This window comes from Priestia filamentosa (assembly GCF_900177535.1).
Taxonomy (GTDB): Bacteria; Bacillota; Bacilli; order Bacillales; family Bacillaceae_H; genus Bacillus_I; species Bacillus_I filamentosa.
The window spans coordinates 459,702-517,372 of record NZ_FXAJ01000001.1; the positions used below are offsets into that span (position 1 = coordinate 459,702).

The following is a 57,671-nucleotide window of genomic DNA, read 5'->3' on the forward strand; positions in this document are numbered from 1 at the left end:
GCTCTTTATATGGCTAAAACCGTATTTAAAATTCAGTTTGCTAAACGTGGAGAAGAAGCGCCCCTTAGTGAAAAAAATGTAAAATTTACGAAAAGCGGAATTGATCATGTGGAGTTTTACATCTCAACAAACCCTGGTGAACCGTTGAAGCCTTTATCAAAAGTAGCGTCAGGAGGAGAGCTTTCTAGAATTATGCTCGCGCTTAAAAGTATTTTCTCACATCATCAAGGTGTAACATCTATTATATTTGATGAAGTAGACACAGGAGTAAGTGGGCGAGTTGCTCAAGCTATTGGAGAGAAGATTTACCAAATCTCAACAGGTTCACAAGTTTTCTGTATTTCCCATCTGCCACAGGTTGCAGCAATGGCTGATACGCACTTATTTATTGCTAAAAAATCTGTGAACGATAGAACTCAAACAAGCGTTACAACGCTTAGTTCTAATGAAAAAATTATTGAAATTGGTCGTATGATTGCAGGAGTTGAAGTGACAGATTTAACAAAAGAACATGCAAAAGAGCTGCTTGAGCTTGCGCATCAGCTGAAAAAGTAGGGAGACAAATTCTCCCTACTTTTTCTCGTTTTTCGTAGTTATAATTGTGCGCAAAGAAGGTAACATTAAAGACATAAGCAAAAGCTTCATTTTACAATCTCAGGTGCTTATTTATTCAACGAAGAAGTGTGTGTGGCAGGAAGCGAGGAGAGTGAAATGTTCAATGGATAGATATAGAAAATGGATAGGAACAATTCTCCTTGTTTCGCTCATCGTAATAGGTTTTATACCAAGTGTGCAGCAATATGTAAAAATCCCAACAAACATCACCCTTTTTGAAAATCAAACGTTGCCCATTCAGTCCGCTCAGCAAGTGTCATCAAATCAGCCAAATGTTTCAGTAGAACCTGAAAAGGAAAGTTCAACATGGCAAGTTAGTGGTAATAATGCTGGAGAAAGCAAACTCGTTGTCCAAGCAGGCGCTTTTCCAGCAAAAGAAGTTGATGTGAAAGTTCTTCCAGATTTTAAAGTATATCCAGGAGGACAATCGATTGGAGTAAAACTTAACTCTAAAGGTGTTCTTGTTGTTGGATATCATCAGGTTGATACAAAAGAAGGAAAAAAATCTCCAGGTGAAATTGCAGGAATCCAAGTTGGAGATATGATTACTGAAATCAACGGGAAAAACATTGAGAAAATGAGTGATGTAACTCCGTTTATCAAACAAGCAGGAAAAAGTGGGGATCCACTTAACATCACAGTTACTCGTGATGATCAAAGTATTAAAACAAAACTTTATCCATTGAAGGATAAAGGAGATTATGCTTATCGAATTGGACTATATATTCGTGATTCAGCAGCTGGTATTGGTACGATGACTTTTTTTGAGCCAAATTCGAAAAAATATGGAGCTCTTGGACATGTGATTTCGGATATGGATACGAAAAAGCCGATTGTTGTGAAAGATGGACAAATTATGAAGTCAACGGTTACATCGATTGAAAAAGGAAGTGACGGAGCTCCTGGAGAGAAGCTTGCTCGTTTTTCTTCGGAACGTTCTGTAATTGGTGACATTACGCGCAACAGCCCGTTTGGTATTTACGGGAAGTTAACGGAACAAGTAGAAAACAACATTGTGAACAAACCCCTTCCTATTGCGCTTTCACATCAAGTGAAAAAGGGGCCAGCCAAAATCTTAACCGTAATTGAAGAGAATAAAGTAGAAGAGTTTAGTGTCGAAATTGTAAGTACAGTTGATCAGAAGTTTCCAGCAACAAAAGGAATGGTAATTAAAGTAACAGATCCAAAACTTCTCGAGAAAACGGGAGGAATTGTGCAAGGCATGAGTGGAAGCCCTATTATTCAAGACGGTCGCTTAGTTGGTGCTGTAACTCACGTTTTTGTTAACGATTCAACATCAGGATACGGGGTCCATATTGAATGGATGCTAAACGAAGCAGGAATAGACATTTATGAACATCCACGACAAAAGGCGAGCTAATTATAGTTCGTCTTTTTTGTCATTTCTTCTTTTCTAAACAGAAACTTTTTGACCTTTGTCATATTGTTTAAAGTGCTGACATTTCTTATCAATATAACAGTATTTTTGTTAAAATGGTGGAAGGAATCACCTTTTATCCAAAAAATAAAAGGAAATGGTCTTGCATTGTCGAATTGTTCATTTAGAATAAGTTTAGAGACCTATCGACACAGTAGCTTATTATATGGGATCGAGGAGGAGTTATATTGAAAAAGATTAAGGTTTGCTTAGTTGATGATAACCGTGAACTCGTGAGCTTATTAGAAGATTACCTCTCAACACAAGAAGATATTGAAGTTGTAGGGGCTGCTTATAATGGCCAAGAGTGCCTTTCGTTAGTCAAAGAGCAAAAACCTGATGTGTTGCTATTAGATATTATTATGCCCCATTTAGATGGGATAGCGGTATTAACAAAATTGAGAGAGATGGATCTTGAAAAAGCACCTAATGTCATCATGTTAACTGCGTTCGGACAAGAAGATGTAACAAAGAAAGCCGTTGACTTAGGTGCTGCATACTTCATCCTTAAACCGTTCGATATGGAAAATCTCGTCAACAATATCCGCCAAGTGAGCGGAAAAGCGCCAACTTTTACAACTCGCCCACAAAATTCAGCAATTAAAGTGCAACGAGAAAATAAGAGCAATAACTTAGATGCAAATATTACGAGCATTATCCATGAAATTGGCGTACCTGCTCATATTAAAGGATATATGTATCTGCGAGAAGCTATTGCAATGGTATATAGAGATATTGAGCTGCTTGGTTCTATTACAAAAGTTTTATATCCCGACATTGCTAAAAAATATAACACAACAGCAAGTCGCGTTGAGCGCGCTATTCGTCATGCAATTGAAGTTGCATGGAGTAGAGGAAATATTGAATCGATCTCTTCGCTTTTCGGCTATACAGTAAGCATGAGTAAAGCAAAACCAACAAATAGCGAATTTATTGCAATGGTAGCAGATAAATTACGCCTTGAGCATAAAGCAAGTTGAAAGGGTTAGACCTTTTTGGCGCAAAAAAGACCAATGATTAGTCATTGGTCTTTTTTTGTAATTTAGTTTTGCGCTTCTAACCAGTTCTGTGACCACTTCTCAATTTCGTTCATAAGCGGTTCTAGTGCTGCTCCTTTTTCTGTTAAGGAATATTCAATTCTCACGGGTGTCTCAGGAAACACTTCGCGTTTTACAATTCCTTCATGTTCAAGATCTTTTAAGCGTTCAGACAGCACGCGACCACTAATTCCAATGGATGATTCAATATGACAAAAGCGCTGTGGACCTGTTAGAAGTTGATAAATAACTAATCCAGTCCATCTTTGACTTAATATGCTCATAGCTTTTTCAAAACGTGGGCAAATTAATGATCTATCCAAATGTATCACTCCCTACCTTCTATTATAATCATTAAAATAAATAATTAAATGATTTTGACTCAAAAAGTTACTTGACATAAACTAATAACAAAAATATAATAACTTACATAAAGTAAGTTACTAACAAATAGAGAAAAGGAGAAAGTATAATGACAGGATATAGAGTAGGTTCAGCGCTTTTACGTGTATTTTTAGGAATTACATTTTTTATTCATGGTCTTCAAAAATTTCAGGGAGGAATTGAAAATACGGTTGCTTTCTTTGAAAGTGTCGGTTTTCCAGGATTCTCTGCTTACGTTGTAGCAACAATTGAATTAGTTGGTGGAATTCTTATGGTTTTAGGTGTTGGAACCCGTATTATTGCAGCTTTGTTCTTCTTCGTTTTAGCAGGAGCTATTCTAAAAGTTAAGCTATCAGCAGGCTTTGTTGGTGGATATGAAGTTGACCTAGCATTACTTGTTATGGCCGTTCATCTAGCAATTGTTAAAAATACAGCATATTCGCTTGAAAATTTGTGGGCAAAGAAGGAAAAATAAAGATGAAATTTCAAAGCTATCCAATTCAACATGTGGAACTTAAAGTTGAAAATTTAGAACGATCCATTTCCTTCTATAAAAAAGTGATTGGCTTTTCTGTATTAGAAAAAACAGAAAAAGAAGCTTTTCTTACAGCTGATGGTGAAACAAGTTTGCTTTCTTTAAAAGAGCTTGAACACTATAGTCCGAAGCAAGGAAAAACAACAGGACTTTATCACTTTGCTATTTTATTACCAGAACGCATGTATTTAGCTTTAATTCTAAAGCACTTTTTAAAACAAGGCATTGAACTTGGCGCATCTGACCACCTTGTAAGTGAAGCACTTTATTTATCAGATCCAGATGGAAACGGAATTGAAGTATATGCTGATCGTGATTCATCAACATGGAAGTGGCAAAATAATGAAGTTATTATGGATACAAAACCACTTGATGGACACAATCTTTTAAATGAGCTTCCAAAGGATGAAGAGTGGAAAGGTCTCCCGCATAAAACTCTTATTGGACATATCCACCTGCATGTTCGTAATCTTGAAGAAGCAGAGAAATTTTATAAAGAAGGTTTAGGACTTGATATTGTAACAAATTACGGAGGGCATGCGCTTTTTCTTTCTTTTCATCGCTATCATCATCATATTGGAGTTAACGTTTGGGCAGGTAAGGATGCTAAAAATCCAAAACCTGAACATGTAGGTTTAAAATCATTTACTCTTTTTTACGATACGAAAGAGCAAAGAGACAAAGCGATTGAAAGATTAATTTCTCTTGGGTTCCATGTAAAAGAACAAGGTGATGTATTTACAGTCGAAGACGAGAGTGGAAATAGAATCAAATTAGTTTTCTGATATAAGGAGGAGAAATGATGGGGTTTTTACAAAAAGTGTTTGGAAGTGAACAAGAAGAAACAAAAGGAACTAACTTTTATGAGGCTGTCGAAAGTCGACGTTCAATTTATGGGATTAGCAATGAGAAAGTTATCTCAGATGAAAGATTGAAAGAAGTTATTGAACATGCTGTAAAACATACACCATCTTCTTTTAATTCGCAAAGTGCATCTGTTGTCGTATTAACAGGGGAAAGCCATAAAAAACTTTGGGACATTACAACAGAAACGCTTCGTAAAATTGTGCCAGAAGATGCTTTTAGCGAAACAGAAAATAAAATGAATGGTTTTAAAAGCGGTTATGGGACTGTGCTGTTTTTTGAAAATATGGATGTTGTCCAATCACTTCAGGAACAGTTCCCATCATATGCAGAAAACTTTCCACTCTGGTCTTTACAATCAAGTGGAATGTTGCAACACGTTATTTGGACAGCACTGGAAGTAGAGGGATACGGAGCATCTCTTCAACATTACAATCCATTGATTGATGAAGAAGTGAAGAATGAGTGGAATGTACAAGGAAATTGTAAATTGATTGCCCAAATGCCGTTTGGGAAGCCAACTAGTGCACCAGGTGAGAAAACGTTCAAACCATTAGCAGAACGAGTTTCTTTCTATAACTAATGAAAAAAGCTAACCGCTTACTTGTGGTTAGCTTTTTTGTGTGAGCGAAAAAAGAAAGGAATGCTTCTAGCAGTAGAACATTTACTGAAAATCATGTAAAGTAAAAGCGTACAGAATATGCAAAAACTTAAGGGAGTGAGAAGTATGGAAATTATCGGCCACCGTGGTGCAGCAGGAACATGTCCTGAGAATACAATGGTTTCATTTCAACGAGCAATTGAAGAAGGTGCAAGTGGAATTGAACTTGATGTTCATCTTTCAAAAGACGGAGAAATTATTGTTATTCATGATGAGACAGTAGACAGAACAACAGATGGCAAAGGATACATAGGGGAACTCACTTACAAAGATCTTCGCAAGTTAAATGCAAAATATAAGTTTAAAGAGCATAATAAATGTATGGTTCCATCATTGCCCGAAGTGTTTGAATGGGCAAAGGAAAAAACGTTTTTTATAAATATTGAATTGAAAAATAATGTTATCGAATATCCGCTTTTGGAGTGGAAAGTGATTGATTTAGTTCACCAATATGGATTGAAAGATCGAATTGTTTTTTCTTCTTTTAATCATAATAGTTTGGCACGCGTACTTAGCTATGACTCTCGTTTTGAAACAGCTGTTTTGTATTCCCATAAACTTTTTGAACCGTGGCAATATGCAAAACATCTAGGAAGTGAGGGACTTCATCCAAACAGTAGGAACGTTACAGAAGTTGTTGTTAAAGCAGCTCATAAAGAAGGTCTTAAAGTCCGTCCTTATACAGTGAATAAAAAAGAGGAAATGCTAGAAATGAAAAAAGCTGGCTGTGATGCAATTGTGACAGATTATCCTAAAAGGGCTATTGAGTTATTGAAATAACGACTAAAAGGCGGCTGTTTCCCGCCTTTTTTGTTCATCTACTTCCAAGGCCGTTGGAAGCGTCGCTGAACTTTTTTTCGTTTCCGATCGCGATAAAGAACAAACCCTGCTACAAAGCTTAGGCCGCTTGCAAATAGAATAAAGCCTATGAAAAATTGCAGTGGAAGGGAAGTAAAAGGTTCGACAGTTTGACCAAAAAGCATATCTCGCATCAATTTAATCCCAAAGGCAGCAATAACTCCTGGGATAACCATAACAAGCAAAGCAATAATACGAATCATATAAAGTATGCTCCTTTCCTTAAAGGCGTCGATATAAATATATTCGAGTTTTTGATTTGCTTATCCTTTTTTAGAAAAAAGTAAAACGACTTTTATAAACGATAAGGTGATGTTAATGCAAAATGTATTAATTGTTGGAGGTGGAAAAGGAGGGACTTCTCTTCTTAAATTGCTTCTCCAATCCGATTCATTTAAAGTAATCGGAATGATTGACTATAATGAATGGGCAGAGGGGGTGTTACTCGCACAAAAGGAACGAATCTCAACAGGAAGGGAATGGAGTTCCTTTTTAACAGAGGCTGTTGATATTGTTATTGATACAACAGGAGATGAGAGCGTATTTCAAAAAATACGAGCAAAAAAACACGACCATACGGTTCTTATTCCAGGTACGGTTGCTTTCATTATTGCCTCTCTGCTTGAGGATAAGGAAGAACTTATTGAAACTCTGCAGCAGGAATCATATAAACAAGAGCTCATTTTTAATGCAACACATGACGGAATGATCGCGATTGATGAAAAAGGGATTGTAACTCTTTTGAATGAAAGTGCAGAGCATATGACCAATTTAAAAGCAAAAGACGTTGTTGGTAAGCATATTCATGAAACAATGCCATCAAGTGAGCTTATTGAAACTCTTCATACAAGGCGAGTTGATAAAGATCAAAAATTCACTCTTGATAATGGGAGAAATATCATTACATCACGCGTTCCTCTTGTGGATGAGAAAGGACATCTTTACGGAGCTTTTTCAATTTTTAAAGATGTGACAGATGTTGCTCATTTAGCAGAAGAGCTTACAAATGTAAAAGAGCTTCAAACAATGCTTCAAGCAATTATCCAATCTTCTGAAGAAGCAATCTCTGTTGTGGATGAAAAAGGACACGGTATTTTAATTAATAAAGCATATACAAAGATGACCGGATTAAAAGAAGAAGATGTAATCGGTCTTCCAGCAACGGCAGATATTTCAGAAGGTGAAAGCATGCATATGAAAGTGCTTAAAACACGTCGTCCTGTCCGCCGCGTTCGCATGAAAGTTGGTCCCCATAAGCGTGATGTTTTCGTGAACGTGGCGCCAATTATTGTAGATGGAATTTTAAAAGGAAGCATTGGTGTTATCCATGATGTATCTGAAATTACAGAGTTAACAAATGCTTTGAAAAGAGCGCGCCAAATCATTCGTACGCTTGAAGCGAAATATGCATTTGAAGATATCATCGGTTCATCAGAAGCATTCATGCTCTCGATTCAGCAGGCAAAGTTAGCGGCAAAGACACCTGCTACAGTGCTCTTAAGAGGAGAATCTGGAACAGGAAAAGAACTTTTTGCGCATGCTATTCATAATGAAAGTGACCGAAAATATAACAAATTTGTTAGAGTGAACTGTGCGGCTATCCCTGAATCTTTACTTGAAAGTGAACTTTTTGGATATGAAGAAGGAGCGTTTTCAGGAGCAAAGAGAGGGGGAAAGAGAGGGCTTTTTGAAGAAGCTCATAATGGAAGTATCTTTCTAGACGAAATTGGAGAACTTTCGGCAAATACGCAAGCAAAGCTTTTACGTGTTCTACAAGATAGTGAAATCATCCGTGTTGGCAGTACTGTACCAAAACCAATTGACGTAAGGGTTATTGCAGCTACAAATGTCAATCTTGAACGAGGTATTACAGAAGGTAAAATACGAGAAGATTTATATTATCGTTTAAGCCAAATTCCGATTCAAATTCCTCCTTTACGCGATCGTAAAAAAGATATTAAAGAACTTTGTAATCACTTAATTCGAAAAATTAATGCTGATTATGGACGCAATGTAGAAGGAATTACAGATAGAACGCTAGCTTATTTGCAATCGTATGATTGGCCAGGCAATGTTCGTGAGCTTGAAAATGTGTTAGGAAGAGCAATTATTTACATGGAAATGAATGAACAATTGATAGATGTTGAACATATTCCGACTCTTGAAAGAAAGAAAAAGGTAGCTTCGAACGATGAAAAGAAAGTAGCAACAGATAAGTCGTTAGCTCTTCTTTTAGAAGAGCATGAAAAGAAAATTTTAGCCCAAGCTTTAGCAAAAAATAAAGGAAGCAGAACAAAAACAGCAAAGCAACTTGGCATCTCCATTCGCTCTTTTTACTATAAACTAGAAAAATATCAGCTCTAAATTCTACACAAAAATAAAATTCATGTTATAATTTGCATGCAGTAAATTGCTCACCCTGCAATTTGTTGCATGTTTTTTCTTTTTCAACGAGTGATATTTCATACATATAGTGCTGGCATGCTTTTTGCATAAGTATAGAGAGGAGAGCAAATTTGCTCGTATCTCGTAAAAAACAAAGTAAGTTTGCAACTTTCTGGTTGAGAAATCTTCACTTTGTTAAAACTTTAAACGAAAGGTAAAGGTTATTTTATGAGTACTCTCACAAGGCTGATTGCCCAAGCAAAAGAAAATAGAGTAACAGTAGCAGTAGCTGCTGCGGAAGATATGGAAGTTATCAAAGCTATTCGTGAAGCAAACAAAAATGAAGTAGCTCATTTTCAACTCTATGGCGATGAAAAAAAACTTCTTTCTTTGATAGAGCGTGTAGATTCTGATCTTTTGAACAACAAAGCGATTAATATTATTTCAGCAACATCTGCTGAAGAAGCAGCTTATAAAGCTGTTAAAGCTGTTCACAACAAGACAGCAGACGTTTTGATGAAGGGAAATATCCCTACTAAAACCATTTTGAAAGCAGCTTTAGACAAACAGTTTGGCTTGCGAACAAGTCGAGTATTGTCTCATGTTGCTTTGTTTGAAGTGCCGATATATGAACGACCAATCATTATTACAGATGCGGCAATGAATATTGCCCCAACTGTTTCGGAAAAAAGTCAAATCATAAAAAACGCAGTTTCTGTAGCCCATGCGATCGGTTTGGATTATCCAAAGGTAGCTGTTTTAGCAAGTGTTGAAGTTGTGAACCAAAACATGCCCGCAACCCTTCACGCAAAAGAGCTTGTAGAAATGTTTCACCAGGAAACAAATTGTTTTGTTGAAGGTCCCTTTGCACTTGATAATGCTATTTCACCTTATGCTGCAGAGCATAAAGGAATTGGTGGAAAGGTAGCTGGTCGTGCCGATATTTTACTGGCTCCAAACATTGAATCAGGGAATATTTTATACAAATCGCTTATCTATTTCGCTAAAGCAAGAGTGGGCGCGATTATCGCTGGAGCAAAAGCTCCTATTGTTTTAACATCTAGAGCAGATTCAGCCGAGAGCAAACTTCATTCCCTAGCCTTAGCCATTTGTATTTCACAACATGAAAGCAGGGAGGAAACATGATGGGAATCTTCAGCTATATGGAGAAGTATGATTATGAACAGCTTGTTATCTGTCAAGATAAGCAGTCTGGCTTAAAAGCTGTTATTGCAATTCACGATACAACCCTTGGTCCAGCATTAGGGGGGACAAGAATGTGGACGTACGCTTCTGAAGAAGATGCGATAGAAGATGCACTCCGATTAGCAAGAGGAATGACATATAAAAATGCAGCAGCAGGCTTGAATTTAGGCGGAGGCAAGACTGTTATTATTGGGGACCCAAAAAAGGATAAAAATGAGGAAATGTTTCGAGCATTTGGTCGCTACATTCAAGGACTTAACGGTCGCTATATTACAGCAGAAGATGTTGGGACAACAGTGGAAGATATGGATATTATCTATCAAGAAACAAACTATGTTACAGGCGTTTCTCCTGCGTTCGGCTCCTCTGGTAACCCTTCTCCTGTTACGGCATATGGAGTTTACAAAGGAATGAAGGCAGCGGTGAAAGCAGCATTTGGAAGCGATAGTTTGGCAGGAAAAACGGTTGCTGTCCAAGGGGTAGGCAATGTAGCTTATCATCTATGCAAACACCTGCATCATGAAGGTGCAAAGCTTATCGTAACAGATTTAAATAAAGAGGCTGTAAAACGTGCTGTGGAAGAGTTTCGGGCAAAAGCTGTTGAGATAGATGACATTTATAGTGTAGAATGCGATATTTATGCTCCTTGTGCGTTAGGTGCGACGCTTAATGATCAAACAATTCCAAAACTGAAAGCAAAAGTTATTGCAGGCGCTGCTAACAATCAGCTCAAAGAGTCTCGACATGGAGATGCGCTTCATACAATGGGGATCATTTATGCTCCTGACTATGTTATTAATGCAGGAGGAGTTATCAATGTTGCAGATGAACTAGAAGGCTATAACAGAGAGCGTGCTTTAAAAAAAGTAGAAGGCGTCTATGACAACATTGAAAGAATATTATCAATCTCAGAGCGAGATAACATCCCTTCATACAAAGCAGCAGATCGCTTAGCAGAGGAACGAATTGCTCGGATGAGAAATTCACGAAGCCAATTTCTACAAAATGAACATCATATATTAACACGTCGCTCCAGAATGTAACAAATTAGGGGAGGGATGGTGACGCCCTTATCCCCTCTTTCTCATTGGGAGAGGAGAATATTACATAGCTTATTTGAGCGTCACTTCACACTAAGGGGGATCTGCTTTGGCACAATCTATGTATCGTATACTCGTTATCAACCCTGGTTCCACATCAACAAAAATTGGGGTGTTTCACGATGAAGTACCGCTTTTTGAAGAAACAATTCGACATAATCATGAAGAATTAGCTCCTTTTGAGACAATCAATGATCAGTATGATTTCAGAAAGCAAAAAATTGTTGAGCTTCTTCATAGAGAAGGAATTAACTTATCAAAAATCGATGCGGTTTGTGCACGTGGTGGCTTACTGCGTCCTATTGAAGGCGGTACGTATACCGTTAATGAAGCAATGCTAGAAGATTTGAAAGTAGGATATGCAGGACAGCATGCTTCAAACTTAGGAGGCATTATTGCTCACTACATTGCTCAGTCACTAAATATTAAGGCTTATATTGTAGATCCTGTTGTTGTTGATGAACTAAGTGATCTAGCTCGTGTTTCAGGACTTCCTGGCATTGAACGAACGAGTATTTTTCATGCTTTGAACCAAAAAGCAGTAGCAAGAAGGTATGCTAAAACGGTTCATAAAAAGTATGAGGAGCTTAACTTAATCATTGCTCATATGGGTGGAGGAATTACCGTTGGGGCACATAACCACGGAAAAGTCGTTGACGTAAATAATGGTCTCCACGGGGATGGTCCATTTAGTCCAGAGCGTGCAGGAACGGTTCCTGCTGGAGATTTAGTTCGCATTTGTTTTTCAGGAGAGTACTACCGTGAAGAAGTGATGAAAATGCTTGTTGGGCAAGGTGGACTTTATGGCCATCTTGGAACAAATGATGCAGTAAAAGTGATAGAGATGATTCGACAGGGAAATGAAAAAGCTCGCTTAATTTTTGAAGCTATGGGCTATGGAGTAGCAAAAGAAATCGGATCTGCAAGTACTGTACTTAAAGGAAAAGTAGATGCCATTTTATTAACAGGCGGACTTGCATATGGAAAAGAGCTTGTAGCTAATATTACAGAACGAACAAGCTGGATAGCAGATGTTAGTGTTTATCCTGGTGAAAATGAACTTCAAGCCTTAACAGAAGGAGCGCTTCGGGTGCTTCGAGGAGAAGAACGGGCAAAAAAATATCCAAAAGAAATAGAAGTGAATACAAATTTTTCAAAAAGAAGGTGAACTACGTTGTCAAAAGAGTACGATGTGGTCATTGTCGGAGGCGGAACAGGTGGATATGTAGCAGCCATTCGCGCGTCACAGCTTGGCTTATCAACGGCAATTGTAGAAAAAAATAAACTTGGAGGAACATGCCTTCATGCAGGGTGTATTCCAAGCAAAGCGCTTTTAAAAAGTGCAGAAGTCTTTCAAACAGCTAAACATAGCGAAGATTATGGAATCCTTTCAACACAAGTGGAGCTTGACTTTTCAAAAGTTCAACAGCGAAAAGAACAAATTGTAGAAAAGCTTTATAGCGGTGTTCAATATTTGATGAATAAAGGAAAAATCGACGTATATGAAGGAACAGGACGCATGCTTGGACCGTCCATCTTCTCACCAATGGCAGGTTCTATTTCAGTAGAATTTACAAACGGAGATGAAAACGAAGTACTCATTCCTAAAAACGTCATCTTAGCAACGGGTTCAAGACCTAATACACTACCAAACCTTGAGGTGGACGGAGAAAAAGTGATTACGTCAGATGAGGCGCTGAAAATGGAGAACCTGCCAACATCCATCATTATTGTTGGAGGAGGCGTAATTGGAGTTGAATGGGCCTCAATGTTATGTGACTTCGGAGTTTCGGTCACAATTGTAGAATATAGCGAACGTATTCTCCCAACAGAAGATGAGGATGTATCAAAAGAGATGCACCGTGCTTTAGTAAGCAGAGGGGTTGAAATTGTAACAGGAGCAGAAGTGCTACCAGAAACGCTTCAAAAAGAAGCTGAAGTTGTAATTGAAGCTCAAACAAGTAATGGGAAGCAAACGTTTAAAGGTGAAAAACTTCTTTTATCTGTTGGAAGAAAAGCAAATACAGAAGGAATAGGAATCGAAAATACAAGCATTGAACTTGATCGAGGTTTTATTATGACAAATGAATACTATCAAACGAAAGAATCACATATTTACGCGATTGGTGATGTTATCGGTGGTCTTCAGCTTGCACATGTTGCCTCACATGAAGGAATAAAAGCAGTTGAACATATCGCTGGACGAACGCCTATACTGATGCGTTCGACAGATATCCCGAGATGTATATACAGTTCACCACAGGCTGCAAGCGTTGGTTTAACAGAAGAAGAAGCCATTGATAATGGGTTTCAGGTTAAAGTTGGCAAGTTTCCATTTCAAGCAGTCGGTAAAGCGCTGATCTCAGGAGAAGAATCAGGGTTTGCAAAGATCATTGCTGACAAGGAAACAGATGACTTATTAGGTGTCCATCTTATTGGTCCAAATGTGACAGAGCTTATTTCAGAAGCAGGTTTAGCTAAAGTTCTTGATGCAACACCATGGGAAATGGCTCATGCGGTGCACCCGCATCCAAGTTTATCAGAAGTACTTGGTGAAGCAGCGCTTAGCGTTGATGGTAAAGCAATACACTTTTAATTTAAAGGAGGCGGTTATATGGCAGAGAATCGCCATAAATCACTTGGCTTAACAGATGAAAATGTTTTAGAAATGTACAGAACAATGCTCTTATCAAGAAAAATCGATGAGCGCATGTGGCTATTAAATAGAGCGGGAAAAATTCCGTTTGTTATTTCATGTCAAGGACAGGAAGCAACGCAAATCGGAGCGGCGTATGCGCTCAATCGGGAAGAAGATTACATCTTGCCGTATTATCGTGATTTAGGTGTTGTGCTTGCATTTGGAATGACAACTCGTGATTTAATGCTTGCAAGCTTTGCGAAAGGGGAAGATCCAAACTCAGGGGGACGCCAGATGCCTGGTCACTTTGGCAGTAAAAAGCACCGTATTGTTACAGGTTCTTCTCCTGTAACAACTCAGGTTCCGCATGCAGTAGGAATTGCGCTTGGAGCGAAGATGCAGGGGAAAAACTTCGTATCGTTTGTAACATTTGGAGAAGGTTCTTCAAATCAAGGAGACTTTCATGAAGGAGCGAACTTTGCAGGCGTTCATAAGTTACCTGTTATTTTAATGTGTGAAAATAATAAATACGCGATTTCTGTTCCAACAGATAAGCAATTAGGATGTGAAAAAGTATCTGATCGTGCGGCTGGATACGGAATGCCTGGTTATACAGTAGACGGGACAGATATTTTTGATGTTTATGAAGCAACGAAAAGAGCGGCTGATCGGGCACGAAGTGGGGAAGGACCAACACTAATTGAAGCTGTTTCACATCGTCTAACAGCTCACTCAAGTGATGATGATGATAAAAGCTATCGTGCAAAAGAAGAGCTTGAATCAGCAAAACAAGATGACCCAGTTGTTAAATTCGCAGCATATTTACGCGAAGAAGGATTGCTAACAGACGAAAAAGAAGAAAATCTGCTAAAAGAAATCATGGATATTATAAATGATGCAACAGACTATGCTGAAAAAGCAGCATATGCTGACGGAGAGCATGCTTTGAAATACGTATACGGTGAGTAGAGGAGGAAGAAAAATGCCGGTAATTTCTTATATTGAAGCTATTACAGCCGCAATGAGAGAAGAGATGGAAAGAGATGAAAAAGTATTTTTATTAGGAGAAGATGTAGGTGTAAAAGGAGGCGTATTTAAAGCTTCACAAGGTCTTTATGAAAAATTTGGAGAAGCTCGCGTACTGGATACACCACTTGCCGAATCTGCTATTGCGGGTGTCGGAATAGGGGCTGCAATGTATGGAATGCGTCCAATTGCTGAAATGCAGTTTGCAGATTTTATTATGCCTGCTGTAAACCAAATTATCTCAGAAGCAGCGAAAATTCGTTATCGCTCCAACAATGATTGGAATTGTCCGATTACAATTCGTGCTCCTTATGGGGGCGGTGTTCACGGTGCCCTTTACCACTCTCAATCTGTTGAAGCAGTTTTCGCTAATCAGCCTGGTCTTAAGATTGTCATGCCTTCAACACCGTATGATGTGAAAGGGATGCTAAAAGCTGCTATTAGAGATGACGATCCTGTTCTGTTTTTAGAGCATAAGCGTGCATATCGCTTAATTAAAGGAGAAGTTCCAGAAGAAGAGTACGTTGTGCCACTTGATAAAGCAGACGTTAAGCGTGAAGGAGAAGATATCACAGTCATTACATATGGCCTTTGTGTTCATTTCGCCCTTCAAGCAGCAGAAAAGCTGGCAGCAGACGGTATTTCTGTTCATGTTTTGGATTTAAGAACGGTTTATCCATTAGATAAAGAAGCAATTATTGAAGCCGCTTCTAAAACAGGAAAAGTGTTGCTTGTAACAGAGGATAATCTAGAAGGAAGCATTATTGGAGAAGTATCGGCTATCATTGCAGAAAATTGTTTGTTTGATCTTGATGCACCAATTAAACGTTTAGCAGGACCAGATGTTCCGGCAATGCCGTATGCTCCAACGATGGAAAAATTCTTTATGATGAATCCAGATAAAATTGAAAAAGCAATGCGTGAGCTTGCAGAGTTTTAAAAGGAGGGAAAAGAATGGCGATCGAAAAAATGACGATGCCACAGCTCGGTGAAAGCGTCACAGAAGGAACTATTTCATCGTGGCTTATTTCTGTCGGTGACACAGTTCAAAAATACGATCCTATTGCAGAAGTAACAACAGATAAAGTAACAGCAGAAGTTCCCTCAAGCTTTGAAGGGAAAATTACAGAAATTGTTGCAAAAGAAGGGGAAACAATTCCTGTTGGCGAAACTATTTGTTATATCGAAGTAGAAGGATCCTCAGCTGAGAATAAAGAAGAGACAACTGAGAAACCAAGGGAAAAAGAAAGCGAAAAACCAAAAGACGATAGTGCAAAAACGCGCTACTCACCAGCAGTTCTTCGCCTTTCACAAGAACATAATATTGATTTAACAAAGGTTGTAGGGACAGGCGCTGGTGGCCGTATTACACGTAAAGATATAACAAAAATCATTAATAGCGGCGGTGTCAAATCGGAGACTTCCGTACCTGATACAAAGCCAAAACAAGAATCAAACGTCGAGAAAACACCTGATTCACCTAAAATAACAGAAAGCACACCTGTTTCTGTTAGCAATGGAGACAAGGAAATTCCGCTTACTTCTGTTCGTAAAGCTATCGCTTCTAATATGGTTCGCAGCAAACACGAAGCACCTCATGCTTGGACAATGGTTGAAGTTGATGCAACAAACCTTGTTAATTATCGTGAGAGCGTAAAAGCTTCCTTCCGTGAAAAAGAAGGTATCAATTTAACGTTCTTTGCTTTCTTCGTAAAAGCCGTTGCGCAAGCTCTTAAAGAATTCCCAGAAGTGAATTCAATGTGGGCAGGAGATAAGATTGTCCAAAAAAGAGATGTTAACATTTCAATTGCTGTAGCAACAGATGATGCCTTATATGTCCCAGTCATTAAACATGCTGATGAAAAAACAATTAAAGGCATTGCACGGGAAATTAGTGAGTTAGCAGCTAAGACGCGTAGCGGAAAGCTCACTTCAGACGATATGGCAGGTGGGACATTTACAGTGAACAATACAGGTTCATTTGGTTCTGTTCAGTCTATGGGAATTATTAATTACCCACAAGCAGCTATTTTACAAGTTGAAACAATTGTTAAGCGTCCAGTTGTAATCAATAATATGATTGCAATTCGCGATATGGTAAACATTTGCTTATCGTTAGATCATCGTGTCTTAGACGGTCTTGTTTGCGGAAGATTTCTAGCGCGGATTAAAGAAATTATTGAAAACATTTCATCCGAGACAGCTCTTTACTAAAAGTTCTCAAAACAAGAAAGATAGCTTATATAAGCTATCTTTCTTTATCATAGAGAATAAAGAAGGAGGAAAATGTGATGAAGCAGAATGAAAGCGTTTTAGAGAGTGATTGGCTTTCACTAGCTAAAAAAACATTGAAAGACAGGGAATGGGAGTCTATTTGTTCACAGACCCTTGATTCAATCAAAATTGAACCCCTTTACTGGAAGGGAGCGGCTCCATCCCTTTTTACAAGAACACATCGTTCTAGTCCGTATAGTGAACAGCCATGGAGGATTGCACTCATACCAGAAGACTTTTCGTCTTATCAACGTGACGAAGAGGAAGCTCGTTTTCTTTACTTACATGAAAACATTGACGCATCGCCATATCTAGAAAATATAATAAAAAAAGATTCTTATTTTTTTATTAAGCAACCTTCTTTAAATTTAGTTCCTTTTCTTCAAAAATACGCTTCCCTACAAATGAAAGGCGTCATTGGGAGCGACCCGCTTGGTGAATATTATGCTTCATCTTCTTTTTTATTAGAGAAAGCTTATGACGAGCTTTTGCCTCTTTTTTATATTGATAAAGAAGAAAGCAGGAAACTGCTTATTGTAGATGCCTCTACATATGAACAAGATGGAGCGACCGCTACTCAGCAGCTTGCAAGTGCTATTGCTGTTGCAAGTGATTATATAGATGCTTTTGCAAAACGCGGAATATCGCCTGAAAAAACCGCACAAAAAATAGCATTCACTTTTTCTATAAGTAACGAATTTTTTCAAGAAATAGCAAAAATCAGGGCATTTCGAGCGCTTTGGATTCATCTTCTAGAATGTTTTCACATTCCTAATCCAACTTCTATCTTTCCACATATTCATGCTAAAACATCTTCTCGTAATAAAACAGCCTACATGACTTATGCAAACTTACTTCGTACAACAACAGAATCTCTTTCAGCTCTATTAGGAGGAGTTGATAGTTTATATATTGAGCCTTATGAGCAAAATTCATCTCTTGGGGTTCGGATGGCTCTTAACCTTCATCACATTCTTTATTATGAAACAGGAATTTCCTATGTATTAGACGGAGGTGGGGGGTCCTATTATCTTGAAAGTTTAACAACAGAGTTTGCCGAAAAAGCTTGGATTCATTTTCAAACGATCGAAAAAGATGGAGGAATGGCTAATACGTTAAAAAAAGGAATATGGCAGCGAGAAATAGCGATTATACATGAAAAAGAACAAAGGGAAATTCAAAAGGGAAATATTTCAATTGTTGGAACAACAGATTATATAAATGGAACGGAAAATCCACCTCTCTTTATTTCAAACGAAAACAGAAGAGCATTTCCTTATGAAAAACTAAGAAGCAGCATATTAGCTACCTTACCACCTTCTAAACGAAACATTACATTATTACTTCTTCATAAAGAACAGGAAGAAATCGCATTTTTTTCTAGAATATTTACATCTGTTGGATTTATGGTGCAGGAAAGTGCCATGTTATCGACAGTAGAAGATTTAAAAAGCTTTTTAAAAGAAGATTTTTCACCTTTCTATATTTTATGCGGCAAAAATGAACTGTATCAACAGTTCGATCTTCCTTCTCTATTTCGGTTTGATAAACGAATTGTTTTTGCGTTGGATGAATCGCCTCGAAAATCCAGTATCTTTTTATGTAAAGAAGAGGATATTTTATCAAAGCTTGCTTTGTTTATAGAAACGTTGAAAGGAGACGAAGCATGTACAAAAGACCTTCCTTCAAAAAACCGTTCTTAATACATGAAGAGAAGATTTTACCCGCACCTCTTAAAACAAGAAAAACAGTAGAAAACATTGATATTTACAACATGTATACCGAAGAGAACTTTGAACATCTTCATACAGCGCCAGGAGTTTCTCCATATGTGAGAGGTCCATATCCTACAATGTATACAACAAAGCCTTGGACAATAAGACAGTATGCAGGTTATTCCACAGCTGAGGAAAGCAACGCCTTCTACAAGCGAAACCTTGCAGGGGGACAAAAGGGGCTTAGCATTGCTTTTGATCTTGCAACACATCGAGGATATGATTCTGATCATCCACGTGTTGAAAGTGATGTTGGCAAAGCAGGGGTTGCGGTTGATTCCATTTTGGATATGAAAATCTTATTTGACGGTATTCCTCTTGATAAGATGTCTGTGTCGATGACAATGAACGGTGCAGTGCTTCCTGTTATGGCTTTTTATATTGTGGCTGCTGAGGAAGCAGGAGTTGAGCGTGCGAAGCTTTCAGGCACAATTCAAAACGATATTTTAAAAGAGTATATGGTTCGCAATACCTATATTTATCCTCCAACGATGTCAATGAAAATTATTGCAGATATTTTCTCCTACACATCTAAACATATGCCAAAGTTTAATAGCATTAGCATCTCAGGATATCATATGCAAGAAGCAGGAGCACCAGCAGACGTGGAGCTCGCTTACACGCTAGCAAATGGTTTAGAGTACGTTAAAACAGGAATAGAAGCTGGTATTGATATTGACTCTTTCGCTCCAAGATTGTCTTTTTTCTGGGGAATTGGCATGAATTATTTTATGGAGATAGCTAAGATGAGAGCCGCGCGTTTTCTATGGACGGAGCTGATTGGGCCGTTTTCGCCGAAAAATCCAAAATCACTTATGCTTCGGACACATTCACAAACATCTGGCTGGAGTTTAACAGCACAAGATCCGTTTAACAATGTAGCAAGAACGTGTCTTGAAGCTCTTTCTGCGGTTTTGGGTGGCACACAATCTCTTCACACAAATGCGCTTGATGAAGCAATCGCGCTTCCAACGGATTTTTCAGCCGAGATTGCTCGAACAACTCAGCTTTATCTCCGAGAAGAGACAGGAATTACAAATGTGATTGATCCATGGGGCGGTTCTTACTATGTTGAAAAATTAACAAATGAGCTTATTATGCGCGCGAGAGAGCATCTAAAAGAAATGAATGAACTTGGCGGAATGTTAAAAGCTATTGAAGCAGGATGGCCTAAGCTGAAAATTGAAGAAGGAGCTGCAAGACGTCAAGCTCAAATTGATTCAGGCGAAGAAGTAATTGTCGGTGTTAATAAGTATAAAAATGAAAACGAAGATCCACTTGAAATTTTAAAAATTGACAACACAAAAGTAAGAGAAAAGCAGATGGCTAGGCTACAAACATTAAGAAGAGAACGGAATGAAGAACGAGTAAACGAAACGCTCTCTCTTTTAACAAATGCAGCTGAAACAGGAAAGGGAAATTTACTAGAGCTTGCTGTTGAGGCTGCTAGAGCTCGGGCAACGCTCGGTGAAATTTCGTACGCTATTGAAAAAATGAGTGGCCGTTTTCAAGCTGTAACAAAGTCAGTCAGCGGTGTTTATAGCCACTCATTTTCAGAGAAAGAGAAGATTGCAAATGTTCGTAAGCAAACTTCTCTATTTTATGAAGAAGAAGGAAGAAGACCGCGCATTTTAATCGCGAAAATGGGGCAAGACGGGCATGACAGAGGAGCAAAAGTCATTGGCAGTGCTTTTGCAGATTTAGGATTTGATGTTGACATTGGTCCTCTTTTTCAAACTCCTGAAGAGACAGCTTGTCAAGCAATTGAAAATGACGTTCATGTTATCGGAATGAGCTCGCTTGCAGCAGGACATACAACATTACTTCCAAAATTAATGAGCGAGTTAAAAGCACAAGGACGGGAAGATATTGTTGTTATTGTAGGTGGAGTGATTCCAAAGGAAGATTACGCTTTTTTATATAAAGAAGGAGCAGCGGCTATTTTTGGGCCTGGAACCGTTATTCCAGAAGCTGCTGAGAACGTATTAAAAGAGATTATAAAAAGAATTGAGGGGGAGTAGGTGAGGAAGAAAACGGTTAGTGAATATATAGAAGGAATTAAAAATGGCAATCGCGCTCTCTTAGCTCAAACCATTACGCTTATAGAAAGTAATGCAGCAAAACATAGAAAAAAGGCCGAAGCTATTCTAAAAGCTATTCACCACCTTTCTGGAAACTCAATTAGAATTGGGGTAAGCGGCGTTCCTGGGGCAGGAAAAAGTACGTTTATTGAAACGCTTGGAACATATCTTTGTAACAATGGATATCATGTTGCGGTATTGGCAGTTGACCCGAGCAGCACTGTTTCAGGAGGAAGTATTTTAGGAGATAAAACAAGAATGAGTGAATTAGCAAGAAACAAGAGAGCGTTTATTAGACCTTCTCCATCTGGTGGAAAGCTTGGTGGCGTTCACTATAAAACGAGAGAAAGCATCCTTTTATGTGAAGCAGCAGGATATGACGTTATTTTTGTTGAAACAGTAGGAGTTGGGCAAGGCGAGACAGAGGTTCGAGAGCTTGTTGACTTTTTTATTCTGCTTGTTTTAACAGGAGGCGGAGACGAGCTTCAACAGATGAAACGAGGAATTTTAGAGCTTGCAGATCTTCTATGTGTTCATAAAGCGGATGGGAACAATAAACAACAAGCGCTCCTCACTCAAAAAGAGTATGAGCTTTCTCTTCATTTATTGCATAGCAATCAAGACGGATGGGAGCCTAAAGCTGTTTCGTGCTCTTCATTAGATAATGAAGGAATAGAAGAAATATGGGATATCATTTGTGAGTTTAAAACATACATGAAAGAAAGACACCTTTTTTATGAAAATAGAATGAAGCAGTCAAATGCTTGGTTAGAAAGTCTTGTGAGAGAGTATTTATGGAATTCTTTTTATGAAAATGAAGAAGTGAAAAAATATTTTTATGATATTAAAACAAGAACAGAGCATGGAAGCTTAACCGCACTAGAGGGAGCATATGAGCTTATTCACCTTTATGAAAAAAGGGCCGCTAAAAATGAACGCTGTGACTAATCCATTCTCATTGTGTTCTTTTATAAAAGTTGCTAAGATAAAGAGAAAAGACTCGTTTAAAGTGTTAGAGAAAAACGGTCAATAAGGAGGAACAGCACACAATGGATTTGAATTTCAATTTATTTATGAATGATGTTGTCAGACAAGCACGTCAAGAGGCAGTAGCCGCAGGATATGCTGAGCTTACAACGCCAGAAGACGTCGAAGATACATTTGCTCAATCAGGAACAACTCTTGTTCTTGTGAATTCTGTTTGTGGGTGTGCAGGCGGCATTGCTCGTCCAGCAGCAGCTCACTCTGTTCACTATGACAAACGGCCAACACGTCTTGTTACGGTTTTTGCTGGTCAAGATAAGGAAGCAACAGCACGTGCTCGTGAGTATTTTACAGACTATCCGCCATCATCTCCATCATTTGCTCTTTTAAAAGACGGAAAACTTGTTTCAATGGTTGAAAGACACGAAATTGAAGGTCATGAACCAATGCAAGTTGTGATGAAGCTGCAAGAAGCATTTGAAAAACACTGTGAAGAAGTATAAATAGTTTTGTAGAAGAACGATGATTATCGTTCTTCTTTTTTTTTGCATAAAATTACTACTTTTATAAGTGTGCTTCTTAAATATCTAATATACAAGGGTGTTAATTGGTTGTTATATGAGGGAAACTATGAAAAAACAAATTTATATTTAAAAAATATATTGCATAATTATAAACTTCCGTTATAATACAAAATATATAGTAGAATAATAAAAGTTATCAAATCATATGATTAATTATTTATATTTTAGGGGGATTTATCGTGATGAAGAAATGGTCTTTATTATTTGTATTCGTATTAATCGTTGGCCTTCTTTCAGCGTGCGGAAGCAAGGAAAATAGCGAAGATAAAAAAGTATTAGTTATGGGAACGTCAGCAGACTACCCTCCATTTGAATATGTAGATACAGGTAAAAGTGAAGAAGTTGTCGGTTTTGACATTGATCTTGCTAAAATGGTAGCAAAAGAGCTTGGATATAAAGTAGAAGTAAAAGATATGGAATTTAACGGACTTATTACAGCTTTAAAATCAGATCAAGTTGATTTTGTATTATCAGGTATGACACCAACTGAGAAGCGTAAAAAGAACGTTGATTTCTCAGAAATTTATTACACAAACAAAAACATGATTGTAACAACAGATAAAAGCATTAAATCAATTGAAGATTTAAAAGGGAAAACAGTTGGAGTTCAAACTTCTTCTATTCAAGAAGATGCAGCAAAAGAAGCGAAGAAAAATGTTAATCTAACAATTGAATCACGCGATCGTATTCCACAGCTTGTATCAGAGATGAAAGCGGGACGTTTTGACGCAGCCATTATTGAAGATAATGTGGCAAAAGGGTATTTAGAAAAAGATAAAGAACTAAACGGTACTGTGATGGAAGGCGGAGACGATGCAGGAATGGCAATGGCTTTCCCGAAAGACAGTGAATTAACAAAAGAATTTAACCGCGTTCTAAAAGAAAAACAAGAGAACGGTGAAGTTGATAAACTAATTCAAAAATGGTTTAACAAATAATGAAAGACGAAGAAAAGAGTAGAGAGGAAGGGATACAATGAATCTAGATTTCCAACAGCTCGGACCTTCCATCTCTTACATTTTACAAGGGATACAGGTTACGCTACAGATTGTTGTTTTAGCCGCTTTAATCGGCTTTGTATTTGGAATTATTCTAGCACTATGTAAGATTAGTAGATTTAAAGTTCTTGTTTGGCTTGCAAATATTTATACATCTGTTTTTCGAGGAACGCCACTTGTATTACAGCTTATTATTATTTATACAGGTCTTCCTGAATTAACAGGCATCAAAATTGAAGCATACCCAGCAGCGGTGGCCGCTTTTGCTTTAAACTCTGCTGCTTATATTTCAGAAATTATCCGTGCAGGCATCCAAGCGGTTGACAAAGGTCAAACAGAAGCTGCAATGGCTTTAGGAGTTCCACCTCAAAAAACATTACGACACATTATTTTGCCCCAAGCACTGAAAAATATTTTACCAGCGCTTATGAACGAATTTATTTCATTAACAAAAGAATCGGCAATTGTAACCGTAATTGGTGTCACAGATATTATGCGTAGGGCATATATCGTTGGAGGAGATTTGTACTCTTACCTAGAGCCGCTTCTAGTAGCTGGTCTTATCTACTATGTGATGGTTATGATTTTAACGCTTCTCGGAAGAAAGCTCGAGGGGAGACTGAAGAAAAGTGATTAAGGTTGAAAATTTACACAAATCGTTCGGTAAAACACATGTATTAAAAGGAATTACAACAGAAATTAAAAATGGGGAAGTTTTGGCAATCATTGGACCTTCTGGCTCAGGAAAATCAACGTTCCTTCGCTGCCTTAACTTACTTGAAAAACCATCTGATGGACTTGTGGAAATTAATGGGGAACAGATAACGGAAAAAAATGCGATGAAAATTCGTCAAAATATCGGCATGGTATTTCAGCATTTTCATCTTTTCCCACACAAAACAGTGTTAGAGAATGTAACGTATGCACCTATTAATGTTAAAGGTGTTGAAAAAGAATCGGCAATCAAGTTAGGAAAAGAACTTCTTGAAAAAGTAGGTTTGGCAAATAAAGCAGATGCTTATCCAAACAGACTTTCAGGAGGACAGAAACAGCGTGTTGCAATTGCGAGAGCGCTCGCGATGGAGCCTGAGGCCATTCTTTTTGATGAACCAACATCAGCTCTTGATCCTGAGATGGTAAAAGAGGTGCTCGAAGTTATGAAATCTCTTGCCCAAACAGGCATGACGATGGCGATTGTTACACATGAAATGGGTTTTGCTCGTGAAGTAGCTGACAGAGTCTTCTTTTTAGATAACGGTCTTCTTGTTGAAGAAGGAGAACCTGAAGCGTTTTTCACAGCACCAAAAACAGAAAGAGCGCAGGAATTTTTAGAAAAAGTTTTATAAAAGTAGGGGAGTTACTTTACGAAGTAACTCCCTTTTTATTTTAGAATATGAAAGAGAACCTATTGCGCGTTTTTTGATTCCGTGATACAAATTGAAAGAAGTTATTTTAAACTTATAGGAGTATGCAAAACATGAAATTTCGAATTGGCTATCGTACGCTGAAAACAGCAGTTGGAACAGGGCTTGCAATTTTTATTGCCCAGCTTTTGTCCCTTGATAATTTTGTTTCAGCAGGGATTTTGACGATCCTTTGTGTGAAAAGTTCAACAAGGCAATCTGTTCAAAGTGCATGGTCACGTCTTGTGGCATGTATGATTGCAATGGGTTTTTCTTTTATCTTCTTTGAGCTAATCGGGTATAACCCAGCCTCAATTGGTCTTCTTCTTCTTTTCTTTATTCCAACAACAGTTCTCTTAAAAGTTAGTGAAGGAATCGTAACAAGTTCTGTTATTATCTTGCATATTTACTCATTCGGTGAAGTGACATGGCGTATTATCCTAAACGAGATAGGAATTATTTTAACAGGAATTGGCGTAGCACTCATAGCTAACCTTTACATGCCAAGCTTAGATCGACAGCTCAAAACATATCAACGCCAAATCGAAGATAATTTCAAGAAAATATTAGGAGAGATGGCATCTTACTTACAAAAGAATGAAAGTCAGTGGATGGGACAGGAGATTACCGAAACAGCTAATATTTTAGCAAAAGCAAAAAGTTTGTCTTTTAGGGATGTTGAAAATCATTTTCGCCGCACCGAAAATTACTATTATCACTATTTCAAGACACGTGAAAAACAGTTCGAAATTATTGAACGCATTCTACCTGTTGTTACATCAATTGAACCAATGGTCGAACAGCGTCAGATGATTGGAGCATTTATGGAAGAACTTAGTCTTTCCATTCACCCAGGAAACACAGCAAAGCTGTTTTTGCTGAAGCTTGAAAGTCTTGCAAAAGAATTTCGAAAGATGCCGCTTCCCCAAACGCGTGAAGAATTTGAAGCACGAGCACAGCTTTACAGATTTATGAAAGAGATGGAGCAATATTTAATAGCAAAAGAATCATTAAAAGTAGACATATAGAAGCAAGCCGAAAAGGCTTGCTTTTTTTGTATGAGAATAACGAGAAAAGTGAAGAATAACCGCAAAAAGGAGGAGTCTTTTTGAAACTTCTACGGTTTTTATGTTTAGCACTTTGCTCTTTTGTACTCTTTCCGTCACATGCTTATCAGCAAGAACTAGAACCGCTTGTTATTGTAAATAAAGCTATCAATCAAGCTGCGTTTATTAAAGGAGATAATATTATAAAAGTTGTGGATGCTGCTTCTGGGAAAACAGAAGAGCTAACGCCAGAAGGTCTTTTTACCGTTATAGTGAAAGCTGAAAATCCATATTATCGGAAAAATGATATTGAAGGAGGGAGCCCTGAAAATCCTCTTGGCACAAGGTGGATTGGATTTGACGCTCGTGAAACAGATGGTAGAATTTACGGTATTCACGGAACAAATCAAAATAGCTCAATTGGTCAATATGTAACAAACGGATGCATTAGACTCTCAAATGAAAATGTAGAATGGTTATACGAAAACGTCCCTAAAGGAACGAGCGTTTATATTGTAAAAGAAGACGTGCCTTTTCAAGTTTTAATAGAGGAAGTCAAAACATTAAGGCATAAAAATTAATTTGTAAAAATTTCAAAAAAAAAGTTGCTTCTTCTCTCTTGTAGGATATAAACTATAAGCACAAAATCTAAATAGGGAAAGGGCTATCGTATGGAGAAGAAGCCGGTTCAGCGTAGTATGAGAAGAGACAGGGGGATTTTTGGGCGTTTATTTTTACTGTTTTTTCTCTTTTTTATTTTAGCTATTGTTCTTATTTTTGCTTTTAACTTTCAAAAGGAAGAGCCTACGGACACCAAAACAAGCGAGCAGAAAGAGGAGAAAAAACGTGAACCTGCTTTTCCTACTCTTTCGGAAACAATTGATCAAAAAGTTCAAGGAGTATCAGTTATTTCGAATCCTAATTCTTTGTTGCTTGTTGTCAATAAAAAACGAAGTCTCCCAGAAGGATTTGTCCCACAGAATCTTGTCGTTCCTAACGTTGAATTTTCCTTTAGCGGAGAGGCGGAGAAAAAGTATTTACGACAAGAAGCTGCAGAAGCACTTGAGAAGTTATTTGCTGAAGGAGAAAAAGAAGGGATTAAGCTTTATGCTGTTTCAGGTTATCGTTCTTATGACCGTCAAATTACTGTATTTAATCAGCATGTACAGGAGTATGGAGAAGCGGAAACAAAAAAAGTCAGCGCAGTTCCTGGAACAAGTGAACATCAAACAGGCTTAGCAATGGATGTTTCTTCTCAGTCAGCAAACTTTCTTTTAACAGAGCAATTTGGGGAAACAGAAGAAGGAAAGTGGCTTAAAGAGAATGCCTACAAGCAAGGCTATATTATTCGTTATCCAAAAGGAAAAGAAGAGGAAACAGGGTATTCTTATGAACCATGGCATATTCGGTATGTAGGGAAGGAACCTGCTGCTTATCTATATAAACAAGAATTAACATTAGAAGAAGCTAGTAGATAAAAAGAGATGGCGGAGGGGAATTATGCACATTATAAAAGCCTGTGTAACAGATTATAAAAAGGTAGCCCTTCTTTTTAATGAATATCGTGTTTTTTATAAACAAAAAAGTGATATAAAAGCTGCGGAACGCTTTATTTATGAACGTTTACACAACAAGGAATCTGTCATCTTTTTAGCTTTAGAGGAAGGTGAAGCTGTAGGTTTTGCTCAGCTGTATCCTTCTTTTACTTCAATTGGAATAAAGAGAACCATTATTTTAAATGATTTGTACGTTACAGAAAAAACGAGAGGAAGCGGAGTAGGTGCCGCTCTTTTACAAGAAGTAAAGGAGTACGGCAAAAAAGAAAAGAAAGATTCAATTGTTTTGCAAACAGCAAAAGATAACGCTCGTGCTCAGCATCTATATGAAAAATTGGGCTATCAAAAAGACGATCACTATTTTTATTACTCCTTATCTCTATAGAAAATGGACCTTATAGTAAGGTCCATTTTTTTATACCCATGTGCTAATACCAATCATAATGGTAGAAAGAATCATAATACCAAGCATAATCATTACAATTGTTTTTTGGATTTTCTTATTAGACACTTTCGGCCAACTCCCTGTCTCTTGTTTGTCTACATTGTAGCTTGTCCTGAAGCATTCGACAAGCGATGTGATATAAAAGGAAAAAAGAGAAACATATAGAATAGATATAGAAAGAATACGATAATGATAAGGAGGATGCAATGATTGAAAAAGTAGATCATATTGGAATTGCTGTCTATTCAATTGAAAGCGCTTTATATGTGTATGAGAACCTGCTGGGTCTTACTCTAATTGGGGAGGAAATTGTGGAAAGTCAAGGTGTAAAAGTAGCTTTTTTAGAGACGTCATCAGTTAAAATTGAACTTCTTGAACCATTAGCACAAAGGGGAGCTATTTTTTCGTTTCTAAATAAAAGAGGAGAAGGTATTCACCATATTGCTTTTCGGGTTCAAAATATAAGAGCGAAAATACGAGAGCTTGAAAGCAAAGGTATCAAAATGATTGATAACAAACCGAGAATAGGAGCGGGAGGCGCTCTTATTGCTTTTTTACATCCATCTTCAACACATAAAGTACTTATTGAGCTTTGTGAAAAAGGGGGAGATCAGCGTGTATGAAAAACTTTATCGTCTTCACGACAAGAAGGAAGCAGTTGAACTTGGAGGTGGTAAGGAGGCTATTGAGAAACAGCATAAAAAGAATAAGTTAACAGCAAGAGAGCGGATTGATTTACTTCTTGATGAGGACTCTTTTGTAGAACTTAATCCTTTTATAAAGCATCGTTGTCATGATTTTGGTCTTCATGAAAAAGAAGCCCCTGGTGAAGGTGTTGTGACGGGGTATGGGAAAATAATGGGAAGACCTATTTATTTATTTTCGCAAGATTTTACCGTTTTTGGAGGCGCGCTTGGGGAAATGCATGCAAAAAAGATTACGCATGTAATGGACTTAGCGGCTAAAACAGGAGTTCCCTTTATCGGATTGAATGATTCGGGAGGAGCTCGCATTCAAGAAGGAGTAGCATCTCTTGATGGGTATGGTCATGTTTTTTATCGAAACGTCATTTACTCAGGCGTTATTCCTCAAATATCCGTTATTATGGGCCCTTGCGCTGGAGGAGCTGTTTATTCTCCTGCAATTACTGATTTTGTTTTTATGGTCGAAGAGAGAAGTCAAATGTTTATAACAGGACCAAAAGTAATTGAGACTGTAACAGGAGAAAAAATAGCTGCAGAAGACTTAGGAGGTGCACATGTTCATAACGCCATAAGCGGAAACGCTCATTTTTCAGCTCAAAGTGAAGAAGAAACATTAGCAAATGTCAGGAAATTACTGTCTTATTTACCTCAAAATAATCATGAACAACCACCATGTGTTACTGTTCAATCTTCCAATGATGATCGTCCAAATTTACTTCATATCGTACCAGATAATCCTACACGCCCTTATGATATTCGCCTTGTGATTCAAGAAATTGTAGATCATAACACCTTTTTTGAAGTTCACCGGGATTTTGCGAAAAATATTGTTGTTGGCCTTGCTAGAATAGAAGGGAAAACAGTTGGATTAGTATGCAATCAGCCACGCATTATGGCAGGTGGACTTGATATTAATTCTTCAGATAAAGCTGCTCGCTTCATTCGTTTTTGTGACTGTTTTAATATTCCGCTTATCACGCTTGAAGATGTAACAGGGTTCTTTCCTGGTGTAAAACAAGAGCATGGTGGTATCATAAGACATGGAGCAAAAATTTTATATGCTTATTCAGAAGCAACAGTACCCAAGTTAACCGTTATTTTACGTAAAGCGTACGGTGGAGCGTATGTTGCTCTAAACAGCAAAGCAATAGGTGCAGATCTCGTGTACGCATGGCCTCATGCTGAAGTTGCCGTTATGGGGCCTGAAGGAGCTGCAAACATCATCTTCGCTCAAGAGATCGCTAATAGCAGTAATCCTGAAGAAACAAGAAAAAGCAAAATTGAAGAATACCGAGAAAAATTTGCAAATCCTTTTGTTGCTGCAAGTCTTGGGATGATTGATGACGTTATTGACCCAAGAGAAACGCGAATAAAATTGAAGAAGGCACTTGAAATGCTTCGTCACAAAAAAGAAGAGCGTCCAGCGAAAAAACATGGAAATATTCCACTGTAACACCTACAAACTAAGGAGGAGTACATAATGAAAATTAATGAACAACGTTTAGTAGACACATTTTTACAACTTGTCAAAGTAGATTCTGAAACAAAATATGAAAGTGAAATTTCAAAAGTACTAAAAGAGAAATTCGAATCACTTGGCGTGGAAGTAAAAGAAGACAATGCCAAAAAAGTAACAGGACATGGAGCGAACAATTTAATTTGTACTTTAAAAGGTACAAAAGAAGGCGTTGATACAATTTATTTCACATCTCATATGGATACAGTTGTTCCTGGTAAAGGAATTAAGCCACAAATTGAAAATGGCTATATTAAAAGTGATGGAACAACGATTTTAGGAGCGGATGATAAAGCAGGTCTTGCTGCAATGTTTGAAGCTTTGGAAGTTATTAAAGAAGAAGGAATTGAGCATGGAACAGTAGAGTTTATTATTACTGTTGGAGAAGAGTCAGGACTTGTTGGAGCGAAAGCATTAGATCCAAGCATGATTACAGCAAAGTTTGGATATGCGTTAGACAGTGACGGAAAAGTAGGCGATATTATTGTTGGGGCTCCAACTCAAGCGAAGGTTCAGGCAACAATCTACGGTAAAACAGCTCATGCTGGAGTAGCTCCTGAAAAAGGTGTTTCAGCTATTACAATTGCTGCTAAAGCTATTTCAAAAATGCCGCTTGGCCGCATTGATGAAGAAACAACAGCAAACATCGGTCGCTTTGAAGGTGGAACACAAACAAATATTGTTTGTGACCAAGTCCATATTCTAGCAGAAGCTCGTTCACTTGTAAGCGAAAAGATGGAAGCCCAAGTCGAAAAAATGAAAAAAGCGTTTGAAGAAGCAGCAGAAGAAATGGGTGGAAGAGCAGAAGTAGAAGTGACGGTTATGTACCCAAACTTCAAATTTAAAGATGGAGATCATGTTGTTGAAGTGGCGAAAAAAGCAGTTGATCGCATTGGTAGAACATCTCATCTTCTTCACAGCGGTGGTGGAAGTGATGCAAACGTGATTGCTGGTCACGGTATTCCAACGGTTAACTTAGCTGTTGGATATGAAGATATTCATACAACAAACGAGAAAATGCCAATTGAAGAACTTGTAAAAACAAGTGAACTTGTACTTGCTCTTATTCAAGAAGTAAGTTGTTAAAAAAAGAGCACTACACATTGTACATAATGTGTAGTGCTCTCTTTTTTTATTTTACATGTTGTATAGTGTACAAAAGAAAGGATTCTAGTAGAATAAATATTAATTTCAGAAAATTTAGACACTTAGACAAAAAGGGGGAAGCATGATGGACACAATAAAAATTGGACTTATTCAAGCATCGCACAATGTGGAAGGAAGTGAACCTGTTGAAGTTCACAAAGCAGCGGCTATTGAAAAACATATAAAGCTTGTGAGAGAAGCAAAGGAAAAAGGGGCCAACATTATCTGTATGCAGGAAATCTTTTATGGGCCCTATTTTTGTTCTGAGCAAAATCCAAAATGGTATAGTGCAGCTGAACAAATTCCAGAAGGTCCTACAACAAAAAGATTTATAGAACTTGCAAAAGAATTACACGTTGTTATTGTTTTACCGATTTATGAGCGTGTAGGAGTCGCTACGTACTATAACACAGCAGCTGTTATTGATGCTGATGGAACATATTTAGGAAAATACCGAAAGCAGCATATCCCCCACGTTGGGGCTGGGGAAGAAGGATATGGATTTTGGGAAAAGTTTTACTTCAAGCCTGGAAATTTAGGGTATCCGGTTTTTAAGACAGCCTATGGCACAATCGGCGTTTATATATGCTATGATCGTCATTTTCCAGAAGGAGCTCGAGTGCTTGGTCTCAAAGGAGCAGAAATTGTGTTCAATCCATCAGCAACTGTTGCTGGTACATCCGAATATTTGTGGAAGCTAGAGCAGCCTGCACATGCTGTTGCGAACGGTTATTACGTTGGAGCAATTAACAGAGTCGGATTTGAAGCCCCTTGGAATATGGGGGAATTTTACGGTCAGTCTTATTTAGTAGATCCGCGCGGTCGTTTTGTTGCAACAGGAAGCAGAGATCGTGATGAAGTCATCATTGGTGAGGTAGACCGCAGGCTTATCCAAGAGGTAAGAGATGCTTGGCAATTCTACCGAGATCGTCGTCCTGAAACATATGAAGAAATGACATCGCTTCTTCCGTAACAAACGATTTTTATTCTAGAAAAAGAAGGTGTGTAAATGGAGAAAAATCTCATTGAGCAGCTGAAGGGAAATTTTGAAGAGGTTGATAAAGGGTTAGGAACAAAGAAGGCACTTAATGAAGCACACCGATGTTTATACTGCTATGACGCCCCTTGTATTAAAGCATGTCCCACAAGTATTAACATCCCAAGTTTTATTAAGAAAATTGCTTCTGGAAATATAAAAGGCTCAGCTCGCGTCATTATGGAAGCAAATCCCATTGGAGCAAGCTGTGCGAGAGTTTGTCCAACAGAAGAACTTTGTGAAGGAGCTTGTGTATTAAACAGTGATAGTGCCCCAATTCCAATCGGAAGCTTGCAGCGCTATGCAACAGATTGGGCAATTCACAACGATGCTCTTCTTTTTCAAAAAGGAGAAAATAATGGTTTGAAAGTAGCCGTAATTGGAAGCGGTCCTGCTGGTCTCTCAGCAGCACGTGAACTCGCACGCTTTGGATATAGCATCACAATGTTCGAAAAAAGTGAGAGAGCGGGAGGATTAAATACTTATGGTATTGTGTCTTTTCGCTTGCCGCAAAAAATTTCATTTTGGGAAGTTTCTCAAGTAGAAAGACTCGGTGTAGAAATAAGAACAGAGACAACAGTTGGAGAAGATATAAGCGTTGAAGATATTCTATCAAGCTATGATTTTGTTATTTTAGCAGCTGGTATGGGGTCTGTTCCTCATTTACATGTAGAAGGAGAGCAGCTTGAGGGTGTTTATGATGCAATCGAGTTTGTAAAAGATACGAAAACAAAAGAACTAACAGGAGCATTTCAAGGTAAGAAGGTAGCTGTTATTGGAGCAGGAAATACGGCAATTGATGCTGCAACGTGCTCAGTTCGACTCTGTGCTGAAAACGTGAAGATTGTGTATAGAAGAACAGTAAAAGAAATGACGGCCTATGATTTTGAGTACGAATTTGCTAAACAAGATGGAGTCGAGTTTCGATTTTTAACGGCTCCAAAGGAGATTATTGGAGATGAGCAAGGACGTGTAAAAGCATTAAGATGTGTCAAAATGAAGCTTACAGAGCGTGAAAAAGATGGACGAAGCAAGCCTGTTGAAATAGAAGGAAGTACATTTGATATGCCTGTGGATGTTGTAATTAAAGCAATTGGGCAAACACGACATACCTCATTAATTGAGCAGTTCGGCCTTAAACATGAAGGCGGTGTTGTAAAAGTAGAGGAAAGGACAATGAGAACATCAAAAGAAGGCATATATGCGTGTGGTGATATCGTATTTGGAAAAGGTTATGGAGATGCAATGGTGGTCACGGCTGCAGAGCAAGGAAAAAACGTAGCTTATGAGATTCATAAGAGTGTTACAGAGAGAAAGGAAAATTTAGCATAGGGAAGGGAGAGAAAAGAATGGCAGACTTACGTGCAAATCTTGCTGGAATACAGTCTCCAAATCCTTTTTGGCTCGCATCAGCACCTCCAACAAACTCTGGCTACCAAGTGCAGCGTGCATTTGAAGCAGGATGGGGAGGAGCTGTCTGGAAAACGCTCGGAGAACCTATTTTAAATGTTTCTTCTCGGTTTGCTGCAATTAGCTTCAACGGTCAGCGTGTCGCAGGTTTCAATAACATTGAACTTATTACAGATCGACCGCTTGAGGTGAATTTAAAAGAAATTGAGGACACAAAAAAGAAATTCCCAAACAATGCTATTATCGCTTCTCTTATGGTGGAACCAAAAAGAGAAAAATGGCACGAGATTGTAAAAAAAGTCGAAGCTGTTGGTGTAGATGGACTCGAACTCAATTTTGGCTGTCCACACGGTATGGCTGAACGAGGAATGGGGGCTGCATCAGGGCAAGTACCAGAACTTGTTGAGAAACAAACATATTGGGCAAAAGAAGTTGCAACAACGCCTTTAATTGTAAAGCTAACTCCAAACATTACGGACATTACAGTAACAGCAAAATCCGCTGTTGAAGGTGGTGCTGATGCCGTTAGTATGATTAATACAATCAATAGTCTTGCAGGAGTAGATATTCATAGTTGGAATACGATTCCACATGTGAATGGGAAAGGAGCACATGGAGGATACTGTGGTCCAGCTGTAAAACCAATTGCTTTAAATATGGTCGCTGAATGTGCGAGAAATTCTTATATAAATGTACCGATTTCAGGAATGGGTGGAATATCTAGCTGGCAAGATGCTGTTGAATTTATGCTCATGGGAGCGTCAGCTGTTCAAGTATGTACAGCTGCTATGCACCACGGATTCAGCATTGTAGAAGATATGATAGACGGGCTTAACAATTACCTTGATGATCGAGGTCTGAATGCTATAACCGATTTAGTAGGTGGAGCTGTTAGCAAATATAGGGATTGGGGAGATCTTGATCTAAATCATAAAGTTGTAGCGAGAATTAACAATGAAACATGTATTAACTGCAACAAATGCCATATTTCCTGCGAAGATACGTCACATCAGTGTATTGATATCTTAAAGAGTGAAAACGGAAAAGAATATTTACAAGTGCGAGAAGAAGACTGTGTTGGCTGTAATTTATGTTCTATCGTATGCCCTGTTGATGGAGCCATTTCTATGATAGAAATTCCAAGTGACAAACCAATGACGTGGAATGAGAGGCAGGCGGCGCTTTCAGGAACGCTCGTTTCAATGATGAAAGCAGCGGAATAAAGGAGGATAAAACATGAAGAAAATTATTAAAAACGGTCGTGTTGTAACGTCTTCAGATACGTTTGAAGGAGATATTTGTATTGAAGGAGAGCGTATTATAGGAATTGGTAATGGATTTGATGAAGATCATGCAGAAATAATTGATGCAAAAGGGCTTTATGTATTTCCAGGTGGAATTGATCCTCATACACATCTTGAAATGCCTTTTGGGGGAACGGTTAGTAAAGACGATTTTGAAACAGGAACAATTGCTGCAGCTTTTGGAGGCACTACGACCGTTATTGATTTTTGCCTTACCGAAAAAGGAGAACCGCTCCAAAAAGCCATTAACGAATGGCATGATAAATCAAGTGGGAAAGCGTTTATAGATTATGGGTTTCACTTAATGATCGGTGAGATAAATAGCACTGTATTAAATGAGCTTCCATCAGTAATCAGTGAGGAAGGAATTTCCTCTTTTAAAGTATTTATGGCTTATAAAAATGTTTTTCAAGCGGATGATGCAACACTTTTTCAAACATTAAAAGAAGCGGAGAAACTAGGTGCACTTGTAATGGTGCATGCTGAGAATGGAGATGTTATTGAATATTTAACAGAAAAAGCGCTTAAAGAAGGGAAAACAGATCCTATTTATCATGCGCTTACAAGGCCACCTGAGCTAGAAGGAGAAGCAACAGGAAGGGCAGCTATTTTAACAGAGATGGCGAACTCTCAGCTTTATGTTGTTCACGTTACTTGTCAAGAGGCAGTCACTAAGATTGCAGAGGCGCGTCGCCGAGGAGTCGATATATGGGGAGAAACGTGTCCTCAGTATTTAGTTCTTGATCAATCTTATTTAGAAAAGGAGAACTTTGAAGGAGCAAAATACGTTTGGTCTCCGCCTTTACGCGAAAAGAAAAATTTAGACTATTTATGGAAAGCTCTTCAAAATGGTGAGCTGCAAACGATTGGCTCTGATCAATGTTCTTTTGATTTTAAAGGTCAAAAAGACTTAGGTCTCGGTAATTTTACGAAGATTCCAAACGGAGGGCCAATTATTGAAGACCGTTTTAGTATTTTATACTCAGAAGGAGTAGCAAAAGGGAGAATATCACTTGGACAATTTGTTGATCTTGTATCAACAAGAGCAGCTAAGCTTTTTGGATTATATCCTAAAAAGGGAAGCATTGTTGTTGGAGGAGATGCTGATTTAGTTTTGTTTGATCCAAAAATAAAGCGAACGATTTCTGCGTCAACTCATCATATGAACGTAGATTATAATCCATTTGAGGGAATGGAAGTTACAGGAGAGCCTGTTTCTGTATTAAGCAAAGGAGAATTTGTTATCAGAGACAAAAAGTTAGTTGGTAAGAAAGGTCATGGTACTTATATAAAGAGAGCAAAATATAAAGAAAGTCTTCTTACTGCGACAGCTTCACTTCATCTATAAAAACTGTTTCGCCCCTTATTGTATGAATAAGAATAATAGAGTGAAAAGGAAGAAGGGGTGCTTCAAATGAAAAGAAAAGAAAATTATTTGAAATCAAAGGACTTACTGCCTGTTGCGCATAGCACACGGAAGATTGGTACACTAGGCTTCGTATTTATGTGGATCAGCATGGCTGTTGTACTTGCTGCTTTTGCCATTGGCGGCTCAGGAGTGCAGGGTTTACCACTTGGGCTTGTTGTACTTGCGACTGTGATTGGCTCTCTTTTAATTGGCTTGTTTATTACGATTATTGGAGATATCGGTATTGAACATGGTCTGTCTTTTCCGGTCTATATGAGAGCTCCTTTTGGTACAATAGGCACTCATATTCCTTCTGTTATAAGGGGTGTTGCTGCTTCGTGTTGGTTCGGCATCAACACTTACTTTGGGGCAACAGCTATGAACAGTATCTTAAATGTACTAATAGAGTTTGATAACTGGTTTCTTTGTTTTCTTCTTTTTGCACTTCTTCAACTCCTTAATACAGCACTTGGTATTAAAGCTGTAGAGCGATTTACCGATCTTGCAGCACCTGTTATTATTCTTATCTCTGCATGGATGTATACAACATTATCAGAAAGCGCTGCTGAAGAAGGGAGAGACGTTTGGACGTGGATTGAAAATCCTACAACAGGAGTTGCAGCCTTCACTGCTTTTATGATTGTGATTATGGGAAATATGGGGTTTTGGGCTACGCTTGCGACAGATATTCCTTCTATTTCTCGTTATATTAAAGCACCAAAGTACGAACGAAGCTGGCTCAAACGCAATAAGTCTTCTTTAATTGGAAGTATGGTTGCCCTCCCATTAACACAGACGTTCATGGTCATCATAGGAGCTGTTTCTTATATCGCTGTCCAAAACTATGATCCTGTTGTTGCCTTACAACAATCAGCTAGCGGTTTTGTATTAGGTGTGCTTCTTTTGATGATTGTAGTTGCGCAATGGTCAACAAATATTGCGGCAAATTTAGTTCCCGCTGCAACTATATTTTCTAATGTTGGCGGTCCTAAAATGCCGTTTTGGATGGGTGTTTTTTTAGCAGGTATTATCGGGTGTTTTTCACAACCTTGGAGCTTGTTTGAAATGTTGAATACTGTTCTTCTCATTGTAGGGGGGATTCTTTCAGCAATTGTAGGGATCTTATTTTCAGATTACTACTTACTTCGCAAACGACGTGTAAATGTAAAAGAACTGTATGAACTGCAAGGGCAATATAAATATTATTATGGATTTAATGGAGCTGGCTTTATCTCTTGGGCAATTGGAGGAGGAGTAGCAACTTTCTTTTCTACGTATTCTTTTCTTGTTGGTTTTTTTGTTGGTGCCCTTTTGTATTATGTGTTAGGGAAGTTTTGGTGGTTTGTGAAATATCCTCAAAAAGAAATTGAAGATCCTAGCGATGAAAAATATTTAGGAATTACAGTAGGAAGAGATTGGGACATTCCTTTAGAGGAAGAGGAGGGAATATCGCTACCGCTTTCAACTTCCAAAGTAGAGACGTAATCAAAAGGAGGGATGAAATGTCAGAGTACACACTCTATAAAAAAGAACAAAAAGATATTGATCGTTTAATCCAAGATGGCTACAAGATTACTCATGTTTTAGAAAATTTAAGCGGTGCTTTTTTAACATTTAAGCATAGTGAGAAAGCAGAAGAAAACCTTCATATCTTAACAGCAGATGCTAGAAAGTATTTTATGAGATACATTATGAAGTAGCAAAAGAGAGGAGGGGTCCTCTCTTTTTTTTTCGTTATTTTAACGAGAGGTAACTTTTAAGTTACATTTTATTAACAAGTTCCTTTAACTAGCATAAAAGAGATACGATAAGGGTAATGAAAAAAGATTTATTAAAAGGAGGACAAACGATGTCAAACGAGAATAATTGGTTAACAGGTGAAGAAAAGAAAGTTATTGAAAAACTTAAACTAGAAGTTGTAAACGCACACAGTTTGGCGCACGTCCGCTTTTATAAAAGAGAGATAGAGCAAATTGTAAAACATGCAAAACGACGTAAAGAAGTGTTACAAAGTATGTCTCACTATTTAGGATAGCATGTTAAGATAAGGAAAAACATAAGGCGGTGATTTCTTGCAAGCAACATTGACCGTTAGCGAGCTTTTAAAGCGTAAAAACTTTGAGCATTGTGAAGTCGTTGCAGGAAAGGAAGGATTAGAACGTCGAATAAAATGGATCCACATTGTAGAGGTGCCTAAAGTTGAGCATCTTCTAAAAGGAGAGGAGCTCATTTTATCGACGGGAGTAGGATGGAAGGAAAATGAAGAAGCTTTTTCTTCTCTATTGCAACAGTTAATCACCCGTAATGTTGCCGGTTTATGTATTGAAATTGGATCCTATACAAAAAGTATTCCCTCTTCTATTATTAATCTAGCAAACAAACACAAATTTCCTCTTATTTTATTTCATCAAGAAGTTCCGTTTGTTGAAATCACGCAAGATGTTCATACGTTTATGATTAACGCCCACTATGAAATTCTTGCTCGTTTAGAAACATATTCGAGAGAGCTTCAAGAACTTCTTTTAGCAACACATGATCTTTCAGACTTATTGTCTCATTTTCATCAATACCTTCAAGAAACGGTTGTTCTGCGCCTTAAGGAGAGCACAACTCACATTTTCCCACCTTTCCAACAAAACAACTCAAAGCAGTGGAGCATCATACATAAAAGTATAATTGATGACACTTATACAGAAAGCAAAAAAATAAGCAAAAAGATTCAAGTATTAGGAAAAGAATACGGCGAGCTGTATGTTGTGGTTAAAAACAGAAGGTTTACTGAAGAAAATATGCTTGCCCTTGATAGAACAGCACTTGCGATTTCCCAGCATTTCCTGCGCAATCTTTATATAGAAGAGAAAAAGAAACGGTGTGAAAATGAATGGCTGCGAGAATGGATTAGAGGAGAAGTGTCCCTTCCAAATATCTTTCACAAGCTCGGAAAAATAGACGGTCTGCATAACTATGAAGGCGGAGGTGTTTTTCTTTGCCGTAAGCAAGAAGGAGTAATGTGGGAAGGAGCGAGTTTTTCGTACGCAAAATTACTTCTTACCACTCTATTTGAACAATGTGGTTTTCTACTTTGTATAACAGAATATCGCCAGAACATCTTATTTGTGTTTGTTAACAAGCGCCAAAAACAAACGTGGAGAGATCGATTTACTCAATCATTGGAGCGTTTTAAAAAAAGCGAAGCATACGAAAAACATGCCAAGCTTTTTTCTTTTATTAGTGTAGGTTCTTTCGTTGACCGATTAGATGAGATGGAGAAAAGTTATAAAACAGCCCAGATTACGGCTGATATTTGCAGTGAGCAAGTTTCTTCATCTGAAACTCTTTTTTTTCACGATGACTTGCATATCTATCGCATTCTTTCTCTGATTTCCGATCAAAGAGCTCTTCATGAAGTGATTTTTGAATATTTGAATCCTATTTTACAGTACGACAAGACCTATAATGGCAAGCTTTTCGACACCCTAAAAACGTACTTAGCGTGCAGTGGTTCAAAAAAAGAAACTGCCGAGCATCTCTTTGTAGTGAGACAAACTCTCTATCATCGGTTAGCCAAACTTGAACAGCTTCTTGGCGAAGATTTTATGGAACCAAGAAAGCGAATGGCTCTAGAATTTATGATTTTAGCATATGAGCAAATCTTTATAAAAAAGAAAGAAGAAAAATTTCCCCAATGTTCAGAAATTGAAGGGTAACAAGGATCATTTGTCTAATGTAAAAGAGGAGATAGTATACAACAAATTGAGGTTCTTTCAAGAAGGATGTGGATGATAATGGAGAAAACAGAAAGTATCTTAGGAAAAGATGAAAAACATCTTTGGCACGGAATGAAGCCTTATAATCCTGAAAATACAATTATTGCAAAAGAAGCAAAAGGAGTTTGGGTGACAGATGAAAGTGGCTGTCGTATGCTTGATGCAATGGCAGGTCTTTGGTGTGTGAATGTTGGATATGGACGAGAAGAACTTGCAGAAGCAGCATATGAACAGCTTAAAAAGCTTGCCTATTTTCCACTTACACAAAGTCATGAACCAAGTGTAAAGCTCGCTGAAAAAATTAGCGATATGCTTGGTGGCGAGTATGTTGTCTTTTTCTCAAACAGCGGTTCTGAAGCAAATGAAACGGCTTTTAAAATTGCTAGACAATATCACCAACAAAAAGGAGAGGGAAATCGATATAAATTTGTATCAAGATATCGAGCATATCATGGCAATACAGGAGCTGCTTTAGCTGCAACAGGTCAAGCGCAGCGCAAATTTAAATATGAACCTCTTTCTGGAGGATTCATCCATGTCCCGCCTCCAGACCTTTATCGTGGTGAAGATAAAGAAGATACAAAAGCGAACGAATTGCAAAGTGTACAGGCTATTGATAATACGATGACATGGGAGCTAAGTGAAACAATTGCAGGCGTAATTATGGAACCCATTATTACAGGTGGAGGAATTTTGATGCCTCCAAAAGAGTACTTGCAAGGAGTTAAAAATATATGTGAGCGTCACGGTGCTCTTCTTATCGTAGATGAAGTAATTTGTGGATTTGGCAGAACAGGTGAACCATTTGGTTTTATGAATTATGGAGTGAAGCCTGATATTATTACAATGGCAAAAGGAATTACAAGTGGCTACCTTCCTTTATCTGCAACGGCTGTTCGTCGCGATATTTATGAAGCGTTTGCAGGAAGCGAGGAGTACGATTACTTTAGGCATGTCAATACATTTGGAGGAAGTCCTGCAGCTTGTGCTCTTGCATTGAAAAACATCGAAATCATGGAAAATGAACATTTATTTTCTCGTTCCAAAATAAAAGGAAAAGAGCTTTTACATCTTTTACAGAATAAAGTCAAGGATCATCGCTATGTTGGAGATGTGCGAGGAAAAGGGCTTTTAATCGGAATCGAGCTTGTAGAAGATAAAGGAACTAAAAAACCGCTAGACGTTGAAAAAGTGAATAAAGTGATCTCTTTCTGTAAAGATAAAGGAATTATCATTGGAAAGAATGGAGCAACAGTAGCCGGATTTAATAATGTATTAACACTATCTCCTCCACTTTGTATTTCAGACGATGAAATAATCATTCTTGCTGAAACCGTTACAGAAGCAATTCATTCTCTTTAAAGAACTTTCAAATATAGGAACGAAGCCTGTATAATAGAATACAGGCTTTTTGTTCGTATGAAAGGAGAAAAGATTGTGGATTTATTATTTCTTGGCACAGGAGCAGGAGTTCCTGCTAAACATCGTAATGTGACGTCGCTTGCATTAAATTTATTAGGTGAGCGAGGCGTAACATGGCTGTTTGACTGTGGAGAAGCAACGCAGCATCAAGTACTACATACCTCTATTCGACCGAGAAGAATTGAGAAGATTTTTATTACGCATCTTCATGGAGATCATATATTTGGTTTGCCAGGCTTTTTAGGAAGTCGTTCGTTTCAGGGAGGAGAAACACCTCTTACAATATACGGACCAAAAGGTATTAAAGAATTTGTAGATATCTCGTTGCGAGTTAGTGAAACACATTTACGCTATCCCATTCATTTTGGTGAAGTAGAGGATGGCATTGTTTTTGAAGATGAGCAATTTGTCGTTGAAGCACGCTTGTTAGAGCATGGTGTTTCTTCTTATGGATATCGTATAATAGAAAAAGATACAAAAGGAACGCTTCTAGTTGAAAAGCTAAGAGAGTTAGGAATTAAGCCAGGTCCTGTTTACCGTGACATTAAAGAGAAGGAAGAAGTTGTACTTGAAGACGGACGTGTCTTAAAAAGCGCAGATTATATTGGTCCTTCAAAAAAAGGACGAATTGTCACAATTTTAGGGGATACACGTCCGTGTACAAATGCTCTTGAACTTGCTAAAGGTGCTGATGTACTTGTTCATGAAGCAACATTTTCAGAGGAAGATGATAGAATTGCTCACGAGTACTATCATTCAACATCGTTTGGAGCAGCAGAGACAGCGAAAAAAGCGGAAGTGAAAAAGCTAATTTTAACTCATATAAGCTCTAGATATCATAAGGAAGAAGCTCTCGTCTTATTAGAAGAAGCGAAGAAGACTTTTGAGAATACGGAAATGGCATTTGATTTCTCACAGTTTATGATAGACAATGAAGGACGTTAAAAAAGGAAAAGAGAATATCTCTTTTCCTTTTTTAATGCCTAGAAGAAATGGACGCTGCAAGGCGTTCTTCAATGTCTTTTCCCATTTCTTCTGAACGGTTTTTAGCTATTTTAATACAAGAAGAGATGCTTTCTTTAAACTGCTCTTGTTGAAGCATTTTAATGCCTGCTTCTGTTGTTCCATTTGGACTCGTAATGTCTTTTCGTAGCTGATGAGGAGTTTTATTTGAAGCTTTCACCATGCCAGCAGCACCAACAAAAGTTTGGAAAATAAGTTCTCTTGCTGTTTCTTCCGTCATTCCTTCTTGAACGGCAGCATCCTGCATTGCTTCAATCATATAATAAAAATAAGCAGGACCGCTTCCAGAGAGGCCAGTAACAAGATGCATGGCTTCTTCATCTACTGTAATGACTTTTCCAATCGCTTCAAAAAGAGCACATGCTAATCTTTCATGCTTGTCATTTGTCCAATTTCCACTTGTAATAGCTGTAGCTGATTGTCCAATTGAAGCAGAGGTGTTCGGCATTGCTCTTATAACAGGTCCTTCAAATCCAAGTAAATTTGTAATTGAATCTGTACTAACACCTGCAATGACAGAAATAACAAGATGGTCAGAAGAAAGATCTTCTTTTAATAGTGAAAGACTTTCCACAACATCTTTTGGTTTAAAAGCTAAAACAACAACACTTGCCTTTTTTAATATTTTCGTATAATCCCGACTTGTTGTAACTCCGTAAAGCCGAGAAATTTCTTGAAGTCGTTCATCATTTGAGCGATTTGTCACAATGATCTCTTTTCCACTATACATCTTTTTTTCAATCAACCCTGAAATCATTGCTTCTGCCATAGAGCCAGCTCCAATAAAAACAATTTTGCTCATAGGTAAGCCTCCTTTTTCATAAAAAAGGCCTTTCTATCACAAAAGGACAGAAAGACCTCTTAGGTATCCCTATTCATTTACCTATACCGTTTTGAAAGTCTTTTTTGACATTATCTACTGAAGCAATTGATATTGTCAATAAGGCTTGAAAAGAAAAAGGAGCAAAAAGTGACCTCAAGTCTGCAAATGTGTACAATAGATGTAATGAAAAATAAGGAGAGTAAGATACGATGGAAAATATTTATCAAATTACAGTTCCTACTCCATACCAAATTGGTGATGTTCATTTATATGTGATTGTAAACGACAGTATAACTCTTATTGATGCGGGAGTGAAGACAGAAAAAGCGTGGATTGCTTTCAAAAACCAGCTTGCATCTCTTCATTTGACAGTTGAAGATATTGACCAAGTCATTTTAACTCATCATCATCCAGATCATGTTGGCTTGCTTCACTATCTCCCTTCAGTTCCTGTTTATGGTCATCCTCATATTGAGCCATGGCTTACATATAAGAAAAGTACTGCAAAAACGTACAATTCTTACTTTGAAAAACTCTTTTTACAGCTTTCTGTTCCACACTCTTATAAGTCTCAAATCCCTCGGTTTGAAGGGCAGTTTAAATATGGAGCAGAAGCGAAACTAGCTGGTACATTATTAGAAGGAGCCTCTCCTCCCTTGTTGAAAGGATGGAAAGTTCTTCATATGCCAGGGCATGCAGGAAATCATATTGCTCTATATCATGAAGAAAAAGAAGAGCTCATTGCAGGTGATGTTTTACTAGATAAAATCGTTTCAAACCCACTCATTGAACCTCCATTTTTTGTAGGAGAACATGAGAAACCTCAGCTTGAGTACAATAATTCTTTACAAAGATTATTGTCTTTAAAGGTACAAAAAATTTATCCAGGACATGGAAAAGTGATTGAAAATGTGAGCGAACTCACAAGAGAAAGAATCATAAAGCAAAGAAAAAAAGCAGAATCTCTGCTTCCGTTTCTTGAAGAAGGAAAAACAGGGTTTGAGATTTGTCAGCATCTATTTCCACATGCATATGAGAAACAGCTTGCTCTTACGCTATCGATGACGCTTGCACAGCTTCATTATTTAGAAGAAGTAGGGTATATCCAAAAGGTAGAAAAGCAAGGAAAATGGTTTTTTAAGAAAAGTGAGGTAAAGGTATGAAAGACGCGTTAAAAAGTAGCTCTGTTATTATTACAGGAGCTTCTGGTGGTATCGGAGAACAAATGGCATACGAGGTAGCAAAAAGAGGAGGAACACCCATCCTTCTTGCACGTAGTAAAGAGAGTCTAGCAAGGATAAGTGAAAAAATAGATAATGATTTTGGAATTAAAGCACCTTATCTTGTGCTTGATGTTAGTGATCGTTCGGCAATTAAAGAAACGTTTGCTAGCATTATTGAACATCATGGACCAATTGATGTCCTTATTAATAATGCGGGATATGGGAAGTTTGAATATGCTGTTGAAGGAAGTATAGAAAACTTTGAAGGCATGTTTGAAGTGAACGTACTCGGTCTTATTGCTTGCACAAAAGCAGTTCTTCCTCAGATGATTGAACGTCAGCATGGCCATATTGTTAATATTGCTTCGCAAGCTGCTAAAATTGCAACGCCAAAATCGAGCGGATATGCCGCAACAAAACATGCTGTCCTTGGTTTTACAAACAGCTTACGGATGGAAGTAGAAGATGAAGGAATCTTTGTAACGACTGTCAATCCTGGTCCAATCAAAACAAATTTCTTTGATGTTGCAGATGAATCAGGACAATACCAGAAAAACGTAGAACGATTTATGCTTGATCCGAAAGAAGTAGCAAGCAAAACTGTTTCAGCTCTTTTTACAAAAAAGCGGGAAATTAATTTGCCCCGATGGATGAATGTTGGAAGCACATTTTATCAAGTTTTCCCACGCCTTGTCGAGAAACTTGGTGGAAATGCTTTTAAACAAAAATAGCTCTACCAAGGTTCACCATCTGCTGTTAGATAGTTATATACAGCATCATGAACAACTTCATATAAAGGCTGTGTTAAGTCTTTTAAATGCTCTCTTTCACACTTATCAATTAGCGTATTAAGATCTTCAGGAGAGATATTGCGCTCCGTTTCCATGTAATCATATTGAGCAAGTGTTGAGTGAATGAGTTTTATTATAAAGTTTCTATTCATAGAGAAATCTTACCTTCCTGATAGGAGTCTTAAAATTAGGGTAAAGTGTACTATATAGTATACTATGTTTAAAAGAGAGGGGAAATGGAAATGAATATTACATTTTCGGAACGTGCAGCAAAGGAAATCGAAAAGCTTTATCCAAACGCTGGAGAGAAAAATCTAAAATTAAAATACGATACAGAAGATACAGGATGCGTAATGTGCGGTGTTACGGTGCTTTGGTTTGTTAAAGAGCTGTCTGAGTCAGATGAAAAAATTGAAACAAACGCATGGCCAGTATATGTTGAACCATCTAAAAACGTTTTTTTAGATGATGAATTAAAAATTGATTATGTCGAATCTGCTCATTGTTTTTCATTGAAAAGTCCTGGTCAAATTTTAAATGCACGTATGAGCTTAATTGATAAAACAATAAACTAAAAAACACCTTTTGAAGGTGTTTTTTTACTGAAGCTGAAACTTAGTTAAGAAAGAGCGTATTGTTTCCTCATAGTGTTCATAGTTATCTACAAGGGAACGAGCATGAGTTCCGTGTGGAGCAATAAATAGCATCTTTTCCCCTTGTTTTTTTCGATAAAGCTCCTTCGTCATTTGAGGCAGAATGTAGGTGTCTTCTGCGCTATGAATAAATAGAACAGGTTCCTTTATTTTTTCAATCTCGTTAAGCGGTGAAATATCTGTTAAGCGATAGCCATCTCGCCATCTTAGAACAAAGTTGGCAAGTGGAATAATTGGAAATGGAGGAAGCTTAAACTCTTCTTTTAGCCGATGTACAAGCTGCTGTTTAAAGTCTGAGAACGGACAGTCAGCAATATAGAAATCAGCTCTACTTTCTTTCATAGATGCATATAAAAGTGTTGTAACGGCTCCCATTGATTCCCCATGTACACCAAGTCTAATATGTTCTCCAAATTTAGCTTTTACCATCTCAACTACGGTTTTTAAATCATGTTTTTCATAGAAACCGTAACTTGTTGTTTTTCCTCCCGATTTTCCATGTCTTCGATGATCATAAGAAATAACGTTCCAGCCTTCATTTAGAAAAAGCTTCATATACTTGAATGAAGTTAATGAATTCACCGTTACGCCATGACAAAAAATCATAAACTTGTTTTCAGGATGTGGAGCAATAATTGTTCCGTATATGTCATATCCGAATGAAGAAGGAACTGAAAAATGTTCTTTCTCTGCCTCTTCATATTCTTCGCGAGAAAAATGAGTTGAGCGTTGTTCACTTTCAAGAATCTGTTCTTCCGTTTTCTTTTTTATGTACATCACTTTATTTGTAAAAAATGCGCTAGCGCCTGCCGCGGAAGCAAGTGCGAGAGCTGCACCAATCCATCTTTTTTTCATAAGAGAAACTCCTTTAACTAGAATATAGTCCATTTTAACATAAAGTAAAAAGAGTCGTTTTCCGCTTTTTATCAGCAGTAAATTAGTAAAAAAACAAAGAATAACAAAAAAGTAAAAAAAATTTAAAAATTTTGAAGGGTTTAGGAGAAGTATGTAGAATATTTTGTTTGTGCAGCATTATACAGAATACATAAGGAGTTGTTTAGTAATGGTCCAACAAGAAGTGGTTATTGTAAGCGCAGTAAGAACAGCAATTGGTGCTTTCGGGGGGAGCTTACAAAATGTATCCGCTCCAACTTTGGGGAGTATTGTGATTAAAGAAGCGTTACAAAAAGCAGGGGTCAAAGCAGAAGATGTAGACGAAGTTATCATGGGGAACGTGCTACAGGCTGGCTTAGGGCAAAACCCAGCACGTCAAGCTGCGCTAAAGGCAGGACTTCCACAAGAAGTGGCAGCACTTACCATTAACAAAGTTTGTGGCTCAGGTTTGAAAGCAGTTCACTTAGCAACGCAGGCTATTTTTGCAGGGGATGCAGAAATCGTTGTTGCAGGTGGAATGGAAAATATGAGTCAAGCTCCATATTTATTAAAAAATGCACGTAATGGATTCAAAATGGGAGATCAAAAAGTTGTTGATAGCATGATCGCAGACGGTTTATGGTGCGCTTTCAACGATTATCATATGGGTGTTACAGCTGAGAATTTGTGCGAAAAGTATGAAATCTCTAGACAAGAGCAAGATGAATTTGCAGCAAGCAGCCAGCAAAAAGCTGAAAAAGCTATTACTTCAGGTCGTTTCAAAGACGAAATTGTGCCTGTTGAAATTCCACAGCGCAAAGGAGATCCTATCGTATTTGCAGAAGACGAGTTTCCTCGTAAAGGAACAACTGCGGAAGGTCTTGGCAAATTAAGACCAGCTTTCAAAAAAGATGGATCAGTTACAGCGGGTAATGCGTCAGGAATTAATGATGGAGCTGCAGCTCTTGTTGTAATGAGTCGCGAGAAAGCAGATGAGCTTGGTCTTCAGCCACTTGTTCGCATTAAAGCGAATGCAAGTGCAGGCGTAGATCCAAGTATTATGGGTATTGGCCCTGTTGCATCTGTCCAAAAGGTTCTAAAGAAAGCAGAACTTGATCTTGATCAATTTGATTTAATTGAAGCAAATGAAGCATTTGCGGCACAGTCAATTGCTGTTGATCGTGAGCTTTCTTTTAATAAAGAAAAGCTAAACGTAAATGGAGGGGCTATTTCACTTGGCCATCCAATTGGAGCAAGCGGTGCACGTATTCTAGTGTCCCTTATTCATGAAATGACAAAGCGTGAAGCAAACCTAGGTTTAGCAACGTTATGTATTGGCGGAGGTCAAGGCGTAGCAACGGTTGTTGAACGCGTATAAAGGTAGTGTGCTGTAGTTGCAAGAGAACTTTCTTCGTTTTATAATTTTTAAAACAGGAGGAGGGACCATCTTGAAAAAACAGCGAGAAAATGATATTCATCTTAAAGATGGATTAGGAAGCGACGTGCTCAAAAAACTGCAGGAGAAAAAGAAATCACTTCAAAAAGCTGAAGAAAAAAGGCAGGAAGAAGAGCGTGAACGTCGCCTTGAAGAAAAGCGTCAACGCGAGAAAAATAAATCCTTTGATGAGCTTTTAAATGAAAGTGACTTAAAGTGGAAAGATTTTAAATAAAAAGGAAGCTCTACAGAGCTTCCTTTTTTATATTAGCGATGACTTTCATATTGATTTGCTTTTGTTAGACGTTTGATGTCTTCAACTTCTGAATCTTTCAATGGAAGTGAACCTGCAGCTGTTGTATTTGAAAGTACTTGTTCTACAGAGCTTGCTCCTGCAATAACAGAAGCAACCGCTTTGTTGTGCAAGCAATATTGAAGGGCTGTTTGTTCAAGAGAGTGAGTTGGACGGACGTTTGCTATGTGTAGAATAGTTCTCTCAAGATCTTCGTATTTATAGTTCAAGTAGTCTTTATTATAAAACTTGCGCTGAAGCTGGTCTGTACCTCGGCTTGTAAGAAGACCTTTAGCAAGAGGGCCTCTTGCAACAATGCTAATGTTATGCTCTGCAAGTAGATCTTCTATGCTTTCTTCAGGACGACGATCTAGTATGCTGTATTGCATCATTACACTTACGATAGACGATTTTTCTACGTATTCACGAATCACATTTGGACGAATAGAGGAAATGCCGTATTCTCGAATAAGGCCCTCTTTTTTAAGTTCTTCAAAAGCTTCAATTGTTTCATCAATAGGATCTTCAATTGTCCCTCCATGAAGTTGATAAAGATCAATATAATCTGTTTGGAGACGCTGTAAGCTTTTCTTTACACTTTCTTTAATATGTGCTTTAGAAGGGTCCCATGTCCAGCCTTCTTTTCCTTTTTCAAACTTATTGCCAACTTTTGTAGCAAGAATAAGATCTTTTCGTCTTCCTTTAATTGCTTCACCAACAAGCTCTTCATTAGTCCCAAAGTCATACAAATCAGCTGTATCAAGGTAGTTAACACCTTGTTCTAACGCTCCATCAATAATAGATTTTGCTTTTTCTCTATCTTGACCAAGTGACATGCATCCAAGTCCCATTACACTAACATGCAAATCCGAACGTCCTAGTCTTCTTTTTTCCATTTCAATCCATCCCTTTCTGTCTCTTTAATATATATGTATCCGTTCACTTGATGATAAAAACACCTTCTTCCTTATTGTATCGCTATCTTTTCCATATCTGCAAGAAAGGTGAATAAAAAGGCTCGTTAACGTATGTTAACGAGCGAAAAAGAAATCTATAGCTTAGATGAAGGAATACTGTTTACCCAATCTTTAACAAGCTTAAATTCACGTTCATATTGCTTTAGTTTCTCTCTAATTTCCCATGCCTTTCCGACAAGAACGATTCCGCGATCAAGTCGATACACTTTCACCTGATTTTCCCACCTCTTTCTAATATGATAAAATTTATGAGCAAGTATCAAAAACTAGAACGAGGTGAAGCATTTTGAAACATTTACAAGAAGAGACGGTACAGTCTAAAACTATTTTTGAAGGAAGAGTCATTAGTCTTTTAGAAGAGGAAGTAAAGCTTCCTAATGGAAAGAAAAGCACACGTGAGATTGTAAAACATCCAGGAGCAGTTGCGCTTATTGCCTTTACAGATGAAAATAAACTGCTTATGGTTCGTCAATATAGAAAAGCGATGGATAAAATTCTTGTAGAGATTCCAGCTGGAAAGCTTGAAAAAGGAGAAGAGCCGCATGTAACGGCAAAACGCGAACTCGAAGAAGAAACAGGATATACAACAGACAATCTTACACATCTAATTTCTTTTTATACATCACCAGGGTTCGCAGATGAGCTTGTACATCTTTACGTTGCTGAGGATTTAAAAAAAGCAACAGAACAAGCAAGTCTTGATGAGGATGAATTTTTAGACGTGTTAGAGCTAACGCTTGAAGAAGCAATCGCCCTTATTGGAACAGGAGAAATATACGACGCTAAAACAGCATATGCTGTTCAATATCTACAGCTGAAAAGCGTACTCGGAGAGTAAAATGAAAAAGTACTATGCCGATTTACATATTCATCTTGGGCGAACAAGAGAAGGACAGCCTGTCAAGATTACAGCTTCACCTACGTTAACGCTGCAAAATGTCTTGAATCATGCAGAAAGCGAAAAAGGACTGAATTTGATCGGAATCATCGATTGTCACGTTCCAGAAGTTCTTACAGAATTAGAAGAGATGCTAGAAAGAGAGGAAATGATAGAACATAAAGAAGGAGGAGTCTATGGTAGTGGTTTGACTATTTTACTTGGGTCAGAGCTTGAAATTTATGATGAATACTGTCATGGACCAATTCACGTTCTTGCTTTTATGCCAACGGTTCAAAAGATGCGCGAATTCTCAGCATGGCTTTCTGAAAGAACGAAGAATATTACGTTAAGCACTCAGCGACTTTATGAAAAAGGGAAGGTAGTGCAAGAGAAAGTTAAGACTCTTGGAGGGTTATTTATTCCAGCTCATATTTTCACTCCGTTTAAAAGCTTGTTTGGCAAAGGAGTTCAGCGCTCGTTAACGGAAGTATTCGATCCAACTTTAATTGATGCAGTAGAACTTGGTTTGAGTTCTGATACCGGTATGGCAGATATGGTAAAAGAACTGCATCAATATCCATTTTTAACAAACTCTGATGCTCATTCTCTCGGAAAAATTGCGAGGGAGTACAATGAGTTGTTCCTTAAAGATCGAACTTTTATGGAATTTGAAAAAGCGTTGAAGAAAGTAGGAGGTCGAAAAATTGCCCATAACTATGGATTAAATCCTGCCTTAGGAAAATACCATCATACAGTTTGTGAAAAGTGTTTGCATCTCTGGGAAGAAGATGGGGAGGGAGACTGTGTATTTTGTGGCCATTCTTCCTTTATTAAGGGAGTATATGAAAGGTTGCAAGAGCTAGCTGACAGCCTGGAAAGTCCTGTGAGACCCCCGTATACACATCAAGTACCGCTACAGTTTCTACCAGGTATTGGTCCGAAAACGCTAAAAAAATTAGTAGAAGCGTTCGGAAGTGAGATGGGGATTTTACATCATGCTAGTGAAAAAGAACTTTCACAAGTTGTGAAGCCAGCCCTTGCTGATCTTATTTTAAAAGCCCGAAGCGGCGAGCTTGATCTTGTATCTGGTGGAGGAGGAAAATATGGAAGTGTGAAGAAGTAGAAAAGATTCATGAAACTCTTTCTTCTATCATATAGTCTAGTAAAGACTGTTTGAGATGATAGGAGGACACGGTAATGAATAAGCAACGTATACAGGAGTTGTTATTTTACCATATTCAAAAACATAGCTCTGTCTATTTATTTGTGACGGTTTTGTTCTTTATCGGAGTGGTGTTTGGTGCTGTTGTTGTAAATAGTTTAAATTTAGGGCAAAAAGAGGACTTGTTTTACTATTTGGATCGATTCTTTGGACAAGTTACAAAAGGAGAAGTAGCAAATTCTGCTGATATTTTAAAACAAAGCTTTTGGCATAACATAAAATACCTAGGATTTATTTGGATTCTCGGTATTTCAGTTATCGGTTTGCCTGTTGTCCTTGTTTTACTTTTTCTAAAAGGAATTGTAATTGGATTTACGGTTGGATTCTTAGTAAATCAAATGGGCTTTCACGGCTTTCTTCTTTCTTTTGTTTCCGTGTTCCCGCAAAATCTATTTCTCATTCCTCTTTTTATTGTTGTTTCAACCCTTTCGCTTTCTTTTTCATTAAAATTAATGAAACAATTTGTAAGAAGCGGAAGTGAAACAATGGTAGCGGCTTTTATGCGTTACAGTACAGTTATTCTACTCATCTTAGCCGTTGTAACAATTTCTTCAACGCTTGAAGCTTATGCATCGCCATTTTTGATGAAAACAACTCTTTCTTTTTTAGAATGATTATTATATAATAATATGTGTGTTTCCTAATTGATAATCATTTTATTTTCCTTACTGAGAAAAGTCTGTTATAATGTACAGATGAATGGCGAGGGAGGGACTAGCAAATGGAAAGTAGAATTGATCGGATAAAGCAGCAGTTGCATTCGTCAAGTTACAAACTGACCCCACAGCGTGAGGCGACTGTACGAGTTTTGCTTGAGAATGAAAAAGATCATTTAAGTGCAGAAGACGTATATCTCCTCGTCAAGGAAAAGGCTCCAGAAATTGGCCTTGCAACGGTTTATCGGACGCTAGAACTTTTAACAGAATTAAAGATTGTAGACAAAATTAACTTTGGTGATGGGGTATCAAGGTATGACCTTCGTAAAGAAGGGGCAGCTCATTTCCATCATCATCTTGTATGTATTGAATGTGGAGCAGTAGATGAGATTCAAGACGATCTTCTTGGAGACGTGGAAAAAATCGTTGAACGCGATTGGAACTTTAAAATTAAAGACCATCGTTTGACATTTCATGGTATTTGTCATCGTTGCCATAATGAGAATCACGAAAAAGAATCGAATTGAACGATATAAAAGCCTTTTCCGACGTGGGAGAGGTTTTTTTATTAGGATAAAACAACAAGCACCCTTCTTCAAAAAGGTATAAAATCTGCTCCTGTTGGCATATGTTTTAGTAGAAATCTTTTTTGGAGGATGCCAATGAAAACGTGGTGGGATGTAACAGTACAGGCTTGTAAAGTGTTTGTGCTTTTTGTTAGTTTTACGGTATTATTTTACTGTGCACTTTTATGGGTATATGAAGAATATCAAAACTATCATCGCTACGATGTTCCAGAAGGATCAGCTGTCAAAGTAGCCAACATGGTACACGAAGAAGAAAAATCATGGATAGAAAGATTAGTGATGTTTTATCATAACGGGGAGTAGAGAGTATTGAACCTTACAATTGAAGATTTTATTCACTATTTGGTTGTAGAACGAGGATTAGCTTCAAATACGATTGAATCTTATAAGCGCGATTTAGTAAAATATGATGAGTACTTAAAAAAAGTGGAGACTGTTTCTTCTTTTGAAGAAGTTACAAGAGAGCATATTATTGCGTTTATGAGATATATGATGGAGAATGGAAAATCCTCAAAAACTATTGCAAGGCATGTTGCATCTATTCGATCTTTTCATCAGTTTCTGTTGCGTGAGCATATTATGGACAAGGACCCATCTGTCCATATTGAAACCCCACAAGTGGAGAGGACTCTTCCAAAAGTGCTGTCACCAGACGAAGTAGAAGCTCTTTTGACTGCTCCTGACGAATCTACGCCGTTTGGAAAACGCGAAAAAGCAATGTTAGAGCTTTTGTACGCAACAGGAATTCGGGTTACAGAGCTTATGAATTTGAATGTAGAAGATGTTCATATGACAATGGGGTTTGTCCGGTGTATTGGAAAAGGAGACAAGGAACGAATTGTTCCGATGGGAAAAATGGCAAGTGAGGCGTTACAAAAATATATTGAAGAAAGTCGTTCAAAGCTTTTAAAAAGAAACCAAAAAGAAGAAGCTCTTTTTCTTAATCATCATGGTCGCAGGTTAACACGTCAAGGTTTTTGGAAAATTTTGAAAAAGTTAGCTCTATCTGCTCAAATTGAAAAAGAACTTACCCCACATACATTACGACATTCGTTTGCGACGCATCTCCTTGAAAATGGGGCCGATTTACGGGCAGTGCAAGAAATGCTTGGTCATGCTGATATCTCCACAACGCAGATCTATACACATGTGACAAAAAAACGATTAAAAGATGTATACAATGAATTTCATCCAAGAGCATAGAAACTAAAAAAGGCAGAATAATCACTATTCTGCCTTTTTTAGTTTCTTAAATGTAACCACTTCCAATTTGAATAGAGAAACGTTATACTGAAGAAGTCAGACCTCTTGTCTCCTTACATAAATTTCGCTTAAAACGATAGTAAAGAGGGAATGTTATAAACAAACCAGACATTTTGGAGGAGATTTTTATGTCTTATACATATAAACGTATATTTTTAGTTGTGATGGACTCTGTTGGGATTGGTGAAGCTCCAGATGCTGAGCAGTATGATGATAAAGGCGCAGACACGCTTGGCCATATTGCTGAACATCGTGGAGGACTTAACATGCCAAACATGGGTAAGCTAGGCTTAAGCAATATTCGTGAGATTAAAGGAATTCAAAAAGAGGATACCCCACTTGCTTACTATACAAAAATGCAGGAAGCTTCAACAGGAAAAGATACAATGACAGGTCATTGGGAGATCATGGGTCTTCACATTAATCAGCCGTTTCGCGTTTTTCCAGATGGATTTCCCGAAGAGCTAATTGCTGAACTTGAAGAAAAGACAGGTCGTAAAATTATCGCTAATAAACCTGCTTCAGGAACCGCTATTTTAGACGAGCTTGGTGAAGAACATATGAAGACAGGAGCGCTTATTGTTTATACTTCAGCAGATTCAGTATTACAAATCGCTGCGCATGAAGATGTTGTTCCGCTTGATGAGCTTTATAAGATTTGTGAAATTGCTCGTGAACTCACGCTTGATGAAAAATATATGGTTGGTCGTGTGATTGCTCGTCCGTTCATTGGTAGTCCTGGGAAATTTGAGCGTACTTCAAATCGCCATGACTATGCTTTAAAACCATTTGGCCGTACTGTTATGAATGAGCTTAAAGATGAAAATTTTGACGTGATTGCAATCGGTAAGATTTCCGATATTTATGATGGAGAAGGTGTAACAAAATCCCTTCGAACAACGTCTAATATGGACGGAATGGACAAATTGGTAGAGACCCTTCATATGGATTTTGAAGGGCTAAGCTTTGTAAACTTAGTAGACTTTGATGCGAAGTTTGGACATCGCCGTGATCCACAAGGCTATGGAGATGCACTTGAAGAATATGATGTCCGCCTTGCTGAAGTATTGGAAGGATTAAAAGATGATGATTTACTCATCATTACAGCAGACCATGGAAACGATCCTATTCATCATGGTACAGATCATACGAGAGAATATGTACCGCTCCTTGTATATAGCAAAGGAATGAAAAAGGGCGAGAAGCTTGATGTTCGTCAAACATTTGCAGATATTGGCGCAACAGTAGCAGATAATTTTAATATTAAGTTACCGGAACATGGAAAAAGTTTTTTAAATGAACTAAATCAAAAATAAGATAAGAGGGAGAGAGAATATATGAATAAAAATGCTATTCAAACAGCTGCTTCATTTATTGAAGAAAAGTTACAAGTTAAGCCGGAAATCGGACTTATTTTAGGATCAGGATTAGGAGTCCTTGGCGATGAAATTGAGAATGCGGTAAAAATCCCATACGAAGATATTCCTGAATTCCCTGTTTCAACTGTTGAAGGACATGCAGGGCAGCTTGTTATCGGAACGTTGAACGGAGCGAAAGTAATCGCAATGCAAGGGAGATTTCATTATTATGAAGGTTACAGTTTTGACAAAGTAACATTCCCTGTTCGCGTAATGAAAGAGCTTGGAGTTGAGAAACTTATTGTTACAAATGCAGCCGGAGGTATTAACGAATCGTTCAACCCTGGTGATTTAATGCTTATTAGTGATCATATCAATAACTTTGGTAGCAATCCGCTTATTGGAGCTAATGATAGCAACCTTGGTCCTCGTTTCCCAGATATGTCAGAAGGATATTCTAAAGAGTTGCGAGTTCTCGCAAAAGAAGCAGCAGCTAGCTTAGATTTATCAATTCAAGAAGGCGTATATGTTGGTAATACAGGCCCATCTTATGAAACACCTGCTGAAGTTCGTATGCTTCGTATTCTTGGAGGGGACGCAGTTGGTATGTCAACAGTTCCAGAAGTTATTGTTGCTCGTCATGCGGGGATGAAAGTTCTTGGAATTTCTTGTATTTCAAATATGGCTGCAGGCATATTAGATCAGCCGCTTAATCATGAAGAAGTAATTGAAACAACAGAAAAAGTAAAGAAAAACTTCCTTGCATTTGTAAAAGAAATCGTACGAAAAATGAGCAACTAAATTAGGGGGATGAGCCAACATGAGAATGGTTGATTTGATTGCAAAAAAGCGTGACGGTAAAGAATTAACAAAAGAAGAAATTTCGTTTATCGTTGAAGGCTACACATCAGGAGACATTCCAGATTACCAAATGAGTGCTTTTACAATGGCTGTTTTCTTCCAAGGCATGACAGCTAATGAACAAGCAGAGCTAACAATGTCAATGGTTCAATCAGGAGACACTATTGATCTTTCAGCAATTGAAGGTGTGAAAGTTGATAAACATTCAACAGGCGGTGTAGGTGACACTACAACACTTATTCTTGCCCCTCTTGTAGCAGCAGTAGGAGTACCAGTGGCTAAAATGTCTGGCAGAGGGTTAGGTCATACAGGTGGAACCATTGATAAGCTTGAAGCTGTTAAAGGATTTCATGTTGAAATTGATAAAAAAGAATTTATTGAGCTTGTGAATAAAAATAAAGTAGCGGTTGTAGGACAGTCTGGAAACTTAACACCAGCAGATAAAAAAATCTACGCGCTTCGTGATGTAACGGCAACTGTTAATAGCCTACCTCTTATCGCAGCATCTATTATGAGTAAAAAGATTGCGGCTGGAGCAGATGCAATTGTTTTAGACGTAAAAACAGGTGCTGGCGCTTTTATGAAAAACTTAGAAGATGCCAAAGCTCTAGCACAATCAATGGTGAATATCGGAAATAACGTTGACCGTCAAACAATGGCTGTTATTTCTGATATGAGTCAACCGCTTGGTTTTGCGATTGGAAATGCTCTTGAAGTCGAAGAAGCCATTGATACGTTAAAAGGTAAAGGTCCAAAAGATTTAGAAGAGCTATGCTTAGTGCTTGGTAGCTATATGGTCTACTTAGCAAATAAAGCTTCGTCTCTTGAAGAAGCACGTCGTATGCTTCAGGAAGTTATTGAAAATGGAAAAGCACTTGAAAGTTTTAAAACATTTTTAGCTGCTCAAGGTGGAGATCCTTCTGTTGTTGATGATGTGGCAAAACTTCCACAAGCAGCACATAAGAGTGAAGTGAAGGCAGAAAAAGATGGGTATGTATCAGAAATTGTGGCAGATGAAATGGGCACAGCGGCAATGTGGCTTGGTGCAGGACGTGCTACAAAGGATTCTGAGATTGATCTTGCTGTTGGTCTTATGCTTCGTAAGAAAGTCGGCGATGAAGTGAAAAAAGGCGAGTCGCTTGTGACAA

61 protein-coding genes (2 of these 61 cut by a window edge) are annotated in these 57,671 nt (G+C 37.9%); 53 read left to right on the plus strand and 8 right to left on the minus strand.

The window, feature by feature from the left end:
- The 3 genes from recN to spo0A all read left to right on the plus strand — a co-directional run.
- Nucleotides 1-555, plus strand: the end of a protein-coding gene (gene recN, locus B9N79_RS02470; protein WP_046217847.1) for a DNA repair protein RecN. It extends 1,155 nt beyond the left edge of the window; 555 of the gene's 1,710 nt are visible here — the last part of the coding sequence; its start codon lies off the left edge, out of view; it ends in the stop codon at nucleotides 553-555.
- Between the two features lie 163 nt (nucleotides 556-718).
- Entirely contained in the window at nucleotides 719-1,996 is a 1,278-nt protein-coding gene (spoIVB, locus tag B9N79_RS02475) for a SpoIVB peptidase (protein WP_019391550.1), read from the plus strand.
- A gap of 245 nt (nucleotides 1,997-2,241) precedes the next feature.
- Nucleotides 2,242-3,033, plus strand: coding sequence for a sporulation transcription factor Spo0A (spo0A, locus tag B9N79_RS02480; RefSeq protein ID WP_040056769.1), 792 nt, complete (start codon nucleotides 2,242-2,244; stop codon nucleotides 3,031-3,033).
- 62 nt (nucleotides 3,034-3,095) lie between these two features.
- Here spo0A and B9N79_RS02485 read toward each other — a convergent pair whose 3' ends face one another.
- Nucleotides 3,096-3,413, minus strand: a complete 318-nt coding sequence (locus tag B9N79_RS02485) for a winged helix-turn-helix transcriptional regulator (protein ID WP_019391552.1) — start codon at nucleotides 3,411-3,413, stop codon at nucleotides 3,096-3,098.
- Nucleotides 3,414-3,562: 149 nt separating this feature from the next.
- On the opposite strand from B9N79_RS02485, the gene B9N79_RS02490 reads away from it, so the two are divergent.
- From B9N79_RS02490 to B9N79_RS02505, 4 genes are all read left to right on the plus strand, one after another.
- Complete coding sequence (locus B9N79_RS02490) at nucleotides 3,563-3,949, plus strand: DoxX family protein (RefSeq protein ID WP_019391553.1); 387 nt, start codon at nucleotides 3,563-3,565, stop codon at nucleotides 3,947-3,949.
- 2 nt (nucleotides 3,950-3,951) lie between these two features.
- The gene (locus B9N79_RS02495) at nucleotides 3,952-4,794 is read left to right on the plus strand and encodes a VOC family protein (protein WP_019391554.1); all 843 of its coding nucleotides are present in this window, start codon (nucleotides 3,952-3,954) and stop codon (nucleotides 4,792-4,794) included.
- A gap of 17 nt (nucleotides 4,795-4,811) precedes the next feature.
- Nucleotides 4,812-5,456 (plus strand): nitroreductase family protein, encoded by a 645-nt coding sequence (locus tag B9N79_RS02500; RefSeq protein WP_019391555.1) that lies wholly within the window; start codon nucleotides 4,812-4,814, stop codon nucleotides 5,454-5,456.
- Between the two features lie 144 nt (nucleotides 5,457-5,600).
- A complete protein-coding gene (locus B9N79_RS02505; protein ID WP_040056768.1) occupies nucleotides 5,601-6,314 on the plus strand; it encodes a glycerophosphodiester phosphodiesterase in 714 nt (237 codons plus the stop codon).
- Nucleotides 6,315-6,352: 38 nt separating this feature from the next.
- Here B9N79_RS02505 and B9N79_RS02510 read toward each other — a convergent pair whose 3' ends face one another.
- Nucleotides 6,353-6,595 (minus strand): DUF2627 domain-containing protein, encoded by a 243-nt coding sequence (locus B9N79_RS02510; RefSeq protein ID WP_019391557.1) that lies wholly within the window; start codon nucleotides 6,593-6,595, stop codon nucleotides 6,353-6,355.
- A gap of 115 nt (nucleotides 6,596-6,710) precedes the next feature.
- Here B9N79_RS02510 and B9N79_RS02515 point away from each other — a divergent pair, with 115 nt between their 5' ends.
- The 19 genes from B9N79_RS02515 (at nucleotide 6,711) to B9N79_RS02605 (ending at nucleotide 27,833) form a co-directional block, all read left to right on the plus strand.
- Nucleotides 6,711-8,756, plus strand: coding sequence for a sigma-54 interaction domain-containing protein (locus tag B9N79_RS02515; RefSeq protein ID WP_085117701.1), 2,046 nt, complete (start codon nucleotides 6,711-6,713; stop codon nucleotides 8,754-8,756).
- 249 nt (nucleotides 8,757-9,005) lie between these two features.
- The gene (gene yqiS, locus B9N79_RS02520; protein WP_019391559.1) at nucleotides 9,006-9,923 is read left to right on the plus strand and encodes a phosphate butyryltransferase; all 918 of its coding nucleotides are present in this window, start codon (nucleotides 9,006-9,008) and stop codon (nucleotides 9,921-9,923) included.
- Nucleotides 9,923-11,026 (plus strand): branched-chain amino acid dehydrogenase, encoded by a 1,104-nt coding sequence (gene bcd / locus B9N79_RS02525; protein ID WP_019391560.1) that lies wholly within the window; start codon nucleotides 9,923-9,925, stop codon nucleotides 11,024-11,026. The genes yqiS and bcd overlap by 1 nt, the downstream gene beginning before the upstream one ends.
- Nucleotides 11,027-11,144: 118 nt before the next feature.
- Entirely contained in the window at nucleotides 11,145-12,251 is a 1,107-nt protein-coding gene (gene buk / locus B9N79_RS02530; protein WP_372450207.1) for a butyrate kinase, read from the plus strand.
- A 6-nt stretch (nucleotides 12,252-12,257) separates the two neighbouring features.
- Nucleotides 12,258-13,679, plus strand: a complete 1,422-nt coding sequence (gene lpdA / locus B9N79_RS02535) for a dihydrolipoyl dehydrogenase (RefSeq protein ID WP_040056766.1) — start codon at nucleotides 12,258-12,260, stop codon at nucleotides 13,677-13,679.
- Between the two features lie 18 nt (nucleotides 13,680-13,697).
- Nucleotides 13,698-14,690, plus strand: coding sequence for a thiamine pyrophosphate-dependent dehydrogenase E1 component subunit alpha (locus B9N79_RS02540; RefSeq protein ID WP_019391563.1), 993 nt, complete (start codon nucleotides 13,698-13,700; stop codon nucleotides 14,688-14,690).
- Between the two features lie 13 nt (nucleotides 14,691-14,703).
- Nucleotides 14,704-15,687, plus strand: coding sequence for an alpha-ketoacid dehydrogenase subunit beta (locus tag B9N79_RS02545; RefSeq protein ID WP_019391564.1), 984 nt, complete (start codon nucleotides 14,704-14,706; stop codon nucleotides 15,685-15,687).
- A gap of 14 nt (nucleotides 15,688-15,701) precedes the next feature.
- On the plus strand, nucleotides 15,702-16,961 hold the full coding sequence (locus B9N79_RS02550; RefSeq protein WP_046217844.1) for a dihydrolipoamide acetyltransferase family protein: 1,260 nt from the start codon (nucleotides 15,702-15,704) through the stop codon (nucleotides 16,959-16,961).
- A 77-nt stretch (nucleotides 16,962-17,038) separates the two neighbouring features.
- On the plus strand, nucleotides 17,039-18,724 hold the full coding sequence (locus tag B9N79_RS02555) for a methylmalonyl-CoA mutase family protein (protein WP_048896872.1): 1,686 nt from the start codon (nucleotides 17,039-17,041) through the stop codon (nucleotides 18,722-18,724).
- Entirely contained in the window at nucleotides 18,688-20,817 is a 2,130-nt protein-coding gene (gene scpA / locus B9N79_RS02560; protein ID WP_040056764.1) for a methylmalonyl-CoA mutase, read from the plus strand. Before B9N79_RS02555 ends, scpA begins: the two co-directional genes overlap by 37 nt.
- Complete coding sequence (gene meaB / locus B9N79_RS02565; protein ID WP_040056763.1) at nucleotides 20,818-21,825, plus strand: methylmalonyl Co-A mutase-associated GTPase MeaB; 1,008 nt, start codon at nucleotides 20,818-20,820, stop codon at nucleotides 21,823-21,825.
- A gap of 101 nt (nucleotides 21,826-21,926) precedes the next feature.
- A complete protein-coding gene (locus tag B9N79_RS02570; protein WP_019391569.1) occupies nucleotides 21,927-22,364 on the plus strand; it encodes a BrxA/BrxB family bacilliredoxin in 438 nt (145 codons plus the stop codon).
- A 263-nt stretch (nucleotides 22,365-22,627) separates the two neighbouring features.
- Nucleotides 22,628-23,383 (plus strand): transporter substrate-binding domain-containing protein, encoded by a 756-nt coding sequence (locus B9N79_RS02575; RefSeq protein ID WP_026009492.1) that lies wholly within the window; start codon nucleotides 22,628-22,630, stop codon nucleotides 23,381-23,383.
- A 37-nt stretch (nucleotides 23,384-23,420) separates the two neighbouring features.
- Nucleotides 23,421-24,080 carry an amino acid ABC transporter permease gene (locus tag B9N79_RS02580; RefSeq protein WP_040056762.1) on the plus strand — a complete coding sequence of 220 codons (660 nt, stop codon included), beginning with the start codon at nucleotides 23,421-23,423 and terminating at the stop codon, nucleotides 24,078-24,080.
- On the plus strand, nucleotides 24,073-24,789 hold the full coding sequence (locus tag B9N79_RS02585) for an amino acid ABC transporter ATP-binding protein (protein WP_019391572.1): 717 nt from the start codon (nucleotides 24,073-24,075) through the stop codon (nucleotides 24,787-24,789). Before B9N79_RS02580 ends, B9N79_RS02585 begins: the two co-directional genes overlap by 8 nt.
- Before the next feature lie 131 nt (nucleotides 24,790-24,920).
- A complete protein-coding gene (locus B9N79_RS02590; RefSeq protein ID WP_019391573.1) occupies nucleotides 24,921-25,874 on the plus strand; it encodes an aromatic acid exporter family protein in 954 nt (317 codons plus the stop codon).
- 80 nt (nucleotides 25,875-25,954) lie between these two features.
- Complete coding sequence (locus tag B9N79_RS02595; RefSeq protein WP_046217841.1) at nucleotides 25,955-26,473, plus strand: L,D-transpeptidase; 519 nt, start codon at nucleotides 25,955-25,957, stop codon at nucleotides 26,471-26,473.
- 90 nt (nucleotides 26,474-26,563) lie between these two features.
- The gene (locus tag B9N79_RS02600) at nucleotides 26,564-27,370 is read left to right on the plus strand and encodes a M15 family metallopeptidase (protein ID WP_046217840.1); all 807 of its coding nucleotides are present in this window, start codon (nucleotides 26,564-26,566) and stop codon (nucleotides 27,368-27,370) included.
- A gap of 22 nt (nucleotides 27,371-27,392) precedes the next feature.
- Nucleotides 27,393-27,833 carry a GNAT family N-acetyltransferase gene (locus B9N79_RS02605; protein ID WP_046217839.1) on the plus strand — a complete coding sequence of 147 codons (441 nt, stop codon included), beginning with the start codon at nucleotides 27,393-27,395 and terminating at the stop codon, nucleotides 27,831-27,833.
- 30 nt (nucleotides 27,834-27,863) lie between these two features.
- On the opposite strand, the gene prli42 is transcribed toward B9N79_RS02605, so the two are convergent.
- On the minus strand, nucleotides 27,864-27,959 hold the full coding sequence (gene prli42 / locus B9N79_RS25970) for a stressosome-associated protein Prli42 (protein ID WP_019391577.1): 96 nt from the start codon (nucleotides 27,957-27,959) through the stop codon (nucleotides 27,864-27,866).
- Nucleotides 27,960-28,099: 140 nt separating this feature from the next.
- Between prli42 and mce the strand changes: the two genes are divergently transcribed.
- The 13 genes from mce (at nucleotide 28,100) to rnz (ending at nucleotide 42,551) form a co-directional block, all read left to right on the plus strand.
- Nucleotides 28,100-28,516 (plus strand): methylmalonyl-CoA epimerase, encoded by a 417-nt coding sequence (gene mce / locus B9N79_RS02610; protein ID WP_046217838.1) that lies wholly within the window; start codon nucleotides 28,100-28,102, stop codon nucleotides 28,514-28,516.
- A complete protein-coding gene (locus B9N79_RS02615) occupies nucleotides 28,509-30,050 on the plus strand; it encodes an acyl-CoA carboxylase subunit beta (protein WP_372450202.1) in 1,542 nt (513 codons plus the stop codon). The genes mce and B9N79_RS02615 overlap by 8 nt, the downstream gene beginning before the upstream one ends.
- A gap of 27 nt (nucleotides 30,051-30,077) precedes the next feature.
- Nucleotides 30,078-31,199 (plus strand): tripeptidase T, encoded by a 1,122-nt coding sequence (locus B9N79_RS02620; RefSeq protein WP_046217837.1) that lies wholly within the window; start codon nucleotides 30,078-30,080, stop codon nucleotides 31,197-31,199.
- A gap of 142 nt (nucleotides 31,200-31,341) precedes the next feature.
- Nucleotides 31,342-32,232 (plus strand): nitrilase-related carbon-nitrogen hydrolase, encoded by an 891-nt coding sequence (locus B9N79_RS02625; protein WP_046217836.1) that lies wholly within the window; start codon nucleotides 31,342-31,344, stop codon nucleotides 32,230-32,232.
- 36 nt (nucleotides 32,233-32,268) lie between these two features.
- Entirely contained in the window at nucleotides 32,269-33,627 is a 1,359-nt protein-coding gene (locus B9N79_RS02630) for an NAD(P)-dependent oxidoreductase (RefSeq protein WP_046217835.1), read from the plus strand.
- Between the two features lie 17 nt (nucleotides 33,628-33,644).
- Entirely contained in the window at nucleotides 33,645-34,928 is a 1,284-nt protein-coding gene (gene preA / locus B9N79_RS02635; protein WP_019391583.1) for an NAD-dependent dihydropyrimidine dehydrogenase subunit PreA, read from the plus strand.
- Nucleotides 34,929-34,941: 13 nt separating this feature from the next.
- Entirely contained in the window at nucleotides 34,942-36,357 is a 1,416-nt protein-coding gene (gene hydA, locus B9N79_RS02640) for a dihydropyrimidinase (protein WP_040056754.1), read from the plus strand.
- Between the two features lie 66 nt (nucleotides 36,358-36,423).
- Entirely contained in the window at nucleotides 36,424-37,902 is a 1,479-nt protein-coding gene (locus tag B9N79_RS02645) for an NCS1 family transporter (protein ID WP_046217834.1), read from the plus strand.
- Nucleotides 37,903-37,919: 17 nt separating this feature from the next.
- Nucleotides 37,920-38,117 carry a hypothetical protein gene (locus B9N79_RS02650; RefSeq protein WP_019391586.1) on the plus strand — a complete coding sequence of 66 codons (198 nt, stop codon included), beginning with the start codon at nucleotides 37,920-37,922 and terminating at the stop codon, nucleotides 38,115-38,117.
- Nucleotides 38,118-38,266: 149 nt separating this feature from the next.
- Nucleotides 38,267-38,452, plus strand: coding sequence for a hypothetical protein (locus B9N79_RS02655; RefSeq protein ID WP_019391587.1), 186 nt, complete (start codon nucleotides 38,267-38,269; stop codon nucleotides 38,450-38,452).
- A gap of 37 nt (nucleotides 38,453-38,489) precedes the next feature.
- Nucleotides 38,490-40,124, plus strand: a complete 1,635-nt coding sequence (locus tag B9N79_RS02660) for a PucR family transcriptional regulator (protein ID WP_048896871.1) — start codon at nucleotides 38,490-38,492, stop codon at nucleotides 40,122-40,124.
- A 78-nt stretch (nucleotides 40,125-40,202) separates the two neighbouring features.
- Nucleotides 40,203-41,546, plus strand: a complete 1,344-nt coding sequence (locus tag B9N79_RS02665) for an aspartate aminotransferase family protein (RefSeq protein ID WP_162493191.1) — start codon at nucleotides 40,203-40,205, stop codon at nucleotides 41,544-41,546.
- A gap of 75 nt (nucleotides 41,547-41,621) precedes the next feature.
- Nucleotides 41,622-42,551: a ribonuclease Z gene (rnz, locus tag B9N79_RS02670; RefSeq protein WP_046217830.1), complete on the plus strand. Its 930-nt coding sequence runs from the start codon at nucleotides 41,622-41,624 to the stop codon at nucleotides 42,549-42,551.
- 31 nt (nucleotides 42,552-42,582) lie between these two features.
- Here the strand turns inward: rnz and proC are convergent, their stop codons facing one another.
- Nucleotides 42,583-43,431 (minus strand): pyrroline-5-carboxylate reductase, encoded by an 849-nt coding sequence (gene proC, locus B9N79_RS02675; RefSeq protein WP_040056749.1) that lies wholly within the window; start codon nucleotides 43,429-43,431, stop codon nucleotides 42,583-42,585.
- Nucleotides 43,432-43,661: 230 nt separating this feature from the next.
- Here proC and B9N79_RS02680 point away from each other — a divergent pair, with 230 nt between their 5' ends.
- Entirely contained in the window at nucleotides 43,662-44,615 is a 954-nt protein-coding gene (locus tag B9N79_RS02680; protein ID WP_046217829.1) for an MBL fold metallo-hydrolase, read from the plus strand.
- Nucleotides 44,612-45,406, plus strand: coding sequence for an SDR family NAD(P)-dependent oxidoreductase (locus B9N79_RS02685; RefSeq protein WP_040056747.1), 795 nt, complete (start codon nucleotides 44,612-44,614; stop codon nucleotides 45,404-45,406). The genes B9N79_RS02680 and B9N79_RS02685 overlap by 4 nt, the downstream gene beginning before the upstream one ends.
- 2 nt (nucleotides 45,407-45,408) lie before the next feature.
- On the opposite strand, the gene B9N79_RS02690 is transcribed toward B9N79_RS02685, so the two are convergent.
- Entirely contained in the window at nucleotides 45,409-45,618 is a 210-nt protein-coding gene (locus tag B9N79_RS02690; RefSeq protein WP_019391594.1) for a YqzH family protein, read from the minus strand.
- 90 nt (nucleotides 45,619-45,708) lie between these two features.
- On the opposite strand from B9N79_RS02690, the gene B9N79_RS02695 reads away from it, so the two are divergent.
- A complete protein-coding gene (locus tag B9N79_RS02695; protein ID WP_040056746.1) occupies nucleotides 45,709-46,041 on the plus strand; it encodes an iron-sulfur cluster biosynthesis family protein in 333 nt (110 codons plus the stop codon).
- 24 nt (nucleotides 46,042-46,065) lie between these two features.
- On the opposite strand, the gene B9N79_RS02700 is transcribed toward B9N79_RS02695, so the two are convergent.
- Nucleotides 46,066-46,974: an alpha/beta hydrolase gene (locus B9N79_RS02700; protein WP_019391596.1), complete on the minus strand. Its 909-nt coding sequence runs from the start codon at nucleotides 46,972-46,974 to the stop codon at nucleotides 46,066-46,068.
- A 208-nt stretch (nucleotides 46,975-47,182) separates the two neighbouring features.
- On the opposite strand from B9N79_RS02700, the gene B9N79_RS02705 reads away from it, so the two are divergent.
- Together B9N79_RS02705 and B9N79_RS02710 are read left to right on the plus strand one after the other, a co-directional pair.
- A complete protein-coding gene (locus tag B9N79_RS02705; protein WP_019391597.1) occupies nucleotides 47,183-48,370 on the plus strand; it encodes an acetyl-CoA C-acetyltransferase in 1,188 nt (395 codons plus the stop codon).
- Between the two features lie 70 nt (nucleotides 48,371-48,440).
- On the plus strand, nucleotides 48,441-48,662 hold the full coding sequence (locus B9N79_RS02710) for a YqkE family protein (protein WP_019391598.1): 222 nt from the start codon (nucleotides 48,441-48,443) through the stop codon (nucleotides 48,660-48,662).
- 32 nt (nucleotides 48,663-48,694) lie between these two features.
- On the opposite strand, the gene B9N79_RS02715 is transcribed toward B9N79_RS02710, so the two are convergent.
- Nucleotides 48,695-49,615, minus strand: coding sequence for an aldo/keto reductase (locus tag B9N79_RS02715; RefSeq protein ID WP_040056744.1), 921 nt, complete (start codon nucleotides 49,613-49,615; stop codon nucleotides 48,695-48,697).
- 155 nt (nucleotides 49,616-49,770) lie between these two features.
- Nucleotides 49,771-49,908: a Z-ring formation inhibitor MciZ gene (gene mciZ, locus B9N79_RS02720; protein ID WP_019391600.1), complete on the minus strand. Its 138-nt coding sequence runs from the start codon at nucleotides 49,906-49,908 to the stop codon at nucleotides 49,771-49,773.
- 74 nt (nucleotides 49,909-49,982) lie between these two features.
- Between mciZ and B9N79_RS02725 the strand changes: the two genes are divergently transcribed.
- The 9 genes from B9N79_RS02725 to B9N79_RS02765 all read left to right on the plus strand — a co-directional run.
- Nucleotides 49,983-50,534, plus strand: a complete 552-nt coding sequence (locus B9N79_RS02725) for an NUDIX hydrolase (RefSeq protein ID WP_046217828.1) — start codon at nucleotides 49,983-49,985, stop codon at nucleotides 50,532-50,534.
- Nucleotide 50,535: 1 nt separating this feature from the next.
- Entirely contained in the window at nucleotides 50,536-51,699 is a 1,164-nt protein-coding gene (locus B9N79_RS02730) for an endonuclease Q family protein (protein ID WP_040056743.1), read from the plus strand.
- A gap of 74 nt (nucleotides 51,700-51,773) precedes the next feature.
- The gene (gene spoIIM / locus B9N79_RS02735) at nucleotides 51,774-52,412 is read left to right on the plus strand and encodes a stage II sporulation protein M (RefSeq protein ID WP_046217827.1); all 639 of its coding nucleotides are present in this window, start codon (nucleotides 51,774-51,776) and stop codon (nucleotides 52,410-52,412) included.
- Between the two features lie 107 nt (nucleotides 52,413-52,519).
- Nucleotides 52,520-52,981 (plus strand): ferric iron uptake transcriptional regulator, encoded by a 462-nt coding sequence (fur, locus tag B9N79_RS02740; protein ID WP_019391604.1) that lies wholly within the window; start codon nucleotides 52,520-52,522, stop codon nucleotides 52,979-52,981.
- Between the two features lie 135 nt (nucleotides 52,982-53,116).
- Nucleotides 53,117-53,344 (plus strand): YqzK family protein, encoded by a 228-nt coding sequence (locus B9N79_RS02745; RefSeq protein ID WP_019391605.1) that lies wholly within the window; start codon nucleotides 53,117-53,119, stop codon nucleotides 53,342-53,344.
- 6 nt (nucleotides 53,345-53,350) lie between these two features.
- A complete protein-coding gene (gene xerD / locus B9N79_RS02750) occupies nucleotides 53,351-54,244 on the plus strand; it encodes a site-specific tyrosine recombinase XerD (RefSeq protein WP_085117703.1) in 894 nt (297 codons plus the stop codon).
- Nucleotides 54,245-54,432: 188 nt separating this feature from the next.
- On the plus strand, nucleotides 54,433-55,620 hold the full coding sequence (deoB, locus tag B9N79_RS02755; RefSeq protein ID WP_019391607.1) for a phosphopentomutase: 1,188 nt from the start codon (nucleotides 54,433-54,435) through the stop codon (nucleotides 55,618-55,620).
- Between the two features lie 21 nt (nucleotides 55,621-55,641).
- Nucleotides 55,642-56,463 carry a purine-nucleoside phosphorylase gene (locus B9N79_RS02760; RefSeq protein WP_019391608.1) on the plus strand — a complete coding sequence of 274 codons (822 nt, stop codon included), beginning with the start codon at nucleotides 55,642-55,644 and terminating at the stop codon, nucleotides 56,461-56,463.
- A 19-nt stretch (nucleotides 56,464-56,482) separates the two neighbouring features.
- Nucleotides 56,483-57,671, plus strand: the 5' portion of a protein-coding gene (locus B9N79_RS02765; protein ID WP_046217825.1) for a pyrimidine-nucleoside phosphorylase. It continues 122 nt past the right edge of the window; 1,189 of the gene's 1,311 nt are visible here — the first part of the coding sequence; it begins with the start codon at nucleotides 56,483-56,485; the stop codon falls past the right edge of the window.

Bases quoted from the DNA above. Each gene is read 5' to 3' on its own strand.
- spoIVB (WP_019391550.1), top strand. From the start codon at position 719: ATGGATAGATATAGAAAATGGATAGGAACAATTCTCCTTGTTTCGCTC.
- B9N79_RS02490 (WP_019391553.1), top strand. From the start codon at position 3,563: ATGACAGGATATAGAGTAGGTTCAGCGCTTTTACGTGTATTTTTAGGA.
- B9N79_RS02495 (WP_019391554.1), top strand. From the start codon at position 3,952: ATGAAATTTCAAAGCTATCCAATTCAACATGTGGAACTTAAAGTTGAA.
- B9N79_RS02500 (WP_019391555.1), top strand. From the start codon at position 4,812: ATGGGGTTTTTACAAAAAGTGTTTGGAAGTGAACAAGAAGAAACAAAA.
- B9N79_RS02505 (WP_040056768.1), top strand. From the start codon at position 5,601: ATGGAAATTATCGGCCACCGTGGTGCAGCAGGAACATGTCCTGAGAAT.
- B9N79_RS02510 (WP_019391557.1), bottom strand. From the start codon at position 6,595: ATGATTCGTATTATTGCTTTGCTTGTTATGGTTATCCCAGGAGTTATT.
- B9N79_RS02515 (WP_085117701.1), top strand. From the start codon at position 6,711: ATGCAAAATGTATTAATTGTTGGAGGTGGAAAAGGAGGGACTTCTCTT.
- yqiS (WP_019391559.1), top strand. From the start codon at position 9,006: ATGAGTACTCTCACAAGGCTGATTGCCCAAGCAAAAGAAAATAGAGTA.
- bcd (WP_019391560.1), top strand. From the start codon at position 9,923: ATGGGAATCTTCAGCTATATGGAGAAGTATGATTATGAACAGCTTGTT.
- buk (WP_372450207.1), top strand. From the start codon at position 11,145: ATGTATCGTATACTCGTTATCAACCCTGGTTCCACATCAACAAAAATT.
- B9N79_RS02540 (WP_019391563.1), top strand. From the start codon at position 13,698: ATGGCAGAGAATCGCCATAAATCACTTGGCTTAACAGATGAAAATGTT.
- B9N79_RS02545 (WP_019391564.1), top strand. From the start codon at position 14,704: ATGCCGGTAATTTCTTATATTGAAGCTATTACAGCCGCAATGAGAGAA.
- B9N79_RS02550 (WP_046217844.1), top strand. From the start codon at position 15,702: ATGGCGATCGAAAAAATGACGATGCCACAGCTCGGTGAAAGCGTCACA.
- B9N79_RS02555 (WP_048896872.1), top strand. From the start codon at position 17,039: ATGAAGCAGAATGAAAGCGTTTTAGAGAGTGATTGGCTTTCACTAGCT.
- scpA (WP_040056764.1), top strand. From the start codon at position 18,688: ATGTACAAAAGACCTTCCTTCAAAAAACCGTTCTTAATACATGAAGAG.
- B9N79_RS02570 (WP_019391569.1), top strand. From the start codon at position 21,927: ATGGATTTGAATTTCAATTTATTTATGAATGATGTTGTCAGACAAGCA.
- B9N79_RS02575 (WP_026009492.1), top strand. From the start codon at position 22,628: ATGAAGAAATGGTCTTTATTATTTGTATTCGTATTAATCGTTGGCCTT.
- B9N79_RS02580 (WP_040056762.1), top strand. From the start codon at position 23,421: ATGAATCTAGATTTCCAACAGCTCGGACCTTCCATCTCTTACATTTTA.
- B9N79_RS02590 (WP_019391573.1), top strand. From the start codon at position 24,921: ATGAAATTTCGAATTGGCTATCGTACGCTGAAAACAGCAGTTGGAACA.
- B9N79_RS02600 (WP_046217840.1), top strand. From the start codon at position 26,564: ATGGAGAAGAAGCCGGTTCAGCGTAGTATGAGAAGAGACAGGGGGATT.
- B9N79_RS02605 (WP_046217839.1), top strand. From the start codon at position 27,393: ATGCACATTATAAAAGCCTGTGTAACAGATTATAAAAAGGTAGCCCTT.
- mce (WP_046217838.1), top strand. From the start codon at position 28,100: ATGATTGAAAAAGTAGATCATATTGGAATTGCTGTCTATTCAATTGAA.
- B9N79_RS02620 (WP_046217837.1), top strand. From the start codon at position 30,078: ATGAAAATTAATGAACAACGTTTAGTAGACACATTTTTACAACTTGTC.
- B9N79_RS02625 (WP_046217836.1), top strand. From the start codon at position 31,342: ATGATGGACACAATAAAAATTGGACTTATTCAAGCATCGCACAATGTG.
- B9N79_RS02630 (WP_046217835.1), top strand. From the start codon at position 32,269: ATGGAGAAAAATCTCATTGAGCAGCTGAAGGGAAATTTTGAAGAGGTT.
- preA (WP_019391583.1), top strand. From the start codon at position 33,645: ATGGCAGACTTACGTGCAAATCTTGCTGGAATACAGTCTCCAAATCCT.
- hydA (WP_040056754.1), top strand. From the start codon at position 34,942: ATGAAGAAAATTATTAAAAACGGTCGTGTTGTAACGTCTTCAGATACG.
- B9N79_RS02645 (WP_046217834.1), top strand. From the start codon at position 36,424: ATGAAAAGAAAAGAAAATTATTTGAAATCAAAGGACTTACTGCCTGTT.
- B9N79_RS02650 (WP_019391586.1), top strand. From the start codon at position 37,920: ATGTCAGAGTACACACTCTATAAAAAAGAACAAAAAGATATTGATCGT.
- B9N79_RS02655 (WP_019391587.1), top strand. From the start codon at position 38,267: ATGTCAAACGAGAATAATTGGTTAACAGGTGAAGAAAAGAAAGTTATT.
- B9N79_RS02665 (WP_162493191.1), top strand. From the start codon at position 40,203: ATGGAGAAAACAGAAAGTATCTTAGGAAAAGATGAAAAACATCTTTGG.
- proC (WP_040056749.1), bottom strand. From the start codon at position 43,431: ATGAGCAAAATTGTTTTTATTGGAGCTGGCTCTATGGCAGAAGCAATG.
- B9N79_RS02680 (WP_046217829.1), top strand. From the start codon at position 43,662: ATGGAAAATATTTATCAAATTACAGTTCCTACTCCATACCAAATTGGT.
- B9N79_RS02685 (WP_040056747.1), top strand. From the start codon at position 44,612: ATGAAAGACGCGTTAAAAAGTAGCTCTGTTATTATTACAGGAGCTTCT.
- B9N79_RS02690 (WP_019391594.1), bottom strand. From the start codon at position 45,618: ATGAATAGAAACTTTATAATAAAACTCATTCACTCAACACTTGCTCAA.
- B9N79_RS02695 (WP_040056746.1), top strand. From the start codon at position 45,709: ATGAATATTACATTTTCGGAACGTGCAGCAAAGGAAATCGAAAAGCTT.
- B9N79_RS02700 (WP_019391596.1), bottom strand. From the start codon at position 46,974: ATGAAAAAAAGATGGATTGGTGCAGCTCTCGCACTTGCTTCCGCGGCA.
- B9N79_RS02705 (WP_019391597.1), top strand. From the start codon at position 47,183: ATGGTCCAACAAGAAGTGGTTATTGTAAGCGCAGTAAGAACAGCAATT.
- B9N79_RS02715 (WP_040056744.1), bottom strand. From the start codon at position 49,615: ATGGAAAAAAGAAGACTAGGACGTTCGGATTTGCATGTTAGTGTAATG.
- B9N79_RS02730 (WP_040056743.1), top strand. From the start codon at position 50,536: ATGAAAAAGTACTATGCCGATTTACATATTCATCTTGGGCGAACAAGA.
- spoIIM (WP_046217827.1), top strand. From the start codon at position 51,774: ATGAATAAGCAACGTATACAGGAGTTGTTATTTTACCATATTCAAAAA.
- fur (WP_019391604.1), top strand. From the start codon at position 52,520: ATGGAAAGTAGAATTGATCGGATAAAGCAGCAGTTGCATTCGTCAAGT.
- B9N79_RS02745 (WP_019391605.1), top strand. From the start codon at position 53,117: ATGAAAACGTGGTGGGATGTAACAGTACAGGCTTGTAAAGTGTTTGTG.
- deoB (WP_019391607.1), top strand. From the start codon at position 54,433: ATGTCTTATACATATAAACGTATATTTTTAGTTGTGATGGACTCTGTT.
- B9N79_RS02760 (WP_019391608.1), top strand. From the start codon at position 55,642: ATGAATAAAAATGCTATTCAAACAGCTGCTTCATTTATTGAAGAAAAG.